The 41,618-nt window shown below is 47.6% G+C and carries 32 protein-coding genes and 1 riboswitch; of the genes, 14 read left to right on the top strand and 18 right to left on the bottom strand.

The features are described 5' to 3' along the window. Window positions 1-426: 426 nt before the first annotated feature. The 5 genes from BLW97_RS04625 to BLW97_RS04605 form a co-directional block, all read right to left on the bottom strand. On the bottom strand, window positions 427-1,710 hold the full coding sequence (locus BLW97_RS04625; protein WP_075322489.1) for an NAD(P)/FAD-dependent oxidoreductase: 1,284 nt from the start codon (window positions 1,708-1,710) through the stop codon (window positions 427-429). Window positions 1,711-1,806: 96 nt separating this feature from the next. Continuing rightward, on the bottom strand, window positions 1,807-3,111 hold the full coding sequence (locus BLW97_RS04620; protein WP_075322488.1) for a glutamine synthetase family protein: 1,305 nt from the start codon (window positions 3,109-3,111) through the stop codon (window positions 1,807-1,809). A 53-nt stretch (window positions 3,112-3,164) separates the two neighbouring features. After that, window positions 3,165-4,592, bottom strand: a complete 1,428-nt coding sequence (locus BLW97_RS04615; protein WP_077218228.1) for an FMN-binding glutamate synthase family protein — start codon at window positions 4,590-4,592, stop codon at window positions 3,165-3,167. Further along, complete coding sequence (locus BLW97_RS04610) at window positions 4,577-5,281, bottom strand: GltB/FmdC/FwdC-like GXGXG domain-containing protein (RefSeq protein ID WP_158025122.1); 705 nt, start codon at window positions 5,279-5,281, stop codon at window positions 4,577-4,579. Before BLW97_RS04610 ends, BLW97_RS04615 begins: the two co-directional genes overlap by 16 nt. Beyond that, window positions 5,269-6,207, bottom strand: a complete 939-nt coding sequence (locus BLW97_RS04605) for a class II glutamine amidotransferase domain-containing protein (protein ID WP_075322487.1) — start codon at window positions 6,205-6,207, stop codon at window positions 5,269-5,271. The genes BLW97_RS04610 and BLW97_RS04605 overlap by 13 nt, the downstream gene beginning before the upstream one ends. Window positions 6,208-6,645: 438 nt before the next feature. Between BLW97_RS04605 and BLW97_RS04600 the strand changes: the two genes are divergently transcribed. The 4 genes from BLW97_RS04600 (at window position 6,646) to BLW97_RS04585 (ending at window position 10,048) form a co-directional block, all read left to right on the top strand. Beyond that, a complete protein-coding gene (locus BLW97_RS04600) occupies window positions 6,646-7,287 on the top strand; it encodes an FMN-binding negative transcriptional regulator (RefSeq protein WP_075322486.1) in 642 nt (213 codons plus the stop codon). An 84-nt stretch (window positions 7,288-7,371) separates the two neighbouring features. Then, window positions 7,372-8,634: a type I glutamate--ammonia ligase gene (locus BLW97_RS04595; protein WP_075322485.1), complete on the top strand. Its 1,263-nt coding sequence runs from the start codon at window positions 7,372-7,374 to the stop codon at window positions 8,632-8,634. Beyond that, window positions 8,634-9,401, top strand: a complete 768-nt coding sequence (locus BLW97_RS04590; protein ID WP_075322484.1) for an N-formylglutamate amidohydrolase — start codon at window positions 8,634-8,636, stop codon at window positions 9,399-9,401. The genes BLW97_RS04595 and BLW97_RS04590 overlap by 1 nt, the downstream gene beginning before the upstream one ends. Next, window positions 9,398-10,048, top strand: coding sequence for a cysteine hydrolase family protein (locus BLW97_RS04585; RefSeq protein ID WP_075322483.1), 651 nt, complete (start codon window positions 9,398-9,400; stop codon window positions 10,046-10,048). Before BLW97_RS04590 ends, BLW97_RS04585 begins: the two co-directional genes overlap by 4 nt. A gap of 125 nt (window positions 10,049-10,173) precedes the next feature. On the opposite strand, the gene BLW97_RS04580 is transcribed toward BLW97_RS04585, so the two are convergent. The 3 genes from BLW97_RS04580 to BLW97_RS04570 form a co-directional block, all read right to left on the bottom strand. Beyond that, window positions 10,174-11,472: an aspartate aminotransferase family protein gene (locus BLW97_RS04580; RefSeq protein ID WP_075322482.1), complete on the bottom strand. Its 1,299-nt coding sequence runs from the start codon at window positions 11,470-11,472 to the stop codon at window positions 10,174-10,176. Window positions 11,473-11,487: 15 nt separating this feature from the next. Beyond that, window positions 11,488-12,495 (bottom strand): phosphotransferase enzyme family protein, encoded by a 1,008-nt coding sequence (locus BLW97_RS04575; RefSeq protein ID WP_075322481.1) that lies wholly within the window; start codon window positions 12,493-12,495, stop codon window positions 11,488-11,490. Window positions 12,496-12,775: 280 nt separating this feature from the next. Beyond that, complete coding sequence (locus BLW97_RS04570) at window positions 12,776-13,360, bottom strand: helix-turn-helix domain-containing protein (protein ID WP_075322480.1); 585 nt, start codon at window positions 13,358-13,360, stop codon at window positions 12,776-12,778. Window positions 13,361-13,480: 120 nt separating this feature from the next. On the opposite strand from BLW97_RS04570, the gene purU reads away from it, so the two are divergent. The 9 genes from purU (at window position 13,481) to BLW97_RS04525 (ending at window position 23,814) form a co-directional block, all read left to right on the top strand. Then, window positions 13,481-14,350: a formyltetrahydrofolate deformylase gene (purU, locus tag BLW97_RS04565; protein ID WP_075322479.1), complete on the top strand. Its 870-nt coding sequence runs from the start codon at window positions 13,481-13,483 to the stop codon at window positions 14,348-14,350. Between the two features lie 21 nt (window positions 14,351-14,371). Beyond that, window positions 14,372-15,613, top strand: coding sequence for an FAD-dependent oxidoreductase (locus tag BLW97_RS04560; RefSeq protein WP_075322478.1), 1,242 nt, complete (start codon window positions 14,372-14,374; stop codon window positions 15,611-15,613). Window positions 15,614-15,632: 19 nt separating this feature from the next. Next, window positions 15,633-15,890, top strand: coding sequence for a sarcosine oxidase subunit delta (locus tag BLW97_RS04555; RefSeq protein WP_075322477.1), 258 nt, complete (start codon window positions 15,633-15,635; stop codon window positions 15,888-15,890). After that, entirely contained in the window at window positions 15,891-18,809 is a 2,919-nt protein-coding gene (locus tag BLW97_RS04550) for a 2Fe-2S iron-sulfur cluster-binding protein (RefSeq protein WP_075322476.1), read from the top strand. After that, a complete protein-coding gene (locus BLW97_RS04545; RefSeq protein ID WP_077218223.1) occupies window positions 18,800-19,414 on the top strand; it encodes a hypothetical protein in 615 nt (204 codons plus the stop codon). The genes BLW97_RS04550 and BLW97_RS04545 overlap by 10 nt, the downstream gene beginning before the upstream one ends. Before the next feature lie 45 nt (window positions 19,415-19,459). Next, window positions 19,460-20,788, top strand: a complete 1,329-nt coding sequence (gene glnT / locus BLW97_RS04540) for a type III glutamate--ammonia ligase (protein WP_075322475.1) — start codon at window positions 19,460-19,462, stop codon at window positions 20,786-20,788. A gap of 113 nt (window positions 20,789-20,901) precedes the next feature. Continuing rightward, window positions 20,902-21,747, top strand: a complete 846-nt coding sequence (locus tag BLW97_RS19740; RefSeq protein ID WP_242947697.1) for a class II glutamine amidotransferase domain-containing protein — start codon at window positions 20,902-20,904, stop codon at window positions 21,745-21,747. Then, window positions 21,735-22,433: a protein glxC gene (locus BLW97_RS04530; RefSeq protein ID WP_075322473.1), complete on the top strand. Its 699-nt coding sequence runs from the start codon at window positions 21,735-21,737 to the stop codon at window positions 22,431-22,433. Before BLW97_RS19740 ends, BLW97_RS04530 begins: the two co-directional genes overlap by 13 nt. Window positions 22,434-22,443: 10 nt before the next feature. Further along, entirely contained in the window at window positions 22,444-23,814 is a 1,371-nt protein-coding gene (locus tag BLW97_RS04525) for an FMN-binding glutamate synthase family protein (protein WP_075322472.1), read from the top strand. A 221-nt stretch (window positions 23,815-24,035) separates the two neighbouring features. Here the strand turns inward: BLW97_RS04525 and BLW97_RS04520 are convergent, their stop codons facing one another. The 10 genes from BLW97_RS04520 to BLW97_RS04475 all read right to left on the bottom strand — a co-directional run bounded on the left by BLW97_RS04520 (window position 24,036) and on the right by BLW97_RS04475 (window position 40,034). Beyond that, entirely contained in the window at window positions 24,036-25,694 is a 1,659-nt protein-coding gene (locus BLW97_RS04520) for a purine-cytosine permease family protein (protein WP_075322471.1), read from the bottom strand. A 122-nt stretch (window positions 25,695-25,816) separates the two neighbouring features. Beyond that, window positions 25,817-26,521, bottom strand: a complete 705-nt coding sequence (locus BLW97_RS04515) for a GntR family transcriptional regulator (RefSeq protein ID WP_075322470.1) — start codon at window positions 26,519-26,521, stop codon at window positions 25,817-25,819. After that, window positions 26,518-30,210, bottom strand: a complete 3,693-nt coding sequence (gene uca / locus BLW97_RS04510; RefSeq protein ID WP_207650553.1) for an urea carboxylase — start codon at window positions 30,208-30,210, stop codon at window positions 26,518-26,520. Before uca (BLW97_RS04510) ends, BLW97_RS04515 begins: the two co-directional genes overlap by 4 nt. Next, a complete protein-coding gene (gene atzF / locus BLW97_RS04505; protein ID WP_075322469.1) occupies window positions 30,125-31,945 on the bottom strand; it encodes an allophanate hydrolase in 1,821 nt (606 codons plus the stop codon). Before atzF ends, uca (BLW97_RS04510) begins: the two co-directional genes overlap by 86 nt. A 329-nt stretch (window positions 31,946-32,274) precedes the next feature. Beyond that, entirely contained in the window at window positions 32,275-33,129 is an 855-nt protein-coding gene (locus tag BLW97_RS04500; RefSeq protein ID WP_075322468.1) for an ABC transporter ATP-binding protein, read from the bottom strand. A gap of 1 nt (window position 33,130) precedes the next feature. Continuing rightward, the gene (locus BLW97_RS04495) at window positions 33,131-33,910 is read right to left on the bottom strand and encodes an ABC transporter permease (protein ID WP_075322467.1); all 780 of its coding nucleotides are present in this window, start codon (window positions 33,908-33,910) and stop codon (window positions 33,131-33,133) included. Between the two features lie 27 nt (window positions 33,911-33,937). Continuing rightward, on the bottom strand, window positions 33,938-34,927 hold the full coding sequence (locus tag BLW97_RS04490) for an ABC transporter substrate-binding protein (protein WP_075322466.1): 990 nt from the start codon (window positions 34,925-34,927) through the stop codon (window positions 33,938-33,940). 105 nt (window positions 34,928-35,032) lie between these two features. Continuing rightward, complete coding sequence (gene uca, locus BLW97_RS04485; protein ID WP_075322465.1) at window positions 35,033-38,638, bottom strand: urea carboxylase; 3,606 nt, start codon at window positions 38,636-38,638, stop codon at window positions 35,033-35,035. A gap of 8 nt (window positions 38,639-38,646) precedes the next feature. Further along, a complete protein-coding gene (locus BLW97_RS04480; RefSeq protein ID WP_075322464.1) occupies window positions 38,647-39,291 on the bottom strand; it encodes an urea amidolyase associated protein UAAP2 in 645 nt (214 codons plus the stop codon). 5 nt (window positions 39,292-39,296) lie between these two features. After that, complete coding sequence (locus tag BLW97_RS04475) at window positions 39,297-40,034, bottom strand: urea amidolyase associated protein UAAP1 (protein ID WP_075322463.1); 738 nt, start codon at window positions 40,032-40,034, stop codon at window positions 39,297-39,299. 189 nt (window positions 40,035-40,223) lie between these two features. Continuing rightward, window positions 40,224-40,326, bottom strand: a riboswitch (guanidine-I (ykkC/yxkD leader). Between the two features lie 809 nt (window positions 40,327-41,135). On the opposite strand from BLW97_RS04475, the gene BLW97_RS19735 reads away from it, so the two are divergent. Beyond that, window positions 41,136-41,477: a DEAD/DEAH box helicase family protein gene (locus BLW97_RS19735; protein ID WP_207650551.1), complete on the top strand. Its 342-nt coding sequence runs from the start codon at window positions 41,136-41,138 to the stop codon at window positions 41,475-41,477. The last annotated feature ends 141 nt before the right edge of the window (window positions 41,478-41,618 follow it).

The following is a 41,618-nucleotide window of genomic DNA, read 5'->3' as shown; positions in this document are numbered from 1 at the left end:
TTGTCCAGATGATACAGACGGCGCACTTTGGCTATGGTTTCCATGCAAATCACTCCAGTTTCCTCCCGGCAAATCCGGCAGGATATCAGGTGGTCAATTTACACGCTGTTTTCCACCCAATTCTGGCAACTTTTGCACGCTGTTTAACATTTTAGGGTACTCACTCTATGGATATATCAACGGGCACTTCTAAAAACTCTTTATTTTACAGAATGGTGGGATATAGACTGTTGATTTAATGAAACCAATTTCTGGGGAAATGCGGTTTTCCGAGAATCTCCAAAGTGTCATTGCAGAGCAATATACACTCTTTTGGTGCGACGATTATAAAGATCGCACTATTTTGATGCGCGAAATCTAGAAATGATAACAGACGGGACCGCATCGATGCTTGACACACAAATGGAAGCATCCATATAAGGCACATTAATTTTTGAATAGGAACGGTGAAGGGTCCACACAGGGTGATTTATTGATCATAAGCTCAGCTGCTAGTCGCCCGGCTGCAAGACTAATACCGAAGCCATGCCCTGAAAATCCACTCGCCATATATAGCCCTTTTATTGGCAAGTCCGAGATGACTGGAAGTGAATTTGGCGTTACATCGATAATACCTGACCAAGCTCTTGTGACACGTGCCCCAGCAAAACTTGGCACAGCTTTAATAAGGTTTGCCAGAGCCTGTTCAGCGAGATTAACATAGGGAGCTGAGTTGTTAATCCTCTTCCGCTCAAATGGCGTAATATCATCATCTCTCCAACGTCGCTTGGCTGTGAGGCTACTCACCAAATTTCGCCCCAAGTGTACAGACAAATCTGATCTTGATTTTTTAAACGCAGGAAGAAAATCTGCTGCGAGACGTAAATGGTCATACTCTAACTCGACAACATTACCGTTGCGAACGGCAATGGAATAGCCTCCGTCTTTCCTTTTTCTAAAAGCAAAATCATCGCCACCTACTGCCAATTGTGGGGCAGGGCCTTCGTGTTCGATACGTGCAACTGTACTGCGCACTGCTAGCTGCTTAAAATTTATACCTAGATTGCCTGTAAATAAACGCGTCCATATTCCACCAGCAATTAGTGCTGCATTGCTTTTTATTACACCATGTTCTGTCACCACTCCACTCAGCCGACCTGCTTTGGTTTCAATACTTCGCACTGCACAGTTTTGAAATAATAATGCCCCTTTTGAGCGTGCTGCTTGAGCTATAGCAGCTGTAGCTTCTGATGGTTCAGCTCTGCCATCTTGAGCGGTATAAAGCCCGCCGGTAAACTTTCTTCCTGACTGAGGTAGAAGCGCAGCAACCTCACTGGCTCCAATCAATCTGCTCTCCAATCCGAAGCATCGAGTCTGATTGAACCATTTTTCATAATCGGTCATTTCCTTGTCATTACTTGCCACATAGAGTATCCCGCTTTCCACGTAACCCACATCAATACCTATGCGTTGCTCTAGTCCTTTCCAAAGTTCACGTGAAAGGATGGCTAAAGGAATTTCTTCACTAGTACGACCTTGTCGACGCACCCAGCCCCAGTTACGACTAGACTGTTCTGCCCCTATTTCTCCCTTCTCGCAAAGGGCTACATGCAGACCTTTTTCTACCAGCTCAAGCGCTGTACTGGCACCTATTATTCCACCTCCAATAACAACTACATCTACCTCTTTTGGTAAAATAGTATCTGTATGTATTTTTCTATATAGATTCATGAGATTGATTTATAAGTTGACGATGGCCGCCATGCAATAAAAATTATTGATATTTTCTTTTGTTTTCTGCATAAACATGCATACTGAATAGCCATTTCAAAAACTTCTTATATAACGGTCAAGTTCCACTTGTGTGACTTGATCATTGATGAACTCTATTTCTCTGCGAGCCTGTTGTAACCATATATTTAAACGATGATCTCCAAATACTTTTCTCATGAATTCAGAATGCTCTGCTAAGGTCACAGCATCTGCAAGGAGAGTGGGAAGTTGTCCAGCCCCTTCTCTTCCTGGTTCATACCCATCACCAATACAAGGTGAGGTTGGTTCCAGTTTTTGCTCTATACCATCTAATCCGGCTGCTATGTCGCAGGCAAGTAGATAATAGGGGTTGCAATCGGCGGCAGCATCGCGTTTTTCAATTCTGACCGATGACTCTTCTCCCTCAATCACTCGCAAACCCACAGTGCGATTATCATAGCCCCAGTTAGCAGCTGTTGGGCAAAAAGTGTATGGTTGGCGTCTACGCATCGCATTTGGTGTAGTAGAACCAGCCAAGGTCATTTCGATCATGCGGGTCTGTACCCCAGCCAGAAAGTTCTTGCCCATTGGGCTCAACTTGCCATGATTGGCAAACAGGTTTACTCCGTCCTTCCAAACCGAATAGTGCACATGAAATCCATTGCCGGATTGTTCAATGAAAGGTTTCGCCATGAAAGTAGCTCTGAGGTTTTTGGTGATAGCTAGCTCCTTGACGAGATTCCGGAACATTATTACTCGATCAGCAGCGGTAACTGCATCGGTATAGCGGATATTTACTTCTGCTTGTCCAGCAGCATATTCGGGGTTGGATTGTTCGATGGGGATGCCCATCTCATTAATAAACTGACGAATTGGTCCAAGAACGTACTCGTTCTCAGCCGCCCGTGCCAACGAATAAACTTGGATGCCTCTCTCGATTGGCAAGCTTGTTTTGGGGTCCAGCAGGTAGAATTCAAGCTCAGTACCACAAATAATCTCCAGTCCCATGGCTTTGGCGCGGGCTACCTGCTTAAGCAATACTTCTCGAGGATCCAGTGGTACGGGTTGATGATCCATCCCTTCGGCATAACCGAGGCAGAAGGCTACCCCAGCTTCCCAAGGTACGGTAACTGGCTGGGTGAGTGGAAAAATGTGCATATCGGGATAGCCATTGCTAAAATTAACATATGGGGTTTCCCAGATGTCACAGGTCATGTCAAAGGCAAAAACAGCAATTGACATGGCGTTACCGCTTTTACAAACGGATGGCCAGTGGCTAGCCGAAAAACGTTTACCACGCATAATACCATTCATGTCACCCAAACCCATGGCGATAGTATGGGTGCCTTCAGGTAATGGAAATATTGGTTTCTCGCTCATTATTCACCTCAAAAAAATAATGAAAGCATTCGGTTAAGGCGCGCATCAAGCCACTACCAACCAAAGGCGCGGTCAATGCCGGCCATCTTTACCCCTGTAAAGGCAGACGCCTCAAACGAAAGAGCACGGAGATCCTCCATGTCCAGATTGTGAACGTTTGATTTACCACAGGCCTTCGCTAGCGCCGTCACCTCCATGGTAATGGCCGTAAGATAGCGAGCGACACGTTCAGCCCCGGCTGCAACATCCATACGCGCAACCAGTTCAGGTGTCTGGGTGGCCACTCCAACTGGACAAAGGCCAGTATGGCAGTGATGACAGGCACCGGGGCTAGTACCAAGTTTTTGGTAGTCCGCCAAATAGCGTGGCGAATTACATCCCAGAGCGATCATAGCCGCATTACCAATCATTACTGCGTCTGCACCTAGTGCCAAGCACTTGGCAACATCGACCCCAGAACGTATTCCACCTGCAACCACAAGTGATACCTTGCCAGTCATACCGCATTCGTCGAGAGCCTCCCGGGCTGCACGTATGGCTGAAATAGTCGGAATACCGGTATGGTTTAGTAGCATTTCTGGGGAGGCGCCCGTTCCACCCTCGGCACCATCTACAACCACTACGTCTACGCCTGCCTTAGCGGCAATAGCTACGTCGTATCGGGGGCGAGTTGCTCCCATTTTTAGAAATATTGGTACCTGGTAGTTGGTGGCAATCCGCAACTCTTCGATCTTGATGGCCAAATCGTCGGCACCTAACCAGTCGGGATGCCTTACAGTAGACCGCTGATCTACTCCTTCAGGTAGTGTACGCATTTTCGAGACACGCTCCGACACCTTCATACCCAGAAGTAAGCCGCCAGTGCCGGGTTTCGCTCCCTGACCAACTACAATTTCAAGCCCATCAGCGCGGCGCAGATGATCAAGGTCAAGCCCGTAGCGCGCTGGTGACATTTGATACACTAAAATGGAAGATGCTGCACGTTCTTCCTCAAGCATGCCCCCCTCGCCAGTGCAGGTCATGGTGCCAACTTTGCTTGCTCCATGACCCAGCGCTTCTTTGGCGTTGGACGAAAGTGCCCCAAATGACATTGAGGCAATGTAAATTGGAATTTTAAGTTCGATGGGTTTTTCAACGAGTCCACGTCCACCACCCAAAATGGTAGTGGTTTCACAACCCTCACGATAACCTTCAAGGGGTAGACGGGTCATGGTTGCCGGCACGAAGGTGAGATCGTCGAAAGTTGGGAAACGCTTGTTGAAGGTATTAAAACCACGTACCTGATAGCGACCTAATTGCGCTAGTGCATGGACTTCGGAAATGGCCTCTGGCGTCCATCTCAGGGAACCACCAACATCATATGAAGCGGGCACACCCGCAGGACGGCCCTCAATTGCCCCATCGCCGAATTTAACCAAATCCTCCGGGGCTTCTTGAAAAGGGTAAGGGTATTTGTGGTTTTTGTTCAAATCATCAGCCATGCATTTGCCTCCCTACTTTCAAAATACCAAAGTCGGCGACCGGAGATGATCCGCCGCCAGTTGCGTGAAGCGTCTGCGAGCCCTAATGGGGCAAGAATTTCATCAACTTCTTTAATTTGTTCTGCTGTAGGCTCCACCACCTGTGCGTCAACGCCCATCCCTTCTATGTTGCCTGCAACCCACAACTCACCTTGCCAGAGCGCGTCAGCGCATGAGACTCCAGCTCCGCCAAGCACGATGATTTTCCCTGCATGAGCCATAAAACCAGCTTGCGATCCAATCTTGCCTTCAACAACGATATTTCCGCCCTTCATGGCTACACCAATACGAGGGCCCGCATCACCTTTAATGTGTATGAGTCCACCTCGCATGGCGGCTCCGGCCGACATCCCTGCATAACCATCGACCGTGATATGTCCAGCGCTCATTCCTTCACCTACACCCCAGCCCGCCTCACCTTTTATATTCACCGTGGCACCGGTATTCAGTCCGCCACAATAATATCCAACCGAACCTTCGAAATTGATTGTCACTCCCGGAGGTAGACCAATGCCGAGATTATGTCTTGATAGTGTTGAGGTAATACGCAAATTACTATTAGGTTTAGCCAACTGCTGGATTTCAGCGTTTATATCCTTAATTGATCGATTTTTAACTTCAATCTCATAGCTACTGTTCATGCTGCCCATGCTTCTTTTCTCCATATCCCGGTCATGGCTGGGCCATCGTAATTGATGATCCTTGAACCTTCTGGATAGATACGACGTAATGCCTGCTCCTCAGTGGCAGCACAAAAAGATCCAGCTTCCTGAATGGTTACCAAGGGCTTAATGGCAAACCGATCCTTCGCGAAACAAATACCATTAATATCTGCAATCATATAGGTGAATACGCCATCAATTTGATGAATCGATTTGTCTAAGGCCTGTTGGAGCGATAGACCTGCACTCATTTCATGTGATAACCATACGGCAATTAATTCAGAATCGTTCTGTGTCAAAAAACGATAACCCAGACGCTCAAGGCGTTGGCGCCAATTGTAATAATCCGTAATCTGGCCATTATGAACGATGGCTGTATCTGGAAATGGCCGTGCCCAGAAGGGATGACTGCCATTGGGTTTAACAGCACTTTCAGTAGCGAGGCGGGCATGTCCCAGCCCATGCGTACCGGTCATGCCATAGATTTGATGTTTTTCCGCTACGGCAAGCGCATCACCTTCATCTTTAATGATTTCTAGCGCCCGACCTACTGACTGCACCTCTAGGCGTGAGCAAATCATATCTGCCGCTTGGATCCAACGCGGAATACTGATTGGATCACTAATGATCATCCGTACGGAGTAATGTTTGTCAGTGCTGCTATCCCAAACTGGATTTTCGATAAAATCAGCACCATGCTCACGAAGTATGTACTGGAAATCATCCAAGTCTTGTCCAAGCTTAGTCCTATCAAACCCCATAGCGCGGACAACAAAGCCACTTTGACGTGGAGATCCATAAATAGCAAAGCCCGTACTGTCTGAGCCGCGATGAGCCTGCGCATCGATTAATTCGACGAGATCAGCCCCGACAAAACCAGGTATAGCCAAGATTCTTCCTGCAATGCCACACATTTGAGCTTCTCCTCTTTATCTATGAATTACGCGCCACCACAGTGTTGCATAACAATTACCGTTTGACTTGACAGATAGTGCCATTTTAATTTTCCCTCATAACATCCATAAGATTCCAACTGAATATCATAAGCAATCAAGCAATATTGGCGCCAGCATGGCAAAAGATACTACTTAGTACAGCAAATTAATTTCGGAAAATCAAATTATATCTAATTGTTCCAAATTGGTGCAGAGACTGCCTCATAAACGTGCAATCATCACATTGACGCACCTATATAGTGAAACATCAGAACAAAACCTTATATGCCAGACAACTTGTAACCCTTGGCCAATAGATATTTTTTCAACCGGTTAAGTTTTTTATTTATCATTTACGCCATGGCACATAATTTGCTTTTTTAACCGTGCATGACGCACAACAGAGGAGTAAACGCTTTGTATTGTCCAGATTCTTTTTCAGAAAAACGTCCAGAGATCATTCAGGAGATGATCAGGTCTCACCCTCTAGCAACTATTGTCAGCATGGGGAATGATGGCTTAGAGGCTAATCATATTCCCTTGTATCTAACCTTTGGCCAAGAATCGCAGATCGTATTACAAGGACATGTAGCACGTGCCAATCCGTTATGGAGAGAAGGATATTTACGCAGCGACGTGCTGGTCATCTTTCAGGGGCCACAGCACTACATCAGCCCTTCCTGGTACATCACGAAGGCAGAAACTGGTAAAGTAGTGCCCACGTGGAATTACACCATAGTCCATGCCTACGGTGAGCTAAAAGTCAAAGATAATCCCGAGTGGATACGACAGCAAATGGTTGCTATGACTGATCAGCAAGAGCAGAATTTCCCCCATCCGTGGCACGTAGATGATGCACCCCCCGAGTTTACGGAGCAGGTCATCAAGCAGGTGGTGGGCATAGAAATTTTCGTCACCCGCTGGATGGGTAAGTGGAAGGTCAGCCAAAACCAGTCCGCTGGCAATCGTGATAGCGTCAATAAGAACCTGAGGCTGCAGAATCAACCAGACTCTGCAGCCATGTCACAGTGCATTCTGTCTGCCTGCAGAAATGACTAAAGTTCGGTGTGTTTGGAAAGCTTCTCTTATGAACAACGCCGAGTCGATTTACTGATCAATGTTCAAATAGGATAGAAACATTTCATGGATATTGAACCTCTCATTTTTTCTGGCGTGTGCGACTGGTCCGGACTGGTTCGCGGTAAAGCCTTTCCCGAAGCAGATCTCGCCAGCCGCCTCCATAAGGGCGTGGGTTTCACACATTCCAACATTATGATGTCGTGTTTTGGGCCGATCTACTCGACACCGTTTGGCACTGAGGGTGATTTATTTATCCGCCCCGATCCAAATTTAAAAATAGACGTACCGTTCGAAGATGGTACGGCCGAACGCTTCTACTTGGGAGACATCGCCAACATTGACGGCTCGCCCTGGGATTTCTGTCCGAGAACCTTCCTTATACGTGCCCTCAAAAAACTCGAAGACTTAGGTTTGCGTCTTGTCGCTAGTTTTGAACAGGAATTCGTACTGGCTGGCGTGGAGGAAAGGCCAGGCGCGACTTATGCGCTTGATGCCTACCGCCGCCAGGGCCAGTTTGGAGAAATGCTGATGGGGGCAATAAGGACTGCAGGGTTCAAACCTGACAGTTTTCTGCCCGAATATGGACCACGGCAATACGAGGCAACAGTCCATCCAGAAGTTGGCGTTCGCGCCGCAGATGCGGCCGTCGTACTACGCGAGATGGCACGTGCAGTTGCTTGGCGCGTTGGTAAGCGCGCAATTTTCGCCCCGATGCTTGTGCCAAACGGCATCGGCAATGGAACGCACATCCATTTAAGCCTTTGGGATGGGGATACGCCTGTGACATACGACCCTGCCGCACCACTCGGCCTCGCTCCCGAAGCTGCCTCGTTTTTCGCCGGGGTGGTTGAGCATTTGCCAGCAATTGCAGCGTTCAGTGCACCTTCAGTTGCTTCATATTACCGGTTGACTCCCAACCGCTGGGCACCGGTTTATACCAATATCGGCCAGCAGGACCGAGGAGCTGCATTGCGTGTTGCACCATTGTTTGCCACTGCCCCAGAGTGTTCTGCACAGCAATTCAACGTAGAATTCCGTGTGGCAGATGCATCGAGCTGCCCATACCTCGCGCTGGGAGCTTTGGTATGGGCTGGTTTAGATGGCATGAAACGCAAGCTAGACCTGCCAACCAAAAGCAGCGCTGCGCCCCTTCTACCGCGTACTCTTGGGGATGCCCTCGACGCTCTGGAAAAGGACAAGTCCGCTGCGGATTGGTGGTCACCTGAAGCGATGGCAGCGTATCTCGAATTTAAGCGTGCGGAGATCATAGCTCTTGATGGCTCCACACCGGAAGAGATCTGTACGCGTTACGCTGAGGTCTATTAATGTTTCTCGAAAGCGACGAACCCAACCCCGTGCGCGTTCTCCTTGAAACAACCCCCGGTCCCTTTCTGTTGACCGTCGACCACGCAGGTAACCAAATTCCGCGTGTACTCGAGAACCTCGGTTTATGCAAGACGGAACTTTACCGACACATTGCCTGGGATATTGGCATTGCGGACGTGGCCGAAAGACTCTCCGAAAGACTCAACGCAACCGCCGTGTTACAAAACTATTCGCGGCTAGTCATTGATTGTAACCGTCAACCCAACCTTCCAGATGCTTTTCCAACAATCTCCGAAACAACCCTTATCCCCGGGAATCTCAATCTGAGTAATTTGGATCGCCAAGCCCGAAGAAAGGCGATTTTCGATCCTTATCACCAAACAATTACCGAGCAGATTCATCAAAGAAAAGAGAGAGGACTACACACAATTTATGTCGCCTTGCACAGCTTCACACCAATTTTTAAGGGGAAGCTCCGCCCAATGCATGTGGCAGTGCTCTATAACCGTACGCCTCGATTTGCCAAACATTTAGCAGAGCTCCTACGCGTTGAGGAAGGCCTTACGGTAGCTGAAAATGCGCCTTATCGAGTGAGCGACGAAACGGACTATGGTGTGCCAGTTCACGCCGAGAGCCGGGGACTCGACTATGTACTGATTGAGATCCGTCAGGATTTATTGACGACGGAAACCGAGCAGGATGTTTGGGCGAAACGCCTGGCTCACCTGCTGCCAACGACCGCCATGAAACTGCAGGAGGATATATGAAAGATTTTGGCATTTCACGCGATGTGCCTATGCGCAAGGGCGAGGCAGCGCTTATGTTTGTTGACGTGCAGCATTACTCTACTGAAAACGGTGGCGCATATGCAGAGTTGGACACAGGACAGCGTGAAGCGCGTTACGGCTACTTTTTCAAGGAAATGCGCGAACGCGCGTTGCCCAATATGCAACGTCTGCTTCGGACCTGTCGAGAAACCAAGGTTGAGGTCATGTACACAGTGATCGAAAGCTCAACGCTGAATGGCCGGGATATTGGACTCGATTATAAAATTTCAGGCCTATTCTGTCCGAAGGGATCGCGGGATGCACAAGTACTGGATGAAATCGCTCCCATCGGAGATGAGATAATCATTCCAAAGACGTCGTCCTCACCTTTTATTTCAACCAACATCCACTATGTGCTCGGTAATCTGGGAGTGAAGCAGCTCATCGTTTGTGGCGTTCTGACAGATCAATGTGTTGATTCCACCGTTCGTGACGCATGTGACTATGGCTATCTGGTTACCCTGGTCGCAGATGCATGTGCAACACATACTGAGCAACGCCACCGAAATTCCTTGGCAAATAACCGAGGTTACTGCCGTCAGCTGACAACCGACGATCTCATTTCAGAATTGGATTCACTCCGATGAATAGAAATACATGTCGTTTCCTTATAGAGACTGTTCCACCCTTTAACGTACTTAGATTCTAACTAGATCGTTCTGAGATTTGCCAGCGATCCTCTATTACTTACATAGCGCTTTATGTCCCATATTTAGCACCAGGTAGTAAGAACTGCGTCCGTTAATTGGTTTACAAGAAATTCGCTTTCTTCGGAGTCGTATATGAGCAATGGACGAATTTTTAAAGTATTTCCAGATTTTCCACTGGTACTGATGAGCACCCCGCGCTTTTTCATGGCTTCAACAATACGGAGACTGTTGACAGAATCTGGTAACCCTTTTTCAGTAACTATATCTACGGCCACGGATAACCCTTTAATTCGAATATCGGCTATCCCAGGGCATAGTTCGGACAAATTTCGTAAACCCTCTTCAATGATATGACTTTGGGTGCGAACGTTGCCCATTAGGTCACGTTCTTCAATTTCATCCAAAACAGCATGCGCTGCAGCTACTGCTACATTGTTCCCTGCAAATGTATTAAAATAACTATCTGGAATAAAATCATCTAGCTGAGACCGCAATAAAATAGCTGCAGTAGGATATCCATTGCCCATAGGTTTTCCCATAGTGATGATATCCGGTTCAACACCATGCACCTGGAAACCCCAGAAATTTGTTCCAGATCTTCCAAATCCTGGTTGCACTTCATCGGCAATGAATATACCAGCATGTTTATGAATCATTTCTACTGCTTGCCGGAGAAATCCTTCTGGCTTAATGGCCAGACCATCACTGGTAAAAAATGAATCAAAAATACCCCCAGCAAAACGTACCCCTTGCTTAGCCATGGTATCCAACGACTGCTCAATACCTTTCAGAAAACTATGAGTACCTTCACCAGCGGAGCAAGGAACAGGAACCGGATATATGAAAATCTGCAAACGATCTGCCAAGGCAGCATAACCACTCATGGATGTTGTCAATGTTTGAGTCAAACCTGTCAAGCCATGATAAGCATGTTCAGATACAATAAAACCATTGCCTCCGGTTACCTCCATCGCAATACGCATCCCAAGATCATTGGCTTCACTACCACTGCAGGTCAGGATACTTCGCCAGTCACCATAAGGATGTTTGTTCTGGAGTCGCTCGGAAAGCCGACAAAGCTCATCATTCACATAACGCGTATGAGTACACAAAGTAGATAATTGCTGAGTGATGGCCTGATTCACCCTCTGGTTGGAATGCCCTACAGACACTACATTATTGTAGGCATCAAGATATCGTCGTCCATTCCTATCCGTTATCCAAGCACCACTTCCTTGAACAGGTAGTAAGGGCTCCTGATAAAATAACTCGTATTTATGACTTAAAGTATTTCGTCGGCGTCTAATGAAATCAGGAGCACTATCACTGTCGACAAGAGCGTAACTATTCAGTTTGAGCATAAAAATTTCTGCCTTTCAATGAATGAAGCTGAGTTGGTGGTTCATGATATTAGAGATTACATCGAACGACTGATACAACCAGGTATCGCCAAGGGATTGAGCATATGCACTTTCCCGATGCGAGAAATACCAAGCCATAAGTTGTACCCGACGCAATCCGATAAAAAATGGCAAAAGATCAACTTCTTGCTTGCTTAATGGACTTTGGTATCGATACTGAGAAATAAAGTGATTTAACCACTCTGGCAGATCTGGCCTATGTTCTAGAAAGCTTACTGTTGCGGCAATATCAAACAAATACCAAGAGTGGCAACAGTCATCAAAATCAATGGTAATAACTTCTCCTTCATTCAAAATCACATTGGTAGGTCGCATATCGGCGTGTATTAATCCACATCGTCCCGTCGAATCATACTCAGCAAGTTGAGACTTGAAGAGTGCTAGAAAGTCCGAAATCAACTGCCGTTGCGATTGTCCAATGTAATCAGGATGGTCCCAACTTCCCCAAACTGCGTGAGAACCAATGATTTCATCTAGCGTCCAGCGTGGCCGTCTTTTTATGTAATCATGACTAATTTGGGTAGAAACGCGGTGCATATGCCCCATGATGCTCCCCATTTTTCCATATGTGTCATAAAATTCAGTTTCTTCTGGATGTCGACCATTTACCCAGTGAAACAAAGTGACAAGCCGACTCCCTTCAGGGGTTTGCATATGGGATACAAAATTACCATCGGTGCGCATTACAGGTTTGGCAGTAGCGATACTACTATTAGAGAGCGTTTCCACAAACTGAAGTTCAGCGTTTATTTCTTCCAGACTATGATACCCAGGCCGCTGGGCTCTCATTGCAAAGTCGCCCTGCTCAGAAAGGATTCGGTAGGTGTGATTTTCAGAGCTGGTTACAAAATGGATTTCGTATATGGATCCCAGTTGCGGATAGAGCTCACTGATTTGCGAAGCCATGCTTATTAGATGATCACTTTTGGCTCCATTTACGCTGTTATAGTCTACGAACACCATTCAAGATCTCCAAAGACAAAGGACTCAACTTGCTTACCAGATTTATCAAGCAGGTTTCATGCCTGTATATAAAATTGGCAAAATGGTTGTTACACTGGCCTGCGAGTTCAGCGCTCTCAAACTTATCGCACCAATATAGTGCAAACCATCCTGGCCATTGCACCAAAACCGCCGCGCTTCAGAGCGGTTTCATGAACAACATTCGGCGCGCATGAACGCCTCTTATTCGCGCTCCTGTAAAAAACTGCAGGTCGAGATTTGAAGAACGAATAATTTCAACTCAACTATAAAATATAATCGACAGAAATATAATGGGTAGCTTGATTAATTTTTCAGGCCCATGGGGAATGTCCCCACGAAACGTAAGGGAATCTCCCTTCTTAAGCGTGTAGGTTTTCTTGCCGTGACGATACTCTATTATACCATCCAGCATATGGATAAATTCCGTGCCGGGGTGTTCAAATGTTGGGAAAATCTCGGACCTGTCATTCATGGATATCAAAAAGGGTTCGAATTTTTTGCTAGGACCCTGATCATAGGCAAGGAGATGATAAGTATGACCGCGTCTGGTTCCGCGTCGGACCACCTCCATGCCTTCACCTTGCCTAACCAACTGTGCCCCCCCATCGGGGACATCATAACTGCGAAAAAGGGCGGAAAGAGAAACGCCAAGGGCTCTACTGAGGCGGGACAAGGTTTCTAGACTCATCGCTGTTTGGGCGTTTTCTATTTTGGAAAGCATCCCTTTGCTGATTCCAGTCAAGTCAGCCACATCTGAGATAGTGAGATCTTGTTTATTTCTGAGCTCACGTATGGTGGTGCCGATATATCGCTCGAGACCATGATCTGAATCTTTAATATTCATGGACGGAAGTGATACATCAGCAATGATTGAATAGCAAGAAAGTTCTTTTCATGATAAAAATTTGACCATCAGGAAACAATCCTGATAATCTAATGTCTAGGTAAGGTTAAGGAAGCGTCCATGGCTGATAAAATTTCTAAAGATTTCTTAACATTGACGCTGTCCTGCCCAGATCAGGTAGGCATTGTTGCCCGGGTTTCAAACTTCATAGCGGGTCATGGCGGGTGGATCATCGAAGCTAATCATTATGCGGATCCTGAGCACCATAGATTTTTCATGCGTCAGCAGATTGTGGCGGACTCACTCCCTTTTGATGTGAAGACTTTTCGTAACGCATTCCATGAGATTGCCCAGGATTTTGCAATGCACTGGCAGATATCCACTACCAGCATTAAAAAACGTGTTGTACTTATGGTTTCGAACCAGGGACACTGCCTTTATGACTTGTTAGGAAGATGGCGCGCTGGGGAACTCCACATTGATATTCCTTGTGTAATTTCAAACCATCAGACCTTCCGAAACTTTGTCGAATGGCATGGTATACCTTTCCACCATATTCCAGTAGATCCAAATCAAAAAAATCAGGCCTTCAATCAGGTCGCTGATGTCTTTGATAAAGTCCACGGTGATGTCATGGTATTGGCAAGGTACATGCAAGTACTGACACCAGAGATGTGTGAAAGATATCCAGGAAAAATTATTAATATTCATCACAGCTTTCTCCCTGGTTTTGTTGGGGCAAAGCCTTACCACCAAGCCTACGATAAAGGCGTCAAACTTGTTGGCGCCACTTGTCATTATGTCACCGCTGAACTGGATCAGGGACCAATCATAGAACAGGATGTGATTCGTATAGACCACTCCAATGGACCTTCAGAGTTGGTACGCTCTGGTCGCGATATTGAGAAGTCAGTTCTTGCCCGTGGGCTACGGTATCACCTGGAAGATAGAGTCCTGCTGAATGGATCAAAGACCGTGGTTTTTCGATAACGTTTATAAAGGAATGACATCATGCCTTGGCGTTTAATGCGATATGCAATCTCCCAAGAACATCCCGATGGTCGGATGTTTCAGACGCATGCCGAACTTAAAAATTCCTATGATGTGGTCATTATCGGTGCAGGTGGACACGGCTTAGCAGCTGCCTATTACCTCGCCCGCGATCACGGAATCAATAATGTATGCGTCTTGGAAAAAGGATATATCGGCGGTGGGAACACCGGGCGGAATACCACAATTATAAGGTCAAATTACATCACCCCGGAGGGCGTGCGTTTTTACGATGCATCGGTCAAGCTTTGGGAAGACCTCTCCGAAGATTTTGATTTAAATCTTTTCTACTCCAGACGTGGCCACTACACCCTGGCACATACAGATTCCGCTTTACGCACTATGCGATGGCGTGCAGAAGTCAACAAGCACTATGGAGTGGAATCTGAACTGGTAGATCCAGAGTTTATTCATCGCGAATTACCTATGATGGATATGACCTGTGGTGGCCACGCGCCAGTTCTTGGGGCACTTTACCACGCACCAGGTGCCATTGCCCGACATGACGCAGTAGCTTGGGGTTATGGTCGGGGAGCTGACAAGCGTGGCGTCGAAATCCACCAAAAAACAGAGGTGACAGGAATATCAGTCTGTTCTGGCAAGGTTTCCGGTGTTCAAACGTCCCGAGGATTTATTCATGCGGAGAAGGTCTTATGTGCCGTAGCGGGCTCCACGCCGCGCTTGCTGAATATGGTGGATTTGCAAAGCCCAATTTACATTCATCCTTTGCAGGCGATGGTGAGCGAACCGATAAAACCTTGGCTAAACCCCATCATTGTCTCTGGCAGCTTACATGTTTACATCAGCCAATCGGCTCGCGGAGAACTCGTTCTGGGTGCTTCTCTAGATCCGTATGAGCTGCATTCTACCCGATCGACACTGGATTTCACGGAAGGACTTTCTGCACATATTCTAGAACTTTTCCCATTCCTCTCTCACGTAAAAATTGTACGCCAATGGGCTGGAATGGCCGATATGACTCCAGATTTTGCCCCGATTATGGGGAAAACCCCTGTAGAGGGATTTTATCTGGATGCTGGTTGGGGAACTTGGGGGTTCAAGGCAACCCCCATTGCGGGTAAAACCATGGCACACACGGTAGCAACTGATTCTACCCATCCGCTAATTAGTGAGTTTTCCCTGGATCGCTTTCGTTCTTACGCGCTGACTGGTGAAAAAGGCGCGGCATCTGTGGGGCATTAGGCGATATGGAGGCCTTTCTATGAAGATGATTGCTTGTCCCATTCATGGATCACGTCCTGTCTCCGAGTTTTTTTATTGGGGAGAGCTAAGAGTCTCTCCAGATCCTGAAACTTGCACAGATCAAGAATGGGCGGACTACGTGTTCAATCGAAATGGAGTTGCAGGGATAAAAAAAGAGTGGTGGTGCCACACTCCAAGTAATACCTGGTTTATTGTGGAACGCAATACCATTACTGATCAGATAGTTCAGACTTACTTGTATGAGGAGGGCGTGTAGATGCTGCAACCTTATCGACTTCCTCCCGTGGAAGGGGAATGGATTGATCGTGAAAAGCCAATCTCTTTCATATTTGAAGGCAAAACATTCTGGGGCTTTGAAGGAGATGTTATTTCCAGTGCACTCTGGGCATCAGGTCAAAGACTCTTGGGGCGCAGTTTCAAATATCATCGGCCACGAGGTATCTTGTCACTGGCGAATCATGACGTCAATGTTATGGTGCAATGGGATCAACGCTTGAATCTCCGTGCAGACGCCACTGCGCTTGCACCCCGAATGCAGCTAAATGCGGTGAATACGACTGGAGGGATTGAAAAAGACCAAAACAAAATATTGAATCATCTTTCATCGCTGTTGCCGGTCGGCTTTTACTATAAAGCGTTCCACAGTAAGAAGCTTTTCCCGCATTGGGAAAGATTGTTCCGCAGTATAACGGGCTTGGGGAAAGTCGACCTCGAAACACCTCGAATATTTACCCCGAAAGATTACGAGTTTTGTTCGGTGGCAGTTATCGGTGCGGGTCCTTCCGGGCTTGCAGCCGCCCTGGCGGCTGCAGAGCAAGGTGCAGACACCCTTCTCATTGATGAAAACCCGCACTGTGGCGGGAGCGGACATTATCAACGGGGTGAAGATCAAAGTTTCTGGCATGCCACAAAGCAGCTTTTAGAGAAGGTCGAAGCACACCCGTTAATTCGCGTTCTTACGAGTACGACTGTGGCCGGCTATTACGCAGATCATTGGCTAGCACTGGTATCTGAGCACAAGATGACCAAGTTACGTGCGAAGTCTGTGGTGTTTGCTACCGGTGCCTTTGAGCAGCCCGCAGTGTTCAGGAATAACGATCTTCCGGGAGTCATGTTGGGATCTGCGGCGCAGCGCCTGATGTATCGCTTCGCGGTGCGGCCTGCGCAGAAGGCCGTCGTATTAATCGCTAACGATGATGGCTATCGGCTGGCACTGGATCTGAAGGCTCACGGCGTTGTAATCGCTGCAGTGGTCGATATGCGCTCAGAGTGGTCTGCACAAAATGCTTTTTCCAAATCACTTACCGATCAGGGGATCCCACTATACACCAGTTGCTGTGTTTACGAGGCGCTTCCTGTTAAAGGTGGGCATGTTGTAGGCACGGCTCGCATAGCATCTTTCTCGGATGGCAAGGCGGGTTTAGCCACCGCCCGTGAAATTCAGTGTGACGGAATTATTATGAGTGTGGGTTGGGCCTCTGCCGCCAATCTTCTCTACCAAGCCAATGCGCAGATGCATTATGCGGATAACTTAGAGCAATTTGTCCCAAAGGATCTGCCTCCCGGCATTTTTGCCTGTGGCCGGGTAAATGGTCTCTATGACCCGGATGCCCGATTCCGGGATGGTCAGCGCGCCGGCAGTGCCGCAGCCGCTTACCTGGGACTTGGAAGCGTTCTAGAGGAGGATGTTGCGCCTGGGATGACTTGCCCGAGCTTTCCCTGGCCTATGGTTTCTCATCCACAAGGCAAAAATTTTGTGGATTTTGACGAAGATCTGCAGCTCAAGGATTTCGAAAATGCCGTGCAGGAAGGTTTTGACAACATTGAGCTCTTAAAGCGCTTCACTACGAATGGCATGGGCCCCAGCCAAGGCAAACATTCCAATATGAATGCCCTGCGTATTTTGGGACGGTTGACGGGACAGCGCCCGGACGCTGTAGGTACCACTACCGCCCGTCCATTTTTTCATCCAGTACCCTTATCTCATTTGGCTGGACGCGGATTTCATCCAGAACGCCGGACCCCCGTGCATCCCCGCCACGCCGCCCTTAACGCATTTTTTATGCGCGCAGGCGAGTGGCTGCGTCCTGAATATTACGCACGGACCGGTTGCGATCGCAATGTATGTATTCAAGAAGAAGTTGCAGCCGTCCGAAATGCTGTCGGCCTGATAGATGTTGGCACATTAGGGAAGCTCGAAGTATTCGGGCCGCAAGCAGTGGAGCTGTTGGAGCGCGTTTACGTGTCAAAATATGCCAATTTGAAGGTCGGTATGACGCGCTATGCCGTTATGTGTGATGAGGCGGGAGTGGTCATTGACGATGGTGTGATTGCACGGTTGGCTGAAGACCATTTTTACTTTACCACGACGACCTCCGGAGCCGCCTCGATTTATCGGGAGTTGAGCCGTCTCAATACCATGTGGCATTTGAATTGTGGCCTCGTTAACCATACTGGTGCTTTCTCTGCCATGAATATTGCTGGCCCAAAATCCCGAGAAGTCCTGCAACAACTTACAGCAATAGATCTTTCTGGCGCGTCTTTTCCCTATTTGGCCATTCGCGAAGGGATGGTAGCCGGCATCCCCGCGCGACTAATGCGGGTGGGTTTTGTAGGCGAATGGGGCTACGAAATTCATGTGCCCGCTGAATATGGAATAACCCTTTGGGACGCAATCCTGGATGCAGGACGCCCTTTTAACATTCGACCCTTCGGTGTGGAAGCACAACGCGTCCTGCGCTTAGAAAAAGGACATGTGATTGTCGGACAGGATACAGATGGTCTCACGAATCCCTATGAGGCAGGTCTCGGATGGGCCATCAAAATGGATAAACCCTTTTTCGTTGGCAAGCGCAGCCTCCAAATTCTCTCCAAAAAATCTTTGCGACAGCAATTGATTGGATTTCAAATATCACAGGAATACTCGGGATCCCCCCCGCAGGAGTGTCACCTGATCATCCATGCTGGAGAAATTGCCGGACGGGTAACCAGCATCGCCTATAGTCAGACATTAAAGGCCCACATTGGTCTGGCATTAGTTACCCCAGATTTGGCAGCGTCTGCGGCCTCATTCGCAATTCGCCTGAGCAACGGTGATTTCGTCACTGCACAGATAACATCATTACCCTTCTACGATCCTGGTCAAATACGCCAGAAGGAGACAGCATGTGCGTAGATGCTGAAAGGTGGAGCCCCATCCATACCGCCGAGAGTCGCCCGGTAGACAGGGTCATGACTAAAACTGACCAGGATGCAGCGATCTGGATCGCTGACCATTCCCTGCAACCGCGTTTTGGTTGCAAAGGACATGGAGCCGCCGATTGGCTGGAAAAACAGGGTTTCTCTGTGCCAGCTAACCCCAACAGTTGGGTAATGACGGCGGAAACAACGATTTTACGTTTGGGTAATTCGGAATTCCTGATTGAAAGTACGGCAGATGTTGTTAAAAAGGCTAAAAATCTTCCGCGAGAAGCCTCTGTTTACCCTGTTTTACGCCAGGATTGCGTATTCAAGCTCGGTGGGACTGAGGTAGACAAGTTGCTCAGGCAGGTTTGTAGCCTGCATTTTGAGGCGCTGAATTTGACGGCCCAACCCATTATTCTCACGTCAATGATCGGCGTGAGTGTGATTATCTTACCCAAACAGGAGCAAGCCCACACGCACTTTCGGATTTGGGCAGATAACACCTATGGATTTTATTTGTGGAACACCTTGCTGGGGATTGGTAACGAATTGGGTGGCTCTCGGATTTGCTCTGGCAGAGATTGTGCCTGTCAGTAAATCAGCCAGGAAGAATTTTAATCTATGCTGCGGAGGTTACGGCACATGAATATTGAAGCTGCACGAAAATTTCTCTCGGAAAATCAGATCAAATATGTGCTTGCACAGTTCGTTGATATTCACGGTACAGCCAAAACCAAATCGGTTCCCGTGAAGCATTTTGAGACGATTCTCGGCAATGGGGCAGGATTTGCAGGGTTTGCGGTGTGGGGATTAGGCATAGAGCCGCATGGACCAGACTTTATGGCGGTTGGAGACCTCTCAACTCTTTCGCTAGTACCGTGGCAGCCCGGTTACGCACGTATTGTCTGTGATGGACATGTACATGAAAAACCGTGGCCCAATGACACTCGGGTGGTTTTAAAAAAACAGATCGCACGATTAAGAGAACGTGGACTTACCTTTTACACCGGCCTGGAACCGGAGTTTTCTTTGTTGCGTCGTGGCCCAGATGGTGCGATTTCACCTTGTGATCCCAGCGATGCACTGCCAAAACCCTGTTATGACTACAAAGGATTATCTCGCTCCCGAGCGTTCCTTGAGAAACTGGTGGACAGCATGATCGCCAGTGGTATTGATGTATATCAAATCGATCACGAAGATGCGAACGGGCAGTTCGAAGTCAACTATACCTTTACCGAATGTCTTACTTCTTGCGACCAGTTTACTTTTTTCAAAATGGCCGCTGCGGAAATTGCGCATGAAATGGGTCTGATCTGTTCATTCATGCCCAAGCCTTTTGCAAATCGACCCGGGAATGGTATGCACATGCACATGTCTATCGGCGATGGAGAAAAAAATCTTTTCGCTGATGCCAGCGATCCCCGGGGGCTTCAACTCTCTTCCATGGCTTATCATTTTTTGGGAGGCGTACTGGCGCATGCACCCGCATTGGCAGCGATCTGCGCGCCCACGGTAAACTCTTATAAGCGTCTGGTAGTGGGGCGCTCACTGACTGGAGCGACCTGGGCACCCGCCTACATCAGTTATGGAGATAACAATCGATCTTCAATGGTGCGCATTCCTGGAGGACGCCTGGAACTACGTTTGCCCGACGGTGCTTGCAACGCCTACCTCGCCACGGCCGCTGTAATCGCTGCAGGTATTGACGGCATCGATCGTGCTCTGGATCCGGGGGAACCCAAGAACGCTAATTTATATGAGTGGTCATCCGAAGATCTCAAAAGAGAAGGGATCAATATTTTGCCGCAAAACTTGCATGAGGCGTTATTGGCGCTTGAGGCAGATAACATTCTGTTGTCAGCCCTTGGTCCCGTATCGGGAGAGTTTCTAACCCTAAAACATATGGAATGGGTGGAGTATATGCGCCATGTTTCCGACTGGGAGCTCTCCAGTTATCTGGAATTCTTCTGAGTTTATGCTTGTAAATCATTCATAGAATACTTTGTAAGGGGAACACTATCATGTGCGGCATTGTCGGATTACTCATAAAAAAAGAGCCTCTTCGTGTCCATCTAGGAGAATGGATGGTGCCTATGCTGATCGGTATGACCGAGCGTGGCCCGGATTCTGCCGGCCTTGCGATCTTCTCTACGCCACTCCCTACAGGCCAACACAAAGTAAGCTTGTATTCCGGATTGAAGACAGAAGGCGCTGATTTTAATTGGACCAGCATGCAACATCATGCCGAGAAAACCCTGGGTATTTCATCCACCATCCAGCACGGTGACAACCATGCCATATTGACGTTTACAGGAGACCCTGAAACGGTTAAACATTGGATCCATGAACATTACCCAGCCCTTTATATCTTATCCACTGGTTGTAGCATTGATTTATTTAAGGATGTAGGAAGCCCGGCGGCAGTAGCCAGTCGCTACCAACTCGGTCTGCTACAGGGGAGCCATCTGGTTGGTCACACACGTATGGCTACTGAGTCTGCCGTTTCTCCGGATCGTGCGCACCCTTTTACAGCAGGAGAGGACTTTTGTCTGGTGCACAATGGATCCTTGTCCAACCCGTATGGTATTCGTCGGATGCTGGAATCTCATGGTATTCACTTCGATACGGATAACGATACGGAAGCGGCATGCCGATTTCTGGAATGGCGACTGCGTGAAGGGGACACTCTGGAAGAAGCCATACAAAAAAGTTTTACCGAGTTGGATGGGTTTTTTACTTTGCTCATGGGCACAGCAAATCAGATTGCCTTGATCCGCGATCCCTTTGCTTGCAAGCCTGCTATTGTGGCAGAGACGGATGATTATGTGGCGATCGCTTCGGAGTTTCGATCATTGGCCCATCTGCCGGATATACAGGATGCGCATATCTTTGAGCCGGCTCCAGAGGAGATGTATGTATGGAGAATATAAAATTTGACCTGCAAACTACTTCAGTTCGGGAGATCAATAAATTCCTTCATCACGAAATTGTGGATGGCACGGTAGCAAAAATCACCATCGAAAATCCCGATGGCGCTCACAATATTGCCGCTGGCCTAAACGTAAATTGTGAAGTGGAGATTCGTGGGCATGTAGGATATTACGCTGCAGGAATGAATCAGCATGCATCCGTCTTGGTTGATGGCAATGCAGGTACAGGAGTCGCCGAAAATATGATGAGTGGTCTGGTACATGTACGTGGTTTTGCCTCCAACTCCGCAGGTGCCTCCGCTCACGGTGGGCTTCTCATTATCGATGGTGACGCCGGTTTACGCTGTGGAATTTCGTTGAAAGGCGGTGACATCGTCGTGGGCGGATCCGTAGGCAGTTTCTCAGCGTTTATGGCCCAGGCCGGTCGCATCGTGATTTGCGGAAATGCGGGTGATGCGTTGGGCGACTCTCTTTATGAAGCTGTAGTGTACGTGAAAGGACATATCAAATCTTTGGGCGCCGATGCGCGTGTAGAAGAAATGACAGCCGACGATCATCAAGCACTCGAAACTTTACTGAACCAGGCAGGAACAAGTTATAGCACGCACCGGCCAAGTGATTTTAAACGCATCGCTTCAGCCCGAAGCTTGTACCACTGGAACGCCGATGCCCACCAGGAATACTGAGGAATACATCATGAATGAAAGTCATAACGGCGACAAAAGAATCTCCAAAGAGGAATCCTGGGGATATGACCGAAGCACGCTGGACTATATCCAACATGCCGCAACGCATGGTCTCTACGAGATCCGTGGTTTGGGTGCTAAACGCAAGCTTCCCCACTTCGACGATCTGGTCTTTCTCGGGGCTTCTATGACCCGCTATCCCTTGGAAGGATATCGTGAAAAGTGTGCGACAAAAACCATATTGGGTACTCGATTTGCCTCAAAGCCTGTGGAGTTAGAGATACCCATTACTGTAGCCGGAATGAGTTTTGGTGCACTCTCTGCAAATGTGAAAGAAGCTTTGGGCCGAGCGGCAAGCGAGGTGGGTACCTCGACCACCACGGGAGATGGTGGCATGACAGCAGAGGAACGCGATTCATCCAAAGTCTTGGTCTATCAATGCCTGCCCTCACGTTATGGATTTAATCCAGATGATTTGCGCAGGGCAGATGCTATTGAGGTCGTTATCGGTCAAGGAGCCAAACCTGGTGGCGGTGGCATGCTCTTGGGGCAAAAAGTAAACCCGCGTGTAGCACAAATGCGGACATTGCCAGCGGGTGTCGACCAACGTTCTGCCTCGCGGCATCCTGACTGGACCGGACCGGATGACCTGACCATCAAAATTCATGAATTGCGAGAAATTACGGACTGGGAAAAACCGATTTATGTCAAAGTTGGGGCCACACGCACGTTTCATGACGTAAAGCTTGCCGTGCATGCAGGCGCAGATGTGATTGTATTAGATGGCATGCAGGGAGGGACTGCCGCAACCCAAACCTGCTTTATAGAACATGTGGGAATACCGACGCTTGCAGCCCTACGGCAAGCAGTGGATGCCCTCGAAGACATGAATATGAAAGGGACCGTGCAGTTAATCATCTCTGGGGGAATCAGAACCGGGGCGGACGTTGCGAAGGCCTTGGCAATGGGTGCAGATGCGGTATCCATTGGTCAAGGTGTGCTCATGGCATTGGGCTGTAATAGTGAGAGTTGGATAGATTTTGAGGGACAGCATATTCCAGCAATTCAGGACTATATAAACATCGGAACAGAACCAGGTTACTGCCATCATTGCCATACTGGGCAGTGTCCTGTGGGTATCACCACTCAAGACGGGCTTCTCGAACAGCGTCTACGCCCGGAAATAGGCGCGAAACGTTTAACGAATTACTTAAAGACCTTGAACATGGAGCTTACGACTATTGCCAGGGCATGCGGAAAAAATAATGTCCATCACCTCGAAAGAGAAGACTTGGTGGCGTTAACTATAGAAGCAGCAGCAATGGCTAATGTTCCTTTGGCTGGAACCAAATGGATACCAGGCGGCGAAACAGGAACGTAGTAAGCGATTATTATTTTCTCCATTGAGAAAGACCATACTCGCGTGAAATCCATCGCGAGATTGGAATTATTGGCCCAACCAAGAGAAAGCCAGCATGTCCACATTAGCATTGAAGCACTATTTATGCGTCAGCTACCACGAGCTGACGCATTCATTACAAACTTATGAAGACGATGCTAGAGTGTTAGGCGTTTTATACACTGTATTGCTCCGTAAGCGTCTCAGGCACACTTCACCGGAACATCCTTTATACTTCCGACTGTTTTACACATATCATGACACTCCTTATCTAATGAACAGCATAAAGAACAGATAGGACCATCATGGGCGGGGCAACAGGCCATATCTTCTTTTTCATACTCAAATCCACAGATCGTACAGTTAAGCACATCGTGGTGTGTGCCGGCGTGATAATGTGGATCTCTGGCAATGTAATATTTCCCTTTGGTCAGAATCGCAATAACAGGAGAAAGACTAAAAGCGAGGAAAAGTGCAATAAAGGCACTGAACGACTCTCCCCAAGGTCCAAATGCCCCAAAAAATGCAGCTACAGACACAATGGAAGCAATCACCATCGCTCCGAAGCCTACCGGATTGAAGTTGTAGAGATGCGCTCTTTTGAATTCAATATAAGATGGACTCAACTTCAACAGTGGTTTGTTGATGACCAGATCAGCCACAATCGCACCAATCCAGGCTACAGCTACATTAGAGTAAAATCCAAGGATTGTGCCCAAAACCGAGAACATATTGCCTTCCATCAGCGCAAGAGCAATGCCTACGTTCAGGAAGATATAAATGACACGTCCAGGATGGCGGTGCGTCAGGCGCGAAAAGAAATTCGACCAGGAAAGTGATCCGGAATAGGCATTTGTCACATTAATTTTGATTTGTGACATGAAAATAAAGATAGCGGCCAGAATCAACGCAACTGCCGGGAAGGCATAGCCAAAACCCGCAATGTACATATGAATGGGCTCATTGGCGTTCGCCAGTGGCGTACCATGGGTTGCGGCAATCGAAGAAAGAAAGGAACCCATGAGCTGCTTGGTTGCCCCCAAAATCACCCAACCTGGACCAGCAGCCAGGACGGCAAACCACCACTTCCATTTTTTTACCGGATTGATCTTAGGCATAAAGCGTAAATAATCAGCCTGCTCGCCAATCTGAGCAATCAATGAAAGTGCGATTCCGGCAGCACTCCCCCACAGCAGGGGATTGAATCCTGCACCACTGGGAGATTTGCCCGCAAATTGTACCCAAGAAGCGACGGTTTGGGGGTCCTTGATGAGAATGGCAGCGATCGGTAAGACAAACAGCCCGATCCAAATAGGGTTCGTCCATTTCTGAAGCACTGAGAGCGCCGTCATTCCAAACAACACCAAAGGGATAATGATCAGAGAGGAGATAATGTAGGAGAGCGCTATGGGGATGCCTAAAAAGAGGGTAAATGCCTGAGACATCACCGAACCTTCAAGGGCAAAAAATATAAACGTAAATGAAGCATAAATAACGGAAGTGATAGTGGAGCCCAGATACCCAAAACCGGCACCTCTGGTCAGCAGATCGACATCCACATTATATTTTGATGAATAATAAGCGATGGGTATTCCCGTGAGAAAAATAATCAGTGCAGCGGTTAAAATTCCCCATAGAGCATTGGTGAATCCATACTGAATGGCCAAAGAGCCGCCGATAGCGAGATCAGCCATATAGGCAATACTACCCAAGGCAGCCATCGCCACACCATACTCCGACCATTTACGAAATCCGGATGGTGCATAGCGCAGAGAATAATCTTCAAGAACAGGATTGTTGACCAACCCTCCAAAAATTCGTTTTGCCCGTGTTTCGGGACTTTTGCTTACCGTTGTTGCCATTTTACTCTCCTTAATCTGATTAAAACTGATATTTATTTGTCTATATAGAGCTAACTGCAATCTCCTTACCGATAAATTAAAACGAAAAAAATATTGGTACTAATTTTTAAATACACACCTGTTCAATACGCCCTGTTTTTTTCCAGCCTGGCCTCATACAGCATACTCAACGTAATTTTATGCACTTCCAACCGGCTCGCTTCTATGTGTGATCTTAATAGTCGTTGCGCTTCACCGATTCTGCCCCGCTGAATTTGCCCCAGGATAGCCGCATGTTCTTCGTAGGTGGCGTTTACTCTCTGGGCTTTCGTAAAATCCAGACGGCGAATAATCCGCAAACGCTCCATCACGTCCTGATGAATGCGTGACATCTCCGCGTTGCCACCGGCCTCGACCAAGCCGGCATGAAACTGTTCATCCTGCAACCAGACGGCTTTGGCATCAATTTCTCGTTCATCGGGTAAACAACACCAAGTGTTCATGAGCATTTTTATGTTCGAAATATTTTCTTTGCGTACCAAGCGCTGCAGCGAAGACTCTTCTAAAAGAATCCGTATTTCATACAGTTGATCAAATTTATCAAAATCGAGCGGGCGTACTTGCCAGCCCACTCTGGGCATAACGCGCACATAGCCTTCCCGTTGCAGCCGGAACAGGGCTTCACGAACCGGTGTGCGGCTTACTGCCATCCGCGCGGCAATTTCGTTTTCACTAAAATAATCGCCGGGTAACAGATAAAAATTAAAAAGCTCTTCTTTTAATCGCAGATACGTTTCATCTGCGCGATTAGAAGCGATGTCTAACGGTATGGGCGCTTTTTTATTCATGGGTTAGGCTCCCGGGTATCCAGAATGATCAATGGCACGCCATAGCTCACGAGCTCCCCGGTTTTGCAACAATGTGCGCTGACCACACCGGAACAAGGGGCATGAATGGTGAACTCCATTTTCATGGCTTCCAGAATAACCAGTGGTTCTCCGGCCTGGACGGAACTACCCGGTTCTACCAGGTATTTCCAAACGCTACTGGTCATATCGGCCGGCACAGAGGTTTCAAATTCATCCAGTTCCCGGGTTTGGTCTGGAGAGACCCCAGTCACCTCTTCCATTTGCAGATCCTGTTCGGACCACAGGGTCACTTCTGACGCAAACGCCTCATCCTGCCGGGACTGAAACTGGGCAATATCCGACGCGTTATCTGCCAGAAATTGCTCATAAGTACCCAAATCAAAAACGGTGTCTTCAATGTTTATCTGGTAAGTCCCATAACGGAATGCCTCTCTATGCTGGATGAGTTCGTCTTCGCTCACCGGATAGAAGCGCACCTGATCAAAAAACCGCAGTAGCCAGGGTTTGCCCTGGGCAAATTGTGGGTTGCGCAAATAGGTATTCCAGATAGGCAAGGTGCGGCCCACCAGTTGATACCCACCCGGAGAGTCCATGCCATAAATGCACATGTACACGCCGCCTATTCCTACCGTACCTTCCGCCGTAAAGGTGCGTGCCGGATTATATTTGGAAGTCCGCAAACGGTGGCGTGGATCAATAGGTACAGCGCAGGGTGCGCCGAGGTAAACGTCCCCCAGACCCAGTACCAGATACGAGGCGTCATAAATGGTATCCACCACGTCTTGCACCGCATCCATCCCGTTCATGCGGCGAATGAATTCCACATTATTGGGCAACCAGGGTGCAGTATCGCGTACGGATTGACGATAACGACTGACCGCCTCCAGGGTCGCACTATCTTCAAAAGCCAACGGCAGATGCACGATGCGGCCCGGTACCTGCATGCTCTGAATGGATGGCAGGCGATTTTCGGTTTCCTGCAAAACGGCAATCAACTGTGACTGAGGGATGACCTGACTGTCATAACGGATTTGCAACGAACGTACACCCGGTGAAAGCTCCTCAATTCCGGGTTCGTTGCGCGCGTTCAGCGCCTCCATCAAGGCATGTACCCGAAAGCGCAGACGCAAATCCAGCACGTTATCGCCATACTCAAGCAACACATAATGATCACCGGCCTGGCGATAAACGACGGTCGGAGATTCTGGCTGTGCCTGATGGCGGCCCAGTATCGCCTCACCAGAAGCACAAACCGGTGGGTTTATCAGGTGAAATCCCGCAGGCGAAGCCATGGTCTGAATGGCAGTTTCCTGAAGCTGTTGCAGACGCAGGGCCGCATCAAAATCCAGGGGAACAAAACGAATGCGATCACCCGGTTTGAGTTGACCCACTTTCCACAGCTCGGCCTTGGCAATGGTGGCGGGACAAACGAAACCGCCCAGACTTGGCCCGTCCTTCCCCAAAATTACCGGCATATCACCGGTAAAATTGATGGCGCCAATCGCATATTCCGTATCGTGAATATTGGAAGGATGCAGTCCAGCCTCCCCACCGTCTGATCGGGCCCATGTTGGGCGCGGTCCGATCAGGCGAATGCCGAGACGATTGGAGTTGTAATGCACTTCCCAGTCAGTTGCAAAAAACTGCTGGATGAATTCCGGCTGAAAAAAATCCGGTGCCCCATGCGGACCATACAACACCCCAATAGTCCAGTGACCTGTGAAGCTCGGGATCAATTCTGCCGGAATCGAAGCCGCCGGAGGTGTAGTGGCTGACGATGCGCCGAGGAGCAGCAGATCACCACTGCGGATAGGTCTGCCACCATGGCCACCAAACTGGCCCAAGGCAAAGGTGCTCCGACTGCCGAGATAAGCAGGCACATCAAATCCACCCGTCACCGCCAGGTAAGCACGACAACCCGCCGTCATGCGCCCCATATCCAGAATTTGTCCGGCGCGCACGGCAATGCTCTGCCAGGATTTTATGGGCTGGCCGTCCAGGATGACGTTCAGATCCGCACCGGTCAACGCGATCTGCGTCTCTGCATGAAAACGGATTTTTGCCCCTACCAGCGTGCATTCCATGCCAGCGGCATCTGCGGGATTGCCTAACAGACGATTGGCCAAGGCGAAAGCATAATCATCCATGGGACCGGAGGGCGGCACCCCAATGTGCCAGTACCCGACCCGGCCGGGGATATCCTGAATGGTACTGTAAGTACCGCCATCCAGTATTTCCGCTACCCGAGGATGAAAAGTAAAGGTGCTCAGCGCGGTGGTCGATAATTGCGCGTCGACCAACAAGGGCGCCCGCGATATTTGCCGCAAATAATCCAGATTGCTGACAATGCCGGCGATCCGTGTTTGTGTCAGGGCATTTTGCAACTTGGCTACGGCCTGTTGCCGGTCCTGACCATGCACAATGATTTTGGCAATCATCGGGTCATAGAAACTGGAAATTTCGGAACCGCTTTCTACATAGCTATCGACACGGATATCTTCCGGAAAAACCACTTCGGTTAATGTGCCGGGAGACGGCTGAAAATCCTTGAGTGGATCTTCCGCATAAAGGCGGGCTTCAATGGCTACCCCCTGAGCCTTGGGACGGTGAGCCAATACCGGCGGATCACCTGCGGCCGTCTGGAGCATCCATTCGATCAAGTCTATCCCGGTCACCATTTCGGTAATGGGATGTTCCACTTGTAAGCGGGTATTCACCTCCAGAAAGTAGAACGCATCCCGTTCCGCTTCGTACATAAACTCCACGGTACCCGCGCTGCGGTAGGCGACGCTTTGCCCTAAACGCTCGGCTGCGGCAAACAAGGCCGCCCGCGTTGCAGCAGGCAAATTTGGTGCAGGCGTTTCTTCTATGACTTTCTGATTGCGACGTTGCAAAGAACAATCGCGATCTCCCAAGGCCAACACTTTGCCCAATCCATCGCCAAAAATCTGCACTTCTACGTGGCGTGCCTGCGACACAAACCGCTCTAAAAACACCCCGGAATTGGCAAAGAAATTTTGTCCCAGTCGCTGTACAGATTCAAAAGCCTGGCGCAGTGACGCCTCATCCGCACAACGGGTCAGGCCAATCCCCCCGCCTCCGGCGGTACTTTTCAGCATTACCGGGTAGGTAATGCGTTCTGCTTCTTCGCAGGCCTGTTCGATATCGCGCAGCAATTCCGTTCCGGGGGCCAGAGGCACACCCGCCTTGATGGCGATTTCGCGGGCGGTATGCTTGAGGCCAAACTGACGAATCTGCTGCGGTGTCGGCCCCACAAAAGCGATGCCCGCCTGTTCACAGCTTTCGGCAAACGCCGCATTTTCACTCAGGAATCCGTAGCCGGGAATGATCGCTTCCGCACCTGTACGTAACGCAATATTGAGAATGCGATCAGCCTGGAGATAGCTTTCTGCGGGCGTATTACCGCCCAGACCCACAGCGATATCCGCATCCAGCACATGGCGTGCGTGTCGGTCGGCGTCGGAATACACCGCGACACTGGCAATACCCAGTTTGCGCAGGGTTCGTTGTATGCGTACGGCAATCTCGCCCCGGTTGGCGATCAGCACCTTTCGGAACAGGTCAGCCATGGTCAGACTCGTTGTTGTTTGCAGGGAGAGTACGGAGATAAGCCCGCCAGCCACCCAGATGAGTGATGTCTTTTGCATCGTTATGGGCGATGCCTTCACAGATGAACCCCTTCACGTGGCGTCCATCGCGAAGGGTAATGGTCCCGATTCCCAGAGGCGCCGGTATTTCGCGCATGAACTGCCCGAGTCCCGTGTCGCTCAGGGACCATAACTCCACTTCGATCCCCTCCTCTCTGACAGCCTGATCGCAACGCATCAGTCCCGGTTTGAGCGGAACGCTGTCTTTCAGGGCAAACAGGCGATAATTGGCTGCGGTATAGGTGCTCTCCAGAAAAGTGGCTCCCAGACTGAGTAATTGGTGATTGAGCGGTTGGCCGCGCAGGTGGGCACCCACGACGGCCACAGTAATGGCTCCGTCCTGGGCTGTTGCTGGCACCACCGGCTCACTGACGGGGCCGGGAATATCCGAGATACCCAGTTTCCAGGGCATGAGGTCCTGCCACTGTCTGGCAAAAGCTAGCAATGCTTCATCCTGAAAAGCTGGAGCGATGAGGGTGATGCCGAAAGGTAAGCCATCCGCACGGAATCCTGCCGGAAGCGCCAGTGCACACAAATCTGCAAGATTCACGAAATTGGTATAGCGACCCAGCTGCGCATTTTTCCCGACGGGATCGGCTTCCACCTCGGCAATCGTCGGGAAAGTCGGCGTTGTTGGAACCAGCAGTGCATCGACTTGCGCAAAAATAGCCGCTATTTTGCACAGCAGTCCCTGGCGTTGATACTGGGCCTTGAAAGTATCTACAGCACTAAATTGCGCCCCTCCTCGAATAATGCCCTCGACAACAGGATTGGCGACGCCTGGATGCTGGTCAATAAAGTCGCCCACCGCAACCGTGCGCTCCGCGACCCAAGGTCCTGAATAGAGTAGAGATGCCAGTTCATACAGCGGACTAAAATCCAGTGGCACCAGCTGCAGCCCAGCCGCACGCGCTTTTTCCAGCGCAACCTGCCAGGCATCGGCCTGAAGCTGATCTCCATGCCACTCGCTTTGGTCGGGTATCCCAAAAACCTGGGGGGAGACTGCAGAAGAAGCAGGCGTTGGTCGAGACCAGATATCATTGGCGTCATACCCCGTGGCGGTATGAAGAACTGCTGTGGCATCGTCAATGGTCATTGCAAGAATGCTGACGCAATCCAGAGAAGCACATGCCGGTACCACACCCCGGGTACTCAGCCGCCCTCGGGTGGGCTTAAGCCCGATAAGATTATTAAAGCCCGCCGGGACACGCCCCGACCCTGCCGTATCCGTCCCCAAGGCGAAAGCAACATAGCCTTTGGCGACAGCAACCGCAGAACCGGAGCTGGAGCCACCGGAGACATACTCGGGATTAAAGGCATTGGCGACTGGCCCCCAGGGCGAGCGGGTGCCCACCAACCCCGTCGCAAACTGATCCAGATTGGTTTTACCGATAACAATGGCACCGGCGGCGCGCAAGCGCGCAATGACGCCCGCATCTGCTGATGCCGTATAAGTAAACTCGCGGCAGGCGGCAGTGGTCGGCCAGGCTGCGACATCTATGTTGTCTTTGACCGCAAAGGGGACGCCCCTTAATGGTGCATCAACCGGCAAAGTGGCAATCCTTGCCAGTTCAGTTTCAAGCAGTTCTGGACTAATCAAGCTGATCCAGACGGACTCAGAAGCATCCAGGCCCGCAACATGTTGCCTGAGCTGCTCGACACCTGACTGAAAATTAGCGCGAAAAAGATCGCGCCATGCTGAGAGGGTAATACAGGATTGATTGAGGTTTCGCATCTGGTGCTCCGTCTGGTATACAAGAGCTCATCAGCAATGACTGTGCCAGATGCGTAGATTGTGGGGAATTCAAGTAAAAGGCATAATTTCAGACCAATTAACATATTGAATTTATGAATATTTTCTATTTTAAATAAAAATCAAAGTCACAACGGAGATAAAAATCGACAATAGAAGGATTGAATTCTTTGCACCATCGATATGCACTGCGCACTCTTATGGTGCATCCTCAGTACGGCATGAGGTCAGGAGAAAAAAATTATTTTAATAAACATAAAATTCATGAACTAAATATCAAGATCAAGATCAAGATCAAGATAGATTAAGATCTAAAGAACATCAGGGTATAAGGATTTAGAAGCCACCTTCTGCAAAAGCTCATCAGAAACAACAATGCTAGAAGTTTGAGTAATACGTGATTTAATATTCTTTTGCATCTGAATAACCTCAGGATGATCTGGAATAGGTATACCATCAAAATTACGTGGCAGGTTTTTAGTTACAAATTCACTATCGATTCGACCTGGGTTAGTTGAGAGAACTATTATTCTGTCACCCAGCTTTAACGCTTCATTAACATCATGAGTAACAAAAATAACTGTTGTTTTCTCAATATTAAACAAGTGTCTAGTGATGATATGCATTACATCTCTAGTTTGTGAGTCTAAGGCACTGAAAGGTTCATCTAATAATAAAACCTTTGGGCTTGAAACCAAAGCTCTCGCGATATTAGCACGTTGTTGCATACCTCCGCTAATCTGCGATGGATATAAATGTTTTGACTGCTCAAGGCCCATAAGCTCAATAAGCGCGTTTCCCCGGTAAACAGCTGACGAAATATCTTTGTCAGATTGAAACATATTTACTCGTAACGACCGAGAAAAGAATATGTTTTGCTTGACGGTTAACCATGGGAAAAGAGTTGATTGCTGGAAAACAACGCCCAGATCTCGTGAAGGAGAAGTTATTTCCTGGCCATCCAAAGTAATTGAGCCTGAAGTTTTCTTCTCTAATCCTGCAACCATCCTAAGTGCAGTCGACTTACCACATCCTGATGCGCCAACCAGCATGAGTTTTTCTCCAGGATTGATTGTAAGATTAATTTTTTCCAAAACTAACTTTTCATTCTCCGAACCTGCTTGGAAAACTTTTGTTAAATCAGTTATTACAACTTTCCCTTTCATATTATATGTACATCCATGAAAAAATTATCCTGTGAATGAGTCGAAATACAAGATCAAACAATAGACCTAATGTTCCAATAACAATAATACCAACAAAAATCCTTGGAGTATCCATAAATTTTTGTGCTTGCATAATAGCAAAACCTAAACCCTTATTAGCAGCAATAAGTTCTGCTACAACTAAATAAGTCCACGCCCACCCCATATTAACACGTAATATGTTAAGTATATCAGGAGCAGCACCATCAAGAAGAGCAAACTTAATAACTTCAGTCCTTTTCGCACCCATTGTCAACAAAGCCTCGACATACTTTTGCGGGACATTTCTTACAACATCAGCCACCATAACAATAATTTGGAAAAGAACACCTATTAATATTATTGAAACTTTGGCCGAAGTGCCTATGCCCACCCACAAAAGCACCAACGGTATAAAAGCAGAAGCTGGCATATATCGAATAAAATCATTAATTGGTTGCAATAAAGCTTCAATAAATTTAAAAGTTCCAATGAACAAACCAGTAGGCACACCGATAATAGCAGCAATAATAAAACCATATAAAACTTGCTTTACACTCACGACTGTATCGAGCCAGAGCGTAGATTTTGTCCAGCGAAGAAAAGAAACAAAAACGCGACTCGGAGATGGCAAGAATAAATGCCCTACTAAATGCATGGAAGTAACTAATTGCCATAAAGCAAGAGGAATAATAAATCCTGCTATTGACGCGATCACATATATCCCTCTCGGAATTTTTGCTCTAATCTCAAGCAGTCTCATTTTATTCCCCTTACAATAAGTCGATCGTTAATGCGCAGAAGCTTTATTCACAAATTCAGGATCTATAAAAGAACTAGGCTGCGGGGTTGCGCGAATTGCCCCTGCAGATATCAAAAACTTGCTCGTATCTAAGGTGCTTTTATATAAGGACTCCGTTTTATACTGATACTCAGCATTCATAGCAATCTTGTTGAGATTTTCACCGAAGAGGCGAGTACCCGACAAGGCTGCAGCATAGACCTTAGGTGTTAAATCAACATGAGGCGCCATAATGGCAGCGGCTTTATTGGGATGCTGTTTGATGAACTGTACGGTTGCGAACCATGCTTTAGCCAGATTCACAAACTGCTGTGGATATTTTTTTATAACGGACTCTCGCGCAGCAACTATATCGGGTATAACACCAGGAGCATCCGCACTCGTAAAAAGTGGATGACCGGATTTACGCGCTTCGATTCTCTGGATCCATGGATTCCAAACTCCTGCAGCCGGTACCCGACCTGACATAAGAGCAACTGCAGCTTCTGATGTTGACATATTTACGAACTTGACATCAGAAACCGGTATCTTGTTTTTCTCAAGAGCATACTGATCCAAGTACTGTTCGATTGAGTCCATTCGTACAGCAATAGTCTTTCCTTTTAATTGTTCGAAGTTGTGAATATCATTGTTCACCATTAATGCATCGTTACCGTGAGAATTATCTGTTGTCAACACAACCTTGATGGGTGCTCCTTTCTGAACCGGAGCAAGAGTATCTATTAATGCCTGACAATTAGCATCAATTTTCCCTGCAGATAGTGCTTCTACTGATGTTTCGTAACTCGTAAAATAAATTAGTTTAAAGTCCGCATGATACTTTTTAAGATAGCCATTATGCTCAGCTACGTACCATGCTACCCAGCCCGGCCAGTTACTGAGACCTAACGTAATCTCAGCACTGGCATTAGAAACAATTGCACACTGAAGAGTCGCAGCCGCACCCATACCAAATATCAATTTCTTTACAATATTCATAGCATCTTCCTCTAAAAAATGTAAGTAAGAATGTACAACTTTAATCACCTCAAATAAGAAAAAAGAAACAGCCTAATTTTCGCATACCCCTCAATTACGACTAATTTAATTTTCAATTACAAATAATCTTTGTCCAACATTTATATCTCCACCTTCTTTACAATACATACCGGTTATTTTACCTGAGGATAGAGCAATTACACTTATCTCCATTTTCATTGACTCCAGTATGCATAGCACATCTCCTTCATTTACCTGTTGATTTAATTTTACTAATATTTTCCACAAACTACCTGATACTGGGCTATTAACACGAGTTTCATTGCTTTTTAATTCCCCCCCCTGATCTCCTATAGAGTTGTCTGCAATAATTTGACTATCCCATTCAGCCTGCCCAGATTCAATCCATCGATTCTTCTCATCATCAAATGCCTTTCTTTGTTTTTTTTGAAATGATATAATTTCATTTTGATTTTCTTTTAAATATATTTTGTAGTTTTTTGCGCTAAAATTACTTTTTGTTATTTCCAAGTCATAACGGCCAATTATAAAATCTTCTCTAATCTCTTTCAGGTCTTTATGAGATACAGGGAAAAACCTAATTTGATCAAATGGTCTTAGCAACCAAGGTTTATTATCAATAAAATATTTCGTATTTTTCCAACGATTCCACATCTGCAATGTACGACCTACAAATTGGTAACCACCCGGTCCCTCCAATCCATATATACACAAATATGCTCCGCCTATACCGACTGCATTTTCTGGAGTCCAGGTTCTTGCTGGGTTATATTTCGTGGTAACTAATCTATGCCGTGGATCTAATGGTGTCGCTACCGGTGCCCCAAGATACACATCACCTAGTCCAAGTACCAGGTACGTTGCATCAAAGACTATCTGCATAACATCTTTTATGGATTCAAGCCCATTAATACGGCGGATGAATTCTATATTTGATGGACACCATGGTGCGTTATTACGCACACCTGTCATGTATTTTTCTATTGCAAGTTGTGTAGCAGGGTCATCCCAGCTTAATGGAAGGTGAAGGATCCTTGACTCCACAATCATATCTTCTACTGGAGGTAGTTTGCTTTCTGCAATCATGAGCAGATCAAGCAAGTTCTTAAGTGAGATTTTGTTGTTATCATAGTGCACCTGTAACGAACGTATTCCCGGTGTGAGATCTATGATTCCTTGAAGTTTTTGTTGCTGGATCCACTCTACCAAAGCATGTGCCCGCAACCTCAGTTCCAGATCAAGCTTGATTGACCCATACTCAACCAAAAGGTTGGCGTCTCCAGCAATCCGATATGTTACCCCTACGGGATGTGCTGGCTGCTCTAGTTTAGCGATAACAGGAGAGCTATTACCAAAATTTTTCTTTAGGGGTAAATCCAAGGAAGTGTTATCCAGTTCTGCTATAAGTTTTTCTTGCGCTTTTTCTCTCTGTACTGCTTCGTTGTTATCAATGGGTATGAACCGAACTTTGTTTCCTGGACATAGCTGTCCAAGTTTCCAAAGATCTGTTTTAATTACCACCCCCGGGCAAACAAAACCACCAAGACTTGGGCCATCTGGACCGAGAATAATCGGCATATCCCCAGTAAAATCGATGCTTCCTATAGCGTAGGCATTGTCATGAATGTTTGAGGGATGCAAACCAGCTTCTCCACCATCTTCACGCGCCCACTCAGGTTTTGGTCCAATCAACCTTATCCCAGTACGGTTGGAATTATAGTGAACCACCCAATCTGTTTTGAAAAGCATCTCGATATCGGCTTCAGTAAAGAAATCCGGTGCTCCATGTGGCCCATAAATCACCCCAATTTCCCAGCTAGTTGGATAAGATGGCCGTGCTTTAATCGGTACTGTTTGAACCTTTTGATTATTTTTGGCCGGCCTATCTGCTAAATGTAGTACATCCCCTGCACGCAAAACTCGTCCAGCATGCCCACCAAACTGGCCAAGCGTAAAGGTCGCTCGGCTACCCAGATATAGTGGCACATCAAAACCACCAGAGACTGCAAGATATGCCCGGCAACCACCATCTAGGGCATCTCCTAAACGTAAAACTTGACCCGCGCGAACCACATGAGTGGTCCAATTTGAACATGGTTTTCCGTCTAATGTTGCTCCCATTTCTGCCCCGGTAATAGCAAATTGGGTATCTACATTAAAACGCAACACGGGACCGGAAAGCAGAATTTCCATGCTCACAGCGTCCGATGGATTTTCAAGTAATTGGTTAGCCAGGCGATGAGCTAAGGCATCCATTGGACCGGATGGAGGGACGCCAACATCCCAGTATCCTAGTCGACCGGGCCAATCTTGCAACATGGTCTGCACCCCGGGTTCAAGAACATCTACTGTGTGCGCAGAAAATTTCAAACATGATAAATATTGGGTAGTTTGTCTGCCGGCTGATACAACAGAATCCGCTGACAATGTACGTAGATACTGCAGATTGGTCTCAAAACCATATAACGAGGTATTGCAAAGGGCGTTACTCAGCTTATTTAACGCATCTGCGCGGTTAGCTCCATGAACAATAATTTTAGCTATCATGGGATCGTAATAGGCAGTCACTTCTGTGCCTAGCTCGACCCAGGTTTCTATGCGTGCATCTTCAGGAAAATGCACTTCCGTAATGATGCCCGTGGCTGGTTGGAAATTCTTTGCTGGATCTTCTGCGTAAAGCCTTGCCTGGATACTATGTCCCTGGGGTTGATGTACATAACCTGATTCTGGTGATTCGCCAGCAGCGAGTCTAATCATCCATTCTACCAGGTCCACTCCACTGACTTCCTCAGTCACACCATGTTCAACTTGCAGGCGGGTATTTACCTCCAGAAAATAGTAATTACCTGTTTGCGCATCAACGATAAATTCCACCGTACCCGCACTGCGATAGTGCACATTTCGCATGAGTTGAAGAGCCGTTTCACAAATCTCTGCACGCAATTCATCTGTTAGGTTGGGTGCAGGTGTTTCTTCGATAACCTTCTGATTACGACGTTGCAGAGAACAATCACGCTCGCCCAGATGAACTACATGTCCCTTTCCATCACCAAAAACCTGCACTTCCACGTGTCTTGCAGCTTCCACATATTTTTCAATATAGATCCCAGACTCCTTAAAACTAGCTCTGGCAAGTCGGTCTACACGCTCAAATGTAGCAGGCACATCTTCCTCAAACCTGACAAGCTGCATGCCGATTCCACCTCCGCCCGCTGTGCTTTTAAGCATCACAGGGCAACCAATCCTTCGTGTTTCCTCCAGCGCATGTTGGGCATTTTTAAGAAGCGCGGAACCTGGAAGTAGAGGGATATTGTTTTCTTTAGCCAGCTTGCGAGCCGTGTGTTTCAAGCCAAAATCGCGCATCTGCGATGGAGTCGGTCCTATGAAAGCTATACCTGATAACTCACAAGCCTCTGCGAAATCTGCATTCTCAGACAAAAAACCATAACCTGGATGAATTGCCTGTGCACCTGATTTTCGAGCAGCATCTAGTACATGATCAATCTGCAGGTAGCTCTGTGCAGCTGGGGCCGCCCCAATACAAATAGCTTCATCGGCCAAACGAACATGGGCACTATCTCGATCCGCTTCCGAATAGACAGCTACAGATCGTACACCTAAATTGCGAAGGGTACGTATGATTCTACAGGCTATGGCCCCTCGGTTCGCAATCAAGACTGTATCAAACATGCTAGCCCCTAATTCCAGATTAGAACTTGTATGGGTGTTGGATTATAATCGTTACAAGGATTATTTAATTGTGGGCAATTCGAAATAAGACAGAGAATATCCATGGTTGCTCTCATTTCTACATACTTGCCAGGAGCTGATACTCCATCGACAAACTCAAGTGATCCATCCTCAGTAACGGGGACGTTCATAAAAAAATTGATGTTTGCCGTAAGATCTCTCTTGGTTAAATGACCGTCGAATTGCCATAAGCATTTCAAAAATGTATCTCGACAAGAATGCATAGGCTGTTTATCTAACCCGTATCGAACCGCATTACTTTCGGCCGAGCAGGCACCTCCAATTGTATCATGGCGGCCACAAGTATCAGCCGTAATTGTCAGCATTTCGCGACCCATATTAGACATTAACTTGCTTCCACAAGTCAGATACAGCCCTCCACTCTCGATGGTTTCTGTGGCACTGTACCTTTCATTTTCATCTTCTGTACCATAGAACAAGGTATCCACTGCCTGATTTCCATAAAGGTCAACAATACGAAGCGTCTGATCTTTCATGATTGGATACAACCAACCATCACCGGATGCTATCTCTTTACTATAAATGGCTTCAGCAGTCTCAAGCTTACTTTCTTTGTGTATAAAAAAATTCATTTCAATCACCTATATAACTGTTCAGTGCGATAAAACCCACGCCTGTTTTCCACACACTTGGTTCGCGATACATCATTTTCATCAGCGAAACCGCTTTTCCATGCCGTGATGATCAAATCACCAGGTGTATAATCATTCTTAATGTCTAATGGATGTGGCGCAGAAGAAAAGACGACCACAACATCCATATCAAAACGTAAGTCCAACCAGTTTCCCGGGCTTTTGTGGTTCGTCCTGAACTCCAACGAACCATTTTCAGATACCGCAACCTTGCTAAAAAAGTTGACGTTAGGAACGAGATCCTTTTTACCCAATCCATATTTTTGCATTTCAATTAAAAAACCGTCTTCCGCACTGCGATGCATAGCATTTCTGTGCGTCTGATATGTGGCCTGATCATATTGCATGGATATTTTAGAATCGGTTGATAAACCACCAATTGTATCATGCCAACCACAGGTATCTGATATTATGGAGCACATTACCCGCCCCATATCTGAATACAGGGCATGCCCAAGGGTAAGCATGGCTGTATGCTGAGATTTTAATGTATCAGGCATATTATATCGCTCCAACATCAAATCTGAACGAAAAAATAAAGCAGATAAGTTGGCGTTACCACTTACGTCAGTAATACGAAAAGCTGTTCCCCGTTTGACATGACCAGACAAGTGGCATCCTCCTGGTATAGTCTCTTCCCAAAGAAAACGTTCCGATGGAACAGGCTGAATGCATTGAGTCATACCAACCTCCAACCTTGATTCATTTGATTCGACGCGATGTTGCAGGATGTGATAATTGAGCAAACTAAAAATCTATGGTTTTCAACCATATTTGCTGATTTAAATTTACTCCTAGAAGTGCTTAAAACTAATATATCTAACATGACAATCTCCACAGAAAGCAAAAAGGGAGGCGCACCACTCATGGCGTCCTCCCGGGCTTTTATCCCTCCGTGAAGCTTGAATTAGTCAAGCCGAGCAGCTCTCGGACCAGTCATTGCAATATGCAACCGGAACCCTAGCCATTCTAAGCGTCATACATCTAAACGCCTCTCGCAAATTGTAAAGCACAAAGTGTGCCAAAGTCTGCAGTATATTTATTTATGTTTTTTTTTGAATTTTTAGGTGAATAAGCGATGAGCACCGAGTAAATGCTCTATAATAGTGCAATTTTTGCACTAGAAGGAATCATTGCGCATTATTTTAGTGCATTCTGCCGAAAGTTTTTGTAATTGCCATAATACTGGCTGGATGCAAGTTTGTGGAAATGGGGTGAACGCACCACTAATCCAGTCGCAGGCTTTTGCCACGATGGTAACCTACTGTGCAAAACTTCATACCATGAATGAAAGACATAATTGAAGATGTCAGGTTGCAGCATTGTCGTGTCCATCGAACTGTTGGCGGACAGATCAGTTTCGTTTTCGCATCAACATGTTCTGTAATGCTAGACGCGGCGTTCGATGCTGCAGGTCGCCAGCAAGGCCATTATAAGCTATAAATACCACAATGCTCGGCTGCTGCAGACAAGATCATAATTATGGATAATGCTTTCTTTCAAAAACCCATTCTCAATTCTCCTTATGCATATCCGCGTCGTCACTGGGAGTTGGATGAGCAAGGACAACCAACCCAGCGAATTATAGATGGCCGACCGAGTTCATCAGCCCTATTCCCCGCCCACGCAAGCAAAAAGGCGCAGGCAAACAAGCGAATCTGCTGCTGGATCAAGGCCAAGGGCTATCGACCGAAGAACAGCTATATAACAATACGGCACTCATAAACGCAGTACGTTCTGAGGTAGAGAAATGGCGCAACATACCTCATTCATCAGATTGGCGCGTGACGCCAGAGACAGCAAGGCTACTGCAATACTGGCGACACCATGCTTTCAGCAGTATTCGTCCCTTCTTCTGCCAGATCGAAGCGGTTGAAACCGCCATTTGGCTGACCGAAGTGGCACCACAAATGGGTAAAGCCGCCCAGCTTTTTTTAGATCAGCTGAACAACGCCAGCCAGGATGCCAACCCAGGGCTCCTGCGATTAGCGCTCAAGTTAGCTACCGGTGCCGGCAAAACTACAGTAATGGCCATGCTCATTGCCTGGCAGACCGTCAACGCTTTGAGGCACCCCAATAGCAAGAAATTCACTCGTGGTTTTCTCATCGTTGCACCCGGTTGTTAAACAGCGTGCAAAAGTTGCCAGAATTGGGTGGAAAACAGCGTGTAAATTGACCACCTGATATCCTGCCGGATTTGCCGGGAGGAAACTGGAGTGATTTGCATGGAAACCATAGCCAAAGTGCGCCGTCTGTATCATCTGGAC

The organism is Acidithiobacillus albertensis (genome assembly GCF_001931655.1).
In the GTDB taxonomy this organism is placed as follows: Bacteria; Pseudomonadota; Gammaproteobacteria; order Acidithiobacillales; family Acidithiobacillaceae; genus Acidithiobacillus; species Acidithiobacillus thiooxidans.
Note: the sequence above shows the minus strand (reverse complement) of the source record. Positions and strands in the feature narration are given on the sequence as shown.

Excerpts from the sequence above, each read along its gene's own strand:
- glnT (WP_075322475.1), top strand. The coding sequence starts at position 19,460 with ATGAATATTGAAGCTGCACGAAAATTTCTCTCGGAAAATCAGATCAAA.
- uca (WP_207650553.1), bottom strand. The coding sequence starts at position 30,210 with ATGCAAAAGACATCACTCATCTGGGTGGCTGGCGGGCTTATCTCCGTA.
- BLW97_RS04530 (WP_075322473.1), top strand. The coding sequence starts at position 21,735 with ATGGAGAATATAAAATTTGACCTGCAAACTACTTCAGTTCGGGAGATC.
- BLW97_RS04495 (WP_075322467.1), bottom strand. The coding sequence starts at position 33,910 with ATGAGACTGCTTGAGATTAGAGCAAAAATTCCGAGAGGGATATATGTG.
- BLW97_RS04475 (WP_075322463.1), bottom strand. The coding sequence starts at position 40,034 with ATGACTCAATGCATTCAGCCTGTTCCATCGGAACGTTTTCTTTGGGAA.
- BLW97_RS04610 (WP_158025122.1), bottom strand. The coding sequence starts at position 5,281 with ATGGGCAGCATGAACAGTAGCTATGAGATTGAAGTTAAAAATCGATCA.
- BLW97_RS04580 (WP_075322482.1), bottom strand. The coding sequence starts at position 11,472 with ATGCTCAAACTGAATAGTTACGCTCTTGTCGACAGTGATAGTGCTCCT.
- BLW97_RS04480 (WP_075322464.1), bottom strand. The coding sequence starts at position 39,291 with ATGAATTTTTTTATACACAAAGAAAGTAAGCTTGAGACTGCTGAAGCC.
- BLW97_RS04550 (WP_075322476.1), top strand. The coding sequence starts at position 15,891 with ATGCTGCAACCTTATCGACTTCCTCCCGTGGAAGGGGAATGGATTGAT.
- BLW97_RS04525 (WP_075322472.1), top strand. The coding sequence starts at position 22,444 with ATGAATGAAAGTCATAACGGCGACAAAAGAATCTCCAAAGAGGAATCC.
- BLW97_RS04500 (WP_075322468.1), bottom strand. The coding sequence starts at position 33,129 with ATGAAAGGGAAAGTTGTAATAACTGATTTAACAAAAGTTTTCCAAGCA.
- BLW97_RS04590 (WP_075322484.1), top strand. The coding sequence starts at position 8,634 with ATGTTTCTCGAAAGCGACGAACCCAACCCCGTGCGCGTTCTCCTTGAA.
- uca (WP_075322465.1), bottom strand. The coding sequence starts at position 38,638 with ATGTTTGATACAGTCTTGATTGCGAACCGAGGGGCCATAGCCTGTAGA.
- purU (WP_075322479.1), top strand. The coding sequence starts at position 13,481 with ATGGCTGATAAAATTTCTAAAGATTTCTTAACATTGACGCTGTCCTGC.
- BLW97_RS04625 (WP_075322489.1), bottom strand. The coding sequence starts at position 1,710 with ATGAATCTATATAGAAAAATACATACAGATACTATTTTACCAAAAGAG.
- BLW97_RS04615 (WP_077218228.1), bottom strand. The coding sequence starts at position 4,592 with ATGGCTGATGATTTGAACAAAAACCACAAATACCCTTACCCTTTTCAA.
- BLW97_RS19740 (WP_242947697.1), top strand. The coding sequence starts at position 20,902 with ATGGTGCCTATGCTGATCGGTATGACCGAGCGTGGCCCGGATTCTGCC.
- BLW97_RS04570 (WP_075322480.1), bottom strand. The coding sequence starts at position 13,360 with ATGAATATTAAAGATTCAGATCATGGTCTCGAGCGATATATCGGCACC.
- BLW97_RS04515 (WP_075322470.1), bottom strand. The coding sequence starts at position 26,521 with ATGAATAAAAAAGCGCCCATACCGTTAGACATCGCTTCTAATCGCGCA.
- BLW97_RS04605 (WP_075322487.1), bottom strand. The coding sequence starts at position 6,207 with ATGTGTGGCATTGCAGGAAGAATCTTGGCTATACCTGGTTTTGTCGGG.
- BLW97_RS04585 (WP_075322483.1), top strand. The coding sequence starts at position 9,398 with ATGAAAGATTTTGGCATTTCACGCGATGTGCCTATGCGCAAGGGCGAG.
- BLW97_RS04620 (WP_075322488.1), bottom strand. The coding sequence starts at position 3,111 with ATGAGCGAGAAACCAATATTTCCATTACCTGAAGGCACCCATACTATC.
- BLW97_RS04575 (WP_075322481.1), bottom strand. The coding sequence starts at position 12,495 with ATGGTGTTCGTAGACTATAACAGCGTAAATGGAGCCAAAAGTGATCAT.
- BLW97_RS04555 (WP_075322477.1), top strand. The coding sequence starts at position 15,633 with ATGAAGATGATTGCTTGTCCCATTCATGGATCACGTCCTGTCTCCGAG.
- atzF (WP_075322469.1), bottom strand. The coding sequence starts at position 31,945 with ATGCGAAACCTCAATCAATCCTGTATTACCCTCTCAGCATGGCGCGAT.
- BLW97_RS04545 (WP_077218223.1), top strand. The coding sequence starts at position 18,800 with ATGTGCGTAGATGCTGAAAGGTGGAGCCCCATCCATACCGCCGAGAGT.
- BLW97_RS04560 (WP_075322478.1), top strand. The coding sequence starts at position 14,372 with ATGCCTTGGCGTTTAATGCGATATGCAATCTCCCAAGAACATCCCGAT.
- BLW97_RS04595 (WP_075322485.1), top strand. The coding sequence starts at position 7,372 with ATGGATATTGAACCTCTCATTTTTTCTGGCGTGTGCGACTGGTCCGGA.
- BLW97_RS04490 (WP_075322466.1), bottom strand. The coding sequence starts at position 34,927 with ATGAATATTGTAAAGAAATTGATATTTGGTATGGGTGCGGCTGCGACT.
- BLW97_RS04520 (WP_075322471.1), bottom strand. The coding sequence starts at position 25,694 with ATGGCAACAACGGTAAGCAAAAGTCCCGAAACACGGGCAAAACGAATT.